The 53,899-nt window shown below is 70.5% G+C and carries 58 protein-coding genes, 1 tRNA gene and 1 pseudogene; 33 read left to right on the forward strand and 27 right to left on the reverse strand.

From position 1 onward, the window contains the following. Window positions 1–101: 101 nt before the first annotated feature. The 4 genes from ACGF2V_RS25545 to ACGF2V_RS25560 all read left to right on the forward strand — a co-directional run bounded on the left by ACGF2V_RS25545 (window position 102) and on the right by ACGF2V_RS25560 (window position 2,958). Complete coding sequence (locus tag ACGF2V_RS25545; RefSeq protein ID WP_362624964.1) at window positions 102–791, forward strand: DUF2993 domain-containing protein; 690 nt, start codon at window positions 102–104, stop codon at window positions 789–791. A 489-nt stretch (window positions 792–1,280) separates the two neighbouring features. Further along, complete coding sequence (locus ACGF2V_RS25550; protein WP_362624965.1) at window positions 1,281–2,126, forward strand: sulfurtransferase; 846 nt, start codon at window positions 1,281–1,283, stop codon at window positions 2,124–2,126. A gap of 51 nt (window positions 2,127–2,177) precedes the next feature. Further along, window positions 2,178–2,465: a DUF1416 domain-containing protein gene (locus ACGF2V_RS25555; protein WP_073785773.1), complete on the forward strand. Its 288-nt coding sequence runs from the start codon at window positions 2,178–2,180 to the stop codon at window positions 2,463–2,465. Between the two features lie 235 nt (window positions 2,466–2,700). Then, window positions 2,701–2,958, forward strand: coding sequence for a DUF3099 domain-containing protein (locus tag ACGF2V_RS25560; protein ID WP_362624967.1), 258 nt, complete (start codon window positions 2,701–2,703; stop codon window positions 2,956–2,958). A 68-nt stretch (window positions 2,959–3,026) separates the two neighbouring features. Here the strand turns inward: ACGF2V_RS25560 and ACGF2V_RS25565 are convergent, their stop codons facing one another. Beyond that, window positions 3,027–3,389, reverse strand: coding sequence for a DsrE family protein (locus ACGF2V_RS25565; protein WP_362624969.1), 363 nt, complete (start codon window positions 3,387–3,389; stop codon window positions 3,027–3,029). A 516-nt stretch (window positions 3,390–3,905) separates the two neighbouring features. On the opposite strand from ACGF2V_RS25565, the gene ACGF2V_RS25570 reads away from it, so the two are divergent. From ACGF2V_RS25570 to ACGF2V_RS25580, 3 genes are all read left to right on the forward strand, one after another. Beyond that, complete coding sequence (locus ACGF2V_RS25570; protein WP_362624971.1) at window positions 3,906–4,478, forward strand: FABP family protein; 573 nt, start codon at window positions 3,906–3,908, stop codon at window positions 4,476–4,478. Window positions 4,479–4,681: 203 nt separating this feature from the next. Then, complete coding sequence (locus tag ACGF2V_RS25575; protein WP_362624972.1) at window positions 4,682–5,182, forward strand: Fur family transcriptional regulator; 501 nt, start codon at window positions 4,682–4,684, stop codon at window positions 5,180–5,182. A 46-nt stretch (window positions 5,183–5,228) separates the two neighbouring features. After that, complete coding sequence (locus ACGF2V_RS25580; RefSeq protein ID WP_362624974.1) at window positions 5,229–6,194, forward strand: folate-binding protein; 966 nt, start codon at window positions 5,229–5,231, stop codon at window positions 6,192–6,194. Window positions 6,195–6,425: 231 nt separating this feature from the next. On the opposite strand, the gene dtd is transcribed toward ACGF2V_RS25580, so the two are convergent. Further along, window positions 6,426–6,875: a D-aminoacyl-tRNA deacylase gene (gene dtd / locus ACGF2V_RS25585; protein ID WP_362624976.1), complete on the reverse strand. Its 450-nt coding sequence runs from the start codon at window positions 6,873–6,875 to the stop codon at window positions 6,426–6,428. A gap of 133 nt (window positions 6,876–7,008) precedes the next feature. Here dtd and ACGF2V_RS25590 point away from each other — a divergent pair, with 133 nt between their 5' ends. The 3 genes from ACGF2V_RS25590 (at window position 7,009) to ACGF2V_RS25600 (ending at window position 10,257) form a co-directional block, all read left to right on the forward strand. Next, window positions 7,009–7,626, forward strand: a complete 618-nt coding sequence (locus tag ACGF2V_RS25590) for an ABC transporter substrate-binding protein (RefSeq protein ID WP_362624978.1) — start codon at window positions 7,009–7,011, stop codon at window positions 7,624–7,626. A 47-nt stretch (window positions 7,627–7,673) separates the two neighbouring features. Next, entirely contained in the window at window positions 7,674–8,681 is a 1,008-nt protein-coding gene (locus ACGF2V_RS25595; RefSeq protein ID WP_362709434.1) for an asparaginase, read from the forward strand. A gap of 325 nt (window positions 8,682–9,006) precedes the next feature. Further along, window positions 9,007–10,257 (forward strand): GNAT family N-acetyltransferase, encoded by a 1,251-nt coding sequence (locus ACGF2V_RS25600; RefSeq protein WP_362624981.1) that lies wholly within the window; start codon window positions 9,007–9,009, stop codon window positions 10,255–10,257. Between the two features lie 424 nt (window positions 10,258–10,681). Here ACGF2V_RS25600 and ACGF2V_RS25605 read toward each other — a convergent pair whose 3' ends face one another. The 3 genes from ACGF2V_RS25605 to ACGF2V_RS25615 all read right to left on the reverse strand — a co-directional run bounded on the left by ACGF2V_RS25605 (window position 10,682) and on the right by ACGF2V_RS25615 (window position 13,413). Beyond that, window positions 10,682–11,203, reverse strand: a complete 522-nt coding sequence (locus tag ACGF2V_RS25605; RefSeq protein WP_362709437.1) for a DUF2199 domain-containing protein — start codon at window positions 11,201–11,203, stop codon at window positions 10,682–10,684. A gap of 91 nt (window positions 11,204–11,294) precedes the next feature. Continuing rightward, window positions 11,295–12,380, reverse strand: a complete 1,086-nt coding sequence (locus ACGF2V_RS25610) for a MerR family transcriptional regulator (RefSeq protein ID WP_362709440.1) — start codon at window positions 12,378–12,380, stop codon at window positions 11,295–11,297. A 649-nt stretch (window positions 12,381–13,029) separates the two neighbouring features. After that, window positions 13,030–13,413 carry a helix-turn-helix domain-containing protein gene (locus ACGF2V_RS25615; RefSeq protein ID WP_362624987.1) on the reverse strand — a complete coding sequence of 128 codons (384 nt, stop codon included), beginning with the start codon at window positions 13,411–13,413 and terminating at the stop codon, window positions 13,030–13,032. A gap of 146 nt (window positions 13,414–13,559) precedes the next feature. On the opposite strand from ACGF2V_RS25615, the gene ACGF2V_RS25620 reads away from it, so the two are divergent. Continuing rightward, window positions 13,560–13,967, forward strand: coding sequence for a RidA family protein (locus tag ACGF2V_RS25620; protein ID WP_362624989.1), 408 nt, complete (start codon window positions 13,560–13,562; stop codon window positions 13,965–13,967). Window positions 13,968–14,217: 250 nt separating this feature from the next. Here ACGF2V_RS25620 and ACGF2V_RS25625 read toward each other — a convergent pair whose 3' ends face one another. Then, window positions 14,218–14,643, reverse strand: coding sequence for a hypothetical protein (locus ACGF2V_RS25625; RefSeq protein ID WP_362709442.1), 426 nt, complete (start codon window positions 14,641–14,643; stop codon window positions 14,218–14,220). Between the two features lie 70 nt (window positions 14,644–14,713). Between ACGF2V_RS25625 and ACGF2V_RS25630 the strand changes: the two genes are divergently transcribed. Continuing rightward, window positions 14,714–15,337, forward strand: coding sequence for a TetR/AcrR family transcriptional regulator (locus ACGF2V_RS25630; protein WP_362709445.1), 624 nt, complete (start codon window positions 14,714–14,716; stop codon window positions 15,335–15,337). An 884-nt stretch (window positions 15,338–16,221) separates the two neighbouring features. On the opposite strand, the gene ACGF2V_RS25635 is transcribed toward ACGF2V_RS25630, so the two are convergent. Further along, on the reverse strand, window positions 16,222–16,488 hold the full coding sequence (locus ACGF2V_RS25635) for a hypothetical protein (protein ID WP_362709448.1): 267 nt from the start codon (window positions 16,486–16,488) through the stop codon (window positions 16,222–16,224). Between the two features lie 57 nt (window positions 16,489–16,545). Here ACGF2V_RS25635 and ACGF2V_RS25640 point away from each other — a divergent pair, with 57 nt between their 5' ends. Next, window positions 16,546–17,139 carry a DUF4240 domain-containing protein gene (locus ACGF2V_RS25640; protein WP_362709451.1) on the forward strand — a complete coding sequence of 198 codons (594 nt, stop codon included), beginning with the start codon at window positions 16,546–16,548 and terminating at the stop codon, window positions 17,137–17,139. 18 nt (window positions 17,140–17,157) lie between these two features. Here ACGF2V_RS25640 and ACGF2V_RS25645 read toward each other — a convergent pair whose 3' ends face one another. Together ACGF2V_RS25645 and ACGF2V_RS25650 are read right to left on the reverse strand one after the other, a co-directional pair. Beyond that, complete coding sequence (locus tag ACGF2V_RS25645) at window positions 17,158–17,571, reverse strand: DUF5958 family protein (RefSeq protein WP_362709453.1); 414 nt, start codon at window positions 17,569–17,571, stop codon at window positions 17,158–17,160. Between the two features lie 64 nt (window positions 17,572–17,635). Further along, window positions 17,636–18,397, reverse strand: coding sequence for an SMI1/KNR4 family protein (locus tag ACGF2V_RS25650; RefSeq protein WP_362709455.1), 762 nt, complete (start codon window positions 18,395–18,397; stop codon window positions 17,636–17,638). Window positions 18,398–18,589: 192 nt separating this feature from the next. On the opposite strand from ACGF2V_RS25650, the gene ACGF2V_RS25655 reads away from it, so the two are divergent. The 3 genes from ACGF2V_RS25655 to ACGF2V_RS25665 all read left to right on the forward strand — a co-directional run bounded on the left by ACGF2V_RS25655 (window position 18,590) and on the right by ACGF2V_RS25665 (window position 20,320). After that, a complete protein-coding gene (locus ACGF2V_RS25655) occupies window positions 18,590–19,042 on the forward strand; it encodes a helix-turn-helix transcriptional regulator (protein WP_362624995.1) in 453 nt (150 codons plus the stop codon). 27 nt (window positions 19,043–19,069) lie between these two features. Continuing rightward, complete coding sequence (locus ACGF2V_RS25660) at window positions 19,070–19,819, forward strand: hypothetical protein (RefSeq protein WP_362709457.1); 750 nt, start codon at window positions 19,070–19,072, stop codon at window positions 19,817–19,819. A gap of 168 nt (window positions 19,820–19,987) precedes the next feature. Beyond that, on the forward strand, window positions 19,988–20,320 hold the full coding sequence (locus ACGF2V_RS25665; RefSeq protein ID WP_362624999.1) for a DUF2516 family protein: 333 nt from the start codon (window positions 19,988–19,990) through the stop codon (window positions 20,318–20,320). Window positions 20,321–20,616: 296 nt separating this feature from the next. Here the strand turns inward: ACGF2V_RS25665 and ACGF2V_RS25670 are convergent. The 3 genes and pseudogenes from ACGF2V_RS25670 to ACGF2V_RS25680 all read right to left on the reverse strand — a co-directional run. Next, a pseudogene (locus ACGF2V_RS25670) lies at window positions 20,617–21,963 on the reverse strand (PP2C family protein-serine/threonine phosphatase); the annotation flags it as partial. 540 nt (window positions 21,964–22,503) lie between these two features. Beyond that, a complete protein-coding gene (locus tag ACGF2V_RS25675) occupies window positions 22,504–23,637 on the reverse strand; it encodes an NlpC/P60 family protein (RefSeq protein WP_362709459.1) in 1,134 nt (377 codons plus the stop codon). A 322-nt stretch (window positions 23,638–23,959) separates the two neighbouring features. After that, a complete protein-coding gene (locus ACGF2V_RS25680; protein ID WP_362709461.1) occupies window positions 23,960–24,739 on the reverse strand; it encodes a class I SAM-dependent methyltransferase in 780 nt (259 codons plus the stop codon). Window positions 24,740–25,062: 323 nt separating this feature from the next. Between ACGF2V_RS25680 and mshA the strand changes: the two genes are divergently transcribed. Together mshA and ACGF2V_RS25690 are read left to right on the forward strand one after the other, a co-directional pair. Further along, complete coding sequence (gene mshA / locus ACGF2V_RS25685) at window positions 25,063–26,415, forward strand: D-inositol-3-phosphate glycosyltransferase (RefSeq protein WP_362625007.1); 1,353 nt, start codon at window positions 25,063–25,065, stop codon at window positions 26,413–26,415. A 272-nt stretch (window positions 26,416–26,687) separates the two neighbouring features. Then, window positions 26,688–27,161: a YbjN domain-containing protein gene (locus tag ACGF2V_RS25690; RefSeq protein WP_362709509.1), complete on the forward strand. Its 474-nt coding sequence runs from the start codon at window positions 26,688–26,690 to the stop codon at window positions 27,159–27,161. A gap of 74 nt (window positions 27,162–27,235) precedes the next feature. On the opposite strand, the gene ACGF2V_RS25695 is transcribed toward ACGF2V_RS25690, so the two are convergent. After that, the gene (locus ACGF2V_RS25695; RefSeq protein ID WP_362709463.1) at window positions 27,236–27,589 is read right to left on the reverse strand and encodes a hypothetical protein; all 354 of its coding nucleotides are present in this window, start codon (window positions 27,587–27,589) and stop codon (window positions 27,236–27,238) included. A 208-nt stretch (window positions 27,590–27,797) separates the two neighbouring features. Between ACGF2V_RS25695 and ACGF2V_RS25700 the strand changes: the two genes are divergently transcribed. After that, window positions 27,798–28,580, forward strand: coding sequence for a hypothetical protein (locus ACGF2V_RS25700; RefSeq protein WP_362709466.1), 783 nt, complete (start codon window positions 27,798–27,800; stop codon window positions 28,578–28,580). Window positions 28,581–28,680: 100 nt separating this feature from the next. Here ACGF2V_RS25700 and ACGF2V_RS25705 read toward each other — a convergent pair whose 3' ends face one another. Together ACGF2V_RS25705 and ACGF2V_RS25710 are read right to left on the reverse strand one after the other, a co-directional pair. Further along, a complete protein-coding gene (locus ACGF2V_RS25705; RefSeq protein WP_362625011.1) occupies window positions 28,681–28,923 on the reverse strand; it encodes a hypothetical protein in 243 nt (80 codons plus the stop codon). Continuing rightward, window positions 28,920–29,168, reverse strand: a complete 249-nt coding sequence (locus tag ACGF2V_RS25710) for a hypothetical protein (RefSeq protein WP_073789286.1) — start codon at window positions 29,166–29,168, stop codon at window positions 28,920–28,922. Before ACGF2V_RS25710 ends, ACGF2V_RS25705 begins: the two co-directional genes overlap by 4 nt. 177 nt (window positions 29,169–29,345) lie before the next feature. Here ACGF2V_RS25710 and ACGF2V_RS25715 point away from each other — a divergent pair, with 177 nt between their 5' ends. Next, window positions 29,346–29,942 carry an AAA family ATPase gene (locus ACGF2V_RS25715; protein WP_362709469.1) on the forward strand — a complete coding sequence of 199 codons (597 nt, stop codon included), beginning with the start codon at window positions 29,346–29,348 and terminating at the stop codon, window positions 29,940–29,942. A 211-nt stretch (window positions 29,943–30,153) separates the two neighbouring features. Further along, window positions 30,154–30,537 carry a hypothetical protein gene (locus ACGF2V_RS25720; RefSeq protein ID WP_362625015.1) on the forward strand — a complete coding sequence of 128 codons (384 nt, stop codon included), beginning with the start codon at window positions 30,154–30,156 and terminating at the stop codon, window positions 30,535–30,537. 128 nt (window positions 30,538–30,665) lie between these two features. Here ACGF2V_RS25720 and ACGF2V_RS25725 read toward each other — a convergent pair whose 3' ends face one another. After that, window positions 30,666–31,427, reverse strand: a complete 762-nt coding sequence (locus ACGF2V_RS25725; RefSeq protein WP_073789283.1) for a phosphoglyceromutase — start codon at window positions 31,425–31,427, stop codon at window positions 30,666–30,668. Window positions 31,428–31,724: 297 nt separating this feature from the next. On the opposite strand from ACGF2V_RS25725, the gene ACGF2V_RS25730 reads away from it, so the two are divergent. After that, window positions 31,725–33,146: an MFS transporter gene (locus tag ACGF2V_RS25730; RefSeq protein WP_362709473.1), complete on the forward strand. Its 1,422-nt coding sequence runs from the start codon at window positions 31,725–31,727 to the stop codon at window positions 33,144–33,146. 346 nt (window positions 33,147–33,492) lie between these two features. Here ACGF2V_RS25730 and ACGF2V_RS25735 read toward each other — a convergent pair whose 3' ends face one another. Both ACGF2V_RS25735 and phoU read right to left on the reverse strand, forming a co-directional pair. Further along, a complete protein-coding gene (locus ACGF2V_RS25735; RefSeq protein ID WP_187438691.1) occupies window positions 33,493–33,642 on the reverse strand; it encodes a hypothetical protein in 150 nt (49 codons plus the stop codon). 444 nt (window positions 33,643–34,086) lie between these two features. Next, on the reverse strand, window positions 34,087–34,764 hold the full coding sequence (gene phoU / locus ACGF2V_RS25740; protein ID WP_362628234.1) for a phosphate signaling complex protein PhoU: 678 nt from the start codon (window positions 34,762–34,764) through the stop codon (window positions 34,087–34,089). A gap of 199 nt (window positions 34,765–34,963) precedes the next feature. Here phoU and ACGF2V_RS25745 point away from each other — a divergent pair, with 199 nt between their 5' ends. Together ACGF2V_RS25745 and ACGF2V_RS25750 are read left to right on the forward strand one after the other, a co-directional pair. Next, the gene (locus ACGF2V_RS25745) at window positions 34,964–36,253 is read left to right on the forward strand and encodes an ATP-binding protein (RefSeq protein WP_362628232.1); all 1,290 of its coding nucleotides are present in this window, start codon (window positions 34,964–34,966) and stop codon (window positions 36,251–36,253) included. Beyond that, window positions 36,250–36,930, forward strand: a complete 681-nt coding sequence (locus ACGF2V_RS25750) for a response regulator transcription factor (RefSeq protein ID WP_073789279.1) — start codon at window positions 36,250–36,252, stop codon at window positions 36,928–36,930. Before ACGF2V_RS25745 ends, ACGF2V_RS25750 begins: the two co-directional genes overlap by 4 nt. Before the next feature lie 279 nt (window positions 36,931–37,209). Here the strand turns inward: ACGF2V_RS25750 and ACGF2V_RS25755 are convergent, their stop codons facing one another. Beyond that, a complete protein-coding gene (locus ACGF2V_RS25755) occupies window positions 37,210–37,857 on the reverse strand; it encodes a DUF461 domain-containing protein (RefSeq protein WP_362709476.1) in 648 nt (215 codons plus the stop codon). A gap of 997 nt (window positions 37,858–38,854) precedes the next feature. Between ACGF2V_RS25755 and ACGF2V_RS25760 the strand changes: the two genes are divergently transcribed. The 6 genes from ACGF2V_RS25760 to ACGF2V_RS25785 all read left to right on the forward strand — a co-directional run bounded on the left by ACGF2V_RS25760 (window position 38,855) and on the right by ACGF2V_RS25785 (window position 45,984). Next, a complete protein-coding gene (locus ACGF2V_RS25760; protein WP_006380568.1) occupies window positions 38,855–39,337 on the forward strand; it encodes a CarD family transcriptional regulator in 483 nt (160 codons plus the stop codon). Between the two features lie 521 nt (window positions 39,338–39,858). Further along, complete coding sequence (gene ispD / locus ACGF2V_RS25765) at window positions 39,859–40,605, forward strand: 2-C-methyl-D-erythritol 4-phosphate cytidylyltransferase (RefSeq protein ID WP_362628226.1); 747 nt, start codon at window positions 39,859–39,861, stop codon at window positions 40,603–40,605. A 193-nt stretch (window positions 40,606–40,798) separates the two neighbouring features. Next, window positions 40,799–41,275, forward strand: coding sequence for a 2-C-methyl-D-erythritol 2,4-cyclodiphosphate synthase (gene ispF / locus ACGF2V_RS25770; RefSeq protein WP_362628272.1), 477 nt, complete (start codon window positions 40,799–40,801; stop codon window positions 41,273–41,275). 363 nt (window positions 41,276–41,638) lie between these two features. Then, window positions 41,639–43,042 carry a cysteine--tRNA ligase gene (gene cysS, locus ACGF2V_RS25775; RefSeq protein WP_362628224.1) on the forward strand — a complete coding sequence of 468 codons (1,404 nt, stop codon included), beginning with the start codon at window positions 41,639–41,641 and terminating at the stop codon, window positions 43,040–43,042. A 107-nt stretch (window positions 43,043–43,149) separates the two neighbouring features. Beyond that, window positions 43,150–44,106, forward strand: coding sequence for a 23S rRNA (guanosine(2251)-2'-O)-methyltransferase RlmB (gene rlmB / locus ACGF2V_RS25780; RefSeq protein WP_362709479.1), 957 nt, complete (start codon window positions 43,150–43,152; stop codon window positions 44,104–44,106). A gap of 261 nt (window positions 44,107–44,367) precedes the next feature. Then, window positions 44,368–45,984, forward strand: a complete 1,617-nt coding sequence (locus ACGF2V_RS25785) for a DoxX family membrane protein (protein ID WP_362709482.1) — start codon at window positions 44,368–44,370, stop codon at window positions 45,982–45,984. A 218-nt stretch (window positions 45,985–46,202) separates the two neighbouring features. Here the strand turns inward: ACGF2V_RS25785 and ACGF2V_RS25790 are convergent, their stop codons facing one another. The 3 genes from ACGF2V_RS25790 to ACGF2V_RS25800 all read right to left on the reverse strand — a co-directional run bounded on the left by ACGF2V_RS25790 (window position 46,203) and on the right by ACGF2V_RS25800 (window position 49,022). Then, window positions 46,203–46,913: a nucleotidyltransferase family protein gene (locus ACGF2V_RS25790; RefSeq protein WP_362709484.1), complete on the reverse strand. Its 711-nt coding sequence runs from the start codon at window positions 46,911–46,913 to the stop codon at window positions 46,203–46,205. A 145-nt stretch (window positions 46,914–47,058) separates the two neighbouring features. Further along, entirely contained in the window at window positions 47,059–47,472 is a 414-nt protein-coding gene (locus ACGF2V_RS25795) for a hypothetical protein (protein ID WP_362709487.1), read from the reverse strand. 413 nt (window positions 47,473–47,885) lie between these two features. Beyond that, window positions 47,886–49,022, reverse strand: coding sequence for a sn-glycerol-3-phosphate ABC transporter ATP-binding protein UgpC (locus tag ACGF2V_RS25800; protein ID WP_362628209.1), 1,137 nt, complete (start codon window positions 49,020–49,022; stop codon window positions 47,886–47,888). Window positions 49,023–49,200: 178 nt separating this feature from the next. On the opposite strand from ACGF2V_RS25800, the gene ACGF2V_RS25805 reads away from it, so the two are divergent. After that, window positions 49,201–49,277 (forward strand) — tRNA-Thr (locus ACGF2V_RS25805). A gap of 434 nt (window positions 49,278–49,711) precedes the next feature. Here ACGF2V_RS25805 and ACGF2V_RS25810 read toward each other — a convergent pair. From ACGF2V_RS25810 to crcB (ACGF2V_RS25825), 4 genes are read right to left on the reverse strand one after another with little or no spacing between them, the layout of a single operon-like run. Continuing rightward, the gene (locus ACGF2V_RS25810; RefSeq protein ID WP_362709490.1) at window positions 49,712–50,365 is read right to left on the reverse strand and encodes a MarR family transcriptional regulator; all 654 of its coding nucleotides are present in this window, start codon (window positions 50,363–50,365) and stop codon (window positions 49,712–49,714) included. 60 nt (window positions 50,366–50,425) lie between these two features. Further along, window positions 50,426–50,800, reverse strand: coding sequence for a fluoride efflux transporter CrcB (gene crcB, locus ACGF2V_RS25815; RefSeq protein ID WP_362628203.1), 375 nt, complete (start codon window positions 50,798–50,800; stop codon window positions 50,426–50,428). Further along, window positions 50,797–51,174, reverse strand: a complete 378-nt coding sequence (locus tag ACGF2V_RS25820) for a DUF190 domain-containing protein (protein ID WP_362628200.1) — start codon at window positions 51,172–51,174, stop codon at window positions 50,797–50,799. Before ACGF2V_RS25820 ends, crcB (ACGF2V_RS25815) begins: the two co-directional genes overlap by 4 nt. After that, window positions 51,171–51,641: a fluoride efflux transporter CrcB gene (crcB, locus tag ACGF2V_RS25825; RefSeq protein ID WP_362709511.1), complete on the reverse strand. Its 471-nt coding sequence runs from the start codon at window positions 51,639–51,641 to the stop codon at window positions 51,171–51,173. The genes ACGF2V_RS25820 and crcB (ACGF2V_RS25825) overlap by 4 nt, the downstream gene beginning before the upstream one ends. A gap of 284 nt (window positions 51,642–51,925) precedes the next feature. Between crcB (ACGF2V_RS25825) and ACGF2V_RS25830 the strand changes: the two genes are divergently transcribed. Continuing rightward, entirely contained in the window at window positions 51,926–52,267 is a 342-nt protein-coding gene (locus tag ACGF2V_RS25830; protein ID WP_362709492.1) for a hypothetical protein, read from the forward strand. 102 nt (window positions 52,268–52,369) lie between these two features. Next, window positions 52,370–53,023, forward strand: a complete 654-nt coding sequence (locus tag ACGF2V_RS25835) for a histidine phosphatase family protein (protein ID WP_362709494.1) — start codon at window positions 52,370–52,372, stop codon at window positions 53,021–53,023. A gap of 2 nt (window positions 53,024–53,025) precedes the next feature. On the opposite strand, the gene ACGF2V_RS25840 is transcribed toward ACGF2V_RS25835, so the two are convergent. Beyond that, complete coding sequence (locus ACGF2V_RS25840; protein ID WP_362709497.1) at window positions 53,026–53,526, reverse strand: inorganic diphosphatase; 501 nt, start codon at window positions 53,524–53,526, stop codon at window positions 53,026–53,028. Window positions 53,527–53,899 lie beyond the last annotated feature (373 nt).

Consider the following 53,899-nt stretch of genomic DNA (forward strand, 5'->3'; position numbering starts at 1 on the left):
CCGGGGAACCGATGGGGGCGTCCGCTCGTCGATCATTCGGGACGGCCGGTGCGCGCGGGGGTGCGGGGCCGTCGAACCGGACGCAGGGGGGAAGAGCGGTCATGCGGGCGCTGCGGGCATTGCTGGTCACGGTGCTGGTCCTGGGTGGGATCTTCGTCGCCGTCGACCGGGCGCTGGTGTACTTCGCCGAGTCGGAGGCCGAGAAGCGGGTCCGGATCCCCGGGGCGACGGTCGACTCCACGGATGTGTCCATCAAGGGGTTCCCGTTCCTGACCCAGGCCGCCGACTCGCGGTTCGACGAGGTCGACGTCGAGATGACCGGCATCCAGACCGACAGCAACGGCCGCAGGATACGGGTCAGCAGCATGAACGCCACGCTGCACGACGTGACTCTGACCGACGGCTTCTCCGGAGTCACCGCTGCCGACGCCGGCGGCAAGGCCGTCATCTCCTACGACGACCTGACCAGCACCGCCGGTGACGGGGTCTCCATCGAGTACGGCGGCGACGACAAGGTGAAGGTCACCGGCACCGTCGACCTCCTCGGCCGCCCGTTCTCGCACAGCGTGCTCTCCACCGTCACCCTCGTCGACGGCCAGACCCTCAAGGTGCGCGCGGACAAGGTGCCGGGCAAGGGGGTTCCCGGGCTGGAGGATCTGGTGCGTCGGAAGACCGACTTCGAACGGCAGATCGGCGGCCTGCCCAGCGGTCTGGAGCTCCGGAAGATCCAGGTGACCCCCCGAGGCGTGGAGGTCACGGTGGCGGGCACGAACGTGAAGCTCGCCGGGTGAGCCCGGCGGGGCCGGGCCGGGGGCTCCGGTTGCCGCCTCGCAGGTCACATGCTGAGACGGGCCCGTCCGCTTCGTAGATGGATGACGGGAACGGGCTGCCGGAACGCGGCGCGGACGGCAACGGAGCCCTCCTGCGTCCCGCATGGCGGATGATCAAGTCTCATCATGCGACACAACGGTGACACGGTCGTCCGTACGTCCCTACGATCGGTCCCATGCAGTGCGCTATTGGCGGTCTCCCTCAGTGGGGACGGGCGGATCTCACGAAGCGGCGGGCAGTGGACCTGTGCCGCATCGCCGCCATGCTCTGTCGCGCTGTCTGAGCGGGACCCTTCGGCACCCCGCGTCTTCCCCGGCCCTTCGACCGGTTTCAGGGCCCCGGCCCCATCCCGTTGTCTTCGCACGTGTGCCGCGCACCGCGCCGCCGTACACCCGCATCACGCACCGTCTCGCATCATCTCGCCGCAGACTGCCCCGGAGGAGAAAAGAATGAGCCGCAGCGACGTCCTGGTAGACGCCGACTGGGTCGAGGCCCACCTCGACGACCCGCAGGTCGCTCTCGTCGAGGTCGACGAGGACACCTCGGCGTACGAGAAGAACCACATCAAGAACGCGATCCGGATCGACTGGACGAAGGACCTCCAGGACCCGGTGCGCCGTGACGTCATCGACCAGGCCGGCTTCGAGAAGCTGCTGTCCGAGAAGGGCATCGCCAACGACACCACCGTCGTCCTGTACGGCGGCAACAACAACTGGTTCGCGTCCTACGCGTTCTGGTACTTCAAGCTCTACGGTCACGAGGACGTCCGCCTTCTCGACGGTGGCCGCAAGAAGTGGGAGCTGGACTCCCGCGACCTGGTCGACGGCGACCAGGTCCCGTCCCGCCCGTCCACCGAGTACAAGGCCAAGCCGCAGGACCAGTCGATCCGCGCCTACCGCGACGACGTCGTGAAGGCGATCGGCGGCCTGAACCTGGTCGACGTGCGTTCGCCCGACGAGTTCAGCGGCAAGCTGCTCGCCCCGGCACACCTGCCGCAGGAGCAGTCGCAGCGCCCCGGCCACGTGCCGACGGCACGCAACATCCCGTGGTCGAAGAACGCCAACGACGACGGCACCTTCAAGTCGGACGAGGAGCTGAGGGCCCTCTACGAGGCCGAGCAGGTCGACCTGTCGAAGGACACCATCGCGTACTGCCGCATCGGTGAGCGTTCCGCGCTCACCTGGTTCGTGCTGCACGAGCTCCTCGGCCAGGAAAACGTCAAGAACTACGACGGTTCGTGGACCGAGTACGGCTCCCTGGTGGGTGTGCCGATCGAGCTCGGCGCCGCCAAGTAACCCGGCACCCATCCGGACCAGCACGACACCGACCCAGAAAGACAGGACACCATGTGTGGAGCACAGGCCGGCGGCCCCGACGCCTCGACCATCAAGCCCGGTGAGACGACCATCCAGGGCAGCGTGACGCGCGACGGCGAGCCCGTCGCGGGCTACGTGCGCCTGCTGGACTCGACCGGCGAGTTCACCGCGGAGGTTCCGACCTCGGCGACCGGGCAGTTCCGTTTCTACGCGGCCGAGGGCACGTGGACGGTGCGCGCCCTGGTGCCGGGCGGCAGCGCCGACCGCACGGTCGTGGCGCGGACGGGTGGCCTTTCCGAGGTCGCCATCGCCGTCTGATCACGGTCCAGGACCGCACCGTACGTGGCAGGGCTGTAAGCGGCCGCGCCGCACCGGCCGAAGGGCCGTACCCCAGGGGTTGGACGCTTCTGGCACGGGTACGGCCCTTCGCGCCGTCCGCACGACCCTGTCGGCACGTCGGCGCCACGACACGTCGAAAGTCGGCACGATCGTGCGTGCGCAGGGGCGGACAACCGCATGCTCGCACGGGCGGAAACGGTCCTACGCTTGAAGCATGTACGCCCGACGCCGTCGCGGCTATTTCCTGATGATGGGCGGCTGCATCGTCCTCTTCGTCTCGGCCTGGGCCTTCGTGAGGCTGTGGTCGATGCCCGCCGCGATAGTGATGTGCTTCGTGGCGATGGTCATTCCGCCGCTCGCGGCCATGTTCGCCAATCGGCGGGGGCCGGAGGACCGCTGGTGGGACGATCCGTCCGGCGATCCGCAGTCCGACGAGTGGTGGGACGAGCTCGACGGCAAGAAACGCCACTGACCGCCGCCGACCATCGACGACGTCTGCGCGCGTGCGGGGGTACTCAGCAGGGGAGGGGCGGGGGCGTTTCAGTAGACGAGGGCCTGGACACCGTCGGCCATGATCTCGCTGACGAAGACCTGGGCGCCCGCGATCCGCACATCTTCCAGGACGTCCTGTTCGGTGATGTCGCGACGGGCGGCGCACTGTGTGCAGAGGGTGATCCGTCCGCCCGCCTGGATCGACTCGATCAGGTCCGGGAGCGGCGCCGCGTGCGGCAGTTCGAACTCGGCGGCGCGCCCCGGCAGGGCGAACCATGAGGATTCGCCGGTCAGCCAGAGCGAGACCTCCACCCCGCTGGCGACGGCGACCGCGGCCACCGTGAACGCCTGCGAGCAGCGCTCGGCCGCGTCGGCACCGGCAGTCACCTTGATCACGAGCTTCTTCGACATGGCCCGAACTGTAATCGTCGGCCGGTCCCCGTGCGCGGGCCCGCACCTCGTCCCTCGTCCCTGGTTCTCGTCCCTGCGCCCCTCGCGCCCCACGCACCCGTCGTGCCCGCGCCTCGCACCAGCGGTGCTCCCGATGAGCCGTGCCTCCGCGCGCGGGTCCGCACCACGCGCTTCCCGCAAGCCCCGAACCGACGCGCAGGGGCCCAACCCATTAGGCTTGGGCCCGGCGCCGTACCGCCGCCACACCGTCCGTCCCAAGGAGTTCCCGTGCTCGAGGCATTCTTCACCGCCCTGCTGGTCCTGGTCTGCATCGGCACCCTCGCCTTCGCGGGCGTGACCGTGAAGAAGCTCTACCAGGGCCAGCGCTGACCGCCGCGGCTCACCGCCTCCTCCTCCCTCCCTCTGTCCTCCCCGGCGCGGGTGCCCCCGCTGGACGGACGTGACACCCGCAACCCTCGTGTGTCACGTTTGGAATCCACCGCCCCTCGCCTTCCTCACAGATCGTCTGAGCCACTCATGATCGAGATCCCGTCCGACCTCCACCCGGACCTCGTCCCGCTGGCGTTCCTCCTCGGCAACTGGGCGGGCGCGGGTGTCTCCGACTTCCCCGGTGCCGAGAAGTGCAACTTCGGCCAGGAGGTCTCCTTCCGTCACGACGGCCGGGACTTCCTGGAGTACGTCTCGCACACCTGGGTGCTCGACTCCGAGGGCAACAAGGCCAAGCCGCTGGAGTCCGAGACCGGCTACTGGCGCATCGACAAGGACCGCAAGGTCGAGGTGGTCATGGTGCGCGACCAGGGCGTCGTCGAGATCTGGTACGGCGAGCTGGCCGACCAGAAGCCGCAGATCGACCTGGCCACCGACGCGGTGGCGCGGACCGCGGCCTCCGGCCCGTACAGCGGTGGCAAGCGTCTTTACGGCTATGTGAAGAGCGACCTGATGTGGGTCGGTGAGAAGGCCACCCCCGAGGTCCAGCTGCGTCCGTACATGTCGGCCCACCTGAAGAAGGTCGTCACCCCCGAAGAGGTCGAGGCGATGGCGAAGAGCCTCGGCGACCTGCCGGACGACGGCATCGCCTTCTTCAAGTAGGCCACTTCACGTAGGCGGCTTCAACCAGGCTGCTTCACGTAGACGGCTCCGAGCAGCCGCAAGCAGCCTCGGCGGTCACCAGGCAGCCCGGCCCGCGTCGAGCAGCCGCGCAACCCACGTCGGTCGGCCGGTTCTCCGGCTCCGTCGCACGGCCCTTCGTCTTCGGCCGCGGGCGGCGGCCCGCCCCGACCTACACTGAGCGTGTGGTGAGCACCGACTGGAAGACCGATCTCCGGAAGCGCGGCTACCGGCTGACGCCGCAGCGGCAGCTCGTCCTGGAAGCGGTTGACACACTCGAACACGCGACGCCCGACGACATCCTCTGCGAGGTGCGCAGGACCGCGTCCGGGGTGAACATCTCCACCGTCTACCGGACGCTCGAACTCCTGGAGGAACTGGGCCTGGTCAGCCATGCCCACCTGGGACATGGGGCGCCGACGTACCACCTGGCCGACCGCCACCACCACATTCATCTGGTCTGCCGCGACTGCACCAACGTCATCGAGGCCGATGTCGAGGTGGTCTCCGAGTTCACCGCGAAGCTCCAGGCCGACTTCGGTTTCGAGACCGACATGAAGCACTTCGCGATCTTCGGCCGGTGCGCCGAGTGCACGGAGCGGGCGACGCCGAAAGACGCGACGTCCGAAGACACGGCGACGAAGACGGCGGTGAAGACGATGTCGACGGGTGACGCCGGAGGGTGAGGCCGCCCACCGCCGGGCCCTGTGGACCGCGTCGTACGCTGGTCGCATGAAGAGCCCCCTGCTGTCACTGCCCGGCGCCGTACCTGCCGAAGGCCGCGACGAAGGCGTCGCCGCGCACTACGGCGACCTGTTCCGTGAGCAGCGCGCCCTTGCCGACGGTTTTGGCCTCGTCGACCTGTCGCACCGTGCCGTCGTCACCGTCAGCGGCAGCGACCGGCTGGCATGGCTGCATCTGCTGCTCACCCAGCACGTCAGCGAGCTCGCCCCGGGGCAGGCCACCGACGCGCTGATCCTCACCGCGAACGGGCACGTCGAGCACGCCCTCTACCTCGTCGACGACGGCGAGACGGTATGGATGCACGCCGAGCCGGGCACGCAGGACGGACTCGTCGCCTACCTGGAGTCCATGAAGTTCTTCTACCGGGTCGAAGTCGCCGACCGCACCGGGGACTTCGCCGTGGTGCACCTGCCCGCCGGTTCCATCGCCGAGGTCCCGGACGGTGTGACGGTACGGGAGACGGCGTACGGCCGGGACCTGTTCCTGCCCCGGGCCGACCTGGAGGAGTACGCGGTCGCCCACGGCCCGCTCGCCGGCATCCTGGCGTACGAGGCGCTGCGCGTCGAGGCGCACCGCCCGCGTCTCGGCTTCGAGACCGACCACCGGACCATTCCGCACGAGGTGGGCTGGATCGGCACCGCCGTCCACCTTCAGAAGGGCTGCTACCGGGGGCAGGAGACCGTGGCCCGGGTGCAGAACCTGGGCAGGCCGCCGCGGCGGCTGGTTTTCCTGCACCTCGACGGCAGTGAGGTCGTCCTGCCCGGACATGGCGCTCCCGTACGGCTCGCCGCGGACGGCCCCGAGAGCCGGCAGCTGGGCTTCATCACCACGTCCGCCCGCCACCACGAGCTGGGGCCGATCGCGCTCGCCCTGGTCAAGCGGAACGTCGCGGTGGACGCGGAACTGCTCGCGGGGGACACGGCCGCCGCGCAGGAAGTCGTCGTGGAGCCGTAGGGCCGGCCGTGGTCCGTGGGACCAGAGCCAGGCGGTAGGACCGGAGCCAGGCCCGTGGGACCAGAGCCGGGGCTCGTGGGACCAGCCGGGCGCTTCACCCGGATGGGCCCTACCCGGATGGCCCTACCCCGACGCGCCCGCAGGCCGGTCCACACCTCAGGACGAGCCGGCCCGTCCCCTGGTCAGCCCGCTCGGGCCCGGTCGGACCGGTCGCTCTCGGACGGGCCAGGTTCAGACCTCGACGATCACCGTGAACGGGCCGTGGTTCGTCAGCGAGACCCGCATCTGCGCCCCGAACCGGCCCGTCTCCACCCGTGCTCCCAGCGCCCGCAACTGCGCCACCACCTCGTCGACCAGTGGTTCGGCGACCTCGCCGGGCGCGGCGGCGTTCCAGGTGGGCCTGCGGCCCTTCCTGGCGTCCCCGTAGAGGGTGAACTGCGAAATCACCAGAAGCGGTGCATTCACATCCGAGCAGGACTTCTCGCCCTCCAGAATCCGGACCGACCAGAGCTTGCGGGCGAGCTGGGCCGCTTTCTCCGGGGTGTCGCCGTGGGTGACCCCCACCAGCACACACAGTCCTTCGCCGACGATCTCGCCGACCACCTCGGGCCCGTCCGACGCGCCCGAACCGTCGGCCACCGTCACCTTCGCGCCGTCCACCCGCTGTATCACTGCACGCATACGGACCAACCTAACTTGGCCAAACCCCGCCTTGGGCTGAACGGGTACAGAGCGCCCACACGGGGCCACTGGAGTGGCACCATGCTCGCAAGGTGGTGTGCCGACGCACCCGGTCGAGGGGATGGACACAAGCATGAGCACCTATGGAACCGGGCGGTCCTCCGGCGCGGTGCCGTTCACGTGCGACGGCAGTGGCGACGGCGGCACCAGCACCATGCGCCCACCCGTACAGCGGACCGGTCACGGTGGCGCGGACGCCCCGCCCGCCGGGCCGCGACCAGAGCTGGGCGGCCTGCGGCTGGCGGAACTGCGCACGCTGCGCCGCGATTCGCAGCGCGACGAGGCCGACCTCAGCTATGTGCGGCGACTGGTCCAGGGGCGGATCGACATCCTGCGGGCCGAGCTGGCCCGGCGGCTGGATCCGGAGACGCCGGTGGTGGACCGGCTCTCGGAGATCCTCGCCGACACCCCGTCCCGGCACCGCTCCTCCGCCCGGCACGTGACGCTCACCACGCCCCGCAGCGACGAGTACCGCCAACTGGCGGCCGAGACGCTCGCCGAGGTGGAGCTCTCCGACCTCGACGCCCGCACGGACGAGGAACTGCACGCCGCGATGGGGCGCCTGATCCGCTACGAGCAGCAGGTCTCCCGCCGCCGTCACCAGTTGCAACGCACCGCCGACGATTGCGGTGCGGAGATTGCCCGCAGGTACCGTGACGGGGAAGCACAAGTAGACGACCTGCTCGCCTGAAGCGATCCTTCCGGGGGCCGGCCCGTACCTTTCTCCGGAAGGCCACCATGACCCCCAGCGCCGCCGCCCTCGACGCCCTCGACGCCCCGTCTGGCATATCCCCCGCCCGCCCGGACGCCCATCCGGTCCTGGCCGAGGTCGTACGGTCCGGCTTCGTGGAGGGCGGCCATCGCGGCTCGCTGGTCGTACTGGCCGCGGACGGCAGCGTGGAGCTGGCCCTGGGCGATCCGACGGCGCCCGTCTTCCCGCGATCCGCCAACAAGCCGATGCAGGCCGCGGCCGTGCTCCGGGCCGGACTCGACCTGTCCGGGGAACGGCTGGCGCTGGCCGCCGCGAGCCACTCGGGGGAGGGCTTCCACCTCGATCTCGTCCGTACGATGCTCGCCGAGCACGGGCTGACCCCCGGCGACCTGCGGACCCCGCCCGACCTGCCGCTGGATCCGGCCGAGGCGGAGACGTACCTCGCCGCCGGGAACGTCCGGGAGCGGATCACCATGAATTGTTCGGGCAAGCACACGGCGATGCTCGCGGCGTGCGCGCTGAACGGCTGGGACCTGACCTCCTACCTCGACCCCGCGCACCCGCTCCAGCGACTGGTCCACCAGGTGGTGGAGGACACGACGGGCGAGCCGGTCGCGGCGGTCGGCACGGACGGGTGCGGGGCGCCGCTGATGGCGATCAGCCTGGTCGGGCTGGCTCGGGCCTACCGTTCGTTCGTGCGGGCGGAGCCGGGGACGGCGGAGCGCCGGGTCGGGGACGCGATGCGCGCCCACCCCGAGTACGTGGCCGGGACGCGCCGGCCCGACACCTGGCTGATGCGGGAGCTGCCGGGCACGCTCTCCAAGATGGGCGCGGAGGCGGTGCAGGCGGTGGCGCTGGCGGACGGCCGGGCGCTCGCCTTCAAGATCGACGACGGTGCCGGGCGGGCACTGGGACCGGTGCTGGCCCGGTCGCTGCGGCTGCTCGGCGTCGACGCCCCGGTGGTCGACCGGATCGGGCACGCCCCGCTGCTGGGCGGCGGCGACGAGGTCGGCGAGATCCGCGCGGCGTTCTGAACGGACGCGTTCCAGCGTCCTGGGTGAGCACGTACCGGCGTTCTGAACGGACGCGCTCCGCGTTCTGAACGGACGCGCTCCGCGTTCTAAACGGACGCGCTCCGGCGTTCTGAACGGACGCGCTCCGGCGTTCTGAACGGACGCGCTCCGGCGTTCTGGGCGGGCGTGTTCCGGCGTTCTGGGGGACCTTCTGGAGCTCCGAACAGACACGTCCGGACGGACATCCGGGGCGGTGCCGGGGCGGGACCCCGAGGGGTCTGGCCCGATCCCGTCGTTGGCGGAAAACCCGGCGACAGCCCGTGAGCGAAATGCCTAGCGTGGGCGCATGTCCCTTGACGTCCGTACGCTCACCGAGTCCGACTACCCCGACTGGTTGCGGGCCCTGAACACCGGTTTCCTGCGCCCGCCGACCGTGACGGAGCAGGAGATCAACAGCCGCCTCCCGCACACGGACCTCATGCGCACACGAGGCGTGTTCGACGACGGGCGGTGCGTGGCCACGTTCCGCTCGTTCGCACAGGAACTGACCGCCGTCGGCGGCGCCCCGGTGCGGGCCGACGCGATCTCCAACGTCACGGTCTCGCCCACGCACCGCCGCCGCGGACTGCTCGGCCGGATGATGGCCGACGACCTGGCCGCGGCGAAGGAACGCGGCGAGGTGGTCGCCACGCTGATCGCCGCCGAGTACCCGATCTACGGGCGGTACGGCTTCGGCCCGGCGGCGTGGACCATCGAGTGGGAGATCGACGTACCTCGGTCGGGCCTCGATCCCCGCCGACCCGTCCCGGACGCGGCGGACGGCGGCCGGATCGACCTGGTGACCGGCGCGGAGCTACGAAAGCTGGGCCCGGCGATCCACGACCGGCTGCGCGCCCGGCAGCACGGGGCCACCGACCGCGACGCCCGCTGGTGGGATTTGACCACCGGTGAGAACCGGCCCCGCCCCGACCCCTGGGCGGAACCCTTCTACGCGGTCCACCGGGACGCGGACGGCGAGCCCGACGGTCTGGTCGTCTACCGGGCCGACGCCCGCTGGAGCGATGCCAAGCAGCCGCTGAACCGGGCCACGGTCGTCGACCACATCGCCGTCACCCCGGCCGCGGAGCGCGCGCTGTGGCATTTCGTCTGCTCGATCGACTGGGTCACCACGGTCCGTACCGGTTACCGCGCCCCCGACGACCTGCTGCCCCTCCTCCTTCCGGACCCACGAGCGGCCCGCGTCGTGACCCACGCGGACTGGTTGTGGGTGCGTGTCCTCGACGTCGTACGCGCCCTGGAGGCCCGTACCTACGCCGTACCCGGCACGCTGGTCCTGGACGTCCACGACACCACCGGCCTGGCCGGCGGCCGTTACCGCCTGGATGCCTCCCCGTCCGGCGCGACCTGTGCCCCCACCACGCGGAAGGCCGACATCGCCCTGGACGTACGGGAGTTGGGGGCCCTCTACCTGGGCGACGAGTCCCCGGCGCGGCTGGCGGCCCTCGGCAGTATCGAGGAACTGACGCCGGGGTCGGTGGCGGCGGCGGAAGGGATGTTCCGGGCGGCGCGGCGGGCGTGGTGCCCGGAGGCGTTCTGACACCCGGACGGGGCCGGAGGAGCGGGCGGTTCGCGTGCGTGGACGGTTCGTGCGCGTGCGGCTTCGCCGGGTTCGTGCGGGCGAGCGGTTCGTGTGTCCGGGCGGTGTACGGCGTGCGCACGTCGGCCGGGCTCGGGCATCAAGTCCGCTTGAGGCCGAGGCGTACGCTTCATGGTCAAGAGCGGAGAGAATCCCGCCCCCGGGTCGGTGGCGCACACGGCGCACGGAGGCCGTCGGGGCCGCCCGGAGCACACGGCCCACGCATCCCGGACACCCCAGGTGCCTCATGTGCCTCATGTGCCCGACGTGCCTCACCCTTTGCACGAGCCCTCGGCCGCGCAGGCGCTCCCAGCCGCGCAGGCGGTCTCAGCGACCGGCACTCAGTCGCTCGGCTGCGGCTCGGCGCTCGGCCGCTGCTCGGTTCTCAGCCGCTCGGGGTCGTGCCGTGCAGCACCGCTTCGGCGATCGCCTGCACCCGGTCGCGCGTGATGCCGGTGCGCTGTTCCACGGCGAGAGGGTGGTCGGTGGGCTCCAGCTCGACGGCGGGGCGTCGGCCGATGGGGCGGGTGTGCACGTTCGTCTTGAGGTTGGTCGTACGCGGCGAATACAGCCCCAACTCGGTGCTCAGCCAACCGAAGTACGGCTGTTCGGCCTCGCGGCCGGGGGTCTCCCACACATCGAGGGCGCGCGCGAAGTTCGTCCGGCTGAGCGAGACCCACACGCCCCAGGAGAAGGGTTCCTCGCTGCCGAGGACGGGTATCTCGATCAGACCCTTGATGAAGAAGTGCTCGTTCCTGACGACGCACTGTTCCGAGGAGAGCATGCTGTCGGGATCGCTCTCCAGGCTCGCGTCCCAGACGTCGGGCGCCATGGTCGAGTACCCCATCGGGAGTTCCGCGTGGTGTTCACCGCAGCAGGAGCAGGTGTAGCCGGGGTCGATAGCCATGGGCGGGATCCTAGGCCCTGCGGCCGACACGGCCCCGTGGCGGTGGGACGGTGGACCGCCTCGGCAGGCGGTCCACCATCGGCTCAACGCCCTACCGGTGCCCCTCCACGACGTGTGCGACGACACAACTGACGTTGTCGGGGCCGCCGGAGCGATTGGCCAGGGAGACGAGTTCCCGTACGGCCTGTTCCGGTTCGTCGGCCGTGGCGACGACCCGGCGCATCTCCTCGGCGCGGACCACCGACGACAGGCCGTCGGAGCAGAGCAGATAGCGGTCCCCGACCCGGGCTTCGTGCAGGCGCATGTCGGGGGTGCCGTCCGCGCCCGGGCCCAGTGCCCGTATCAGCAGCGCCCGCTGCGGGTGGGAGACGGCCTCCTCCGGGCTGATGCGCCCCTCGTCGACCATCGATTGCACCACGGTGTGGTCGTGGGTGATCCGGAACAGTTCGCCGTCGCGCAGGAGATGGGCGCGGGAGTCGCCGATGTGGACGAGGGCCAGTCGCGACCCCGTCCAGAGCATCGCGGTGAGCGTGGTGCCGGCCTCCTCCGGCGCGGGTCCGGTCGCGGTGACGCCGCGGACCGCCCGCTCGGCGCGTTCGACGGCGTCCTCCAGGACGTTGAGGAGATCGCCCGCCGGGACACCGCCGGTTTCGAGGTGGCGGAACGCGTCGATGGCGGCGGCGCTCGCGGAGGCGCCCGTGCCGCCGAATCCGTCGGCGACGGCGAGCAGCCGGGCTCCCGCGTAGGCGGTGTCCTGGTTGCTCCCCCGGACGCGTCCGGTGTCGGAGAGCGCGGCGTAACGGATTTCCGGGGGGTGGGTGGTCGTGGTCGGGGACATGGCGGAGTCCTTTCCGGTCAGCTGGTCGATGAGGAAGGCGGCCAGGTCCCGCCGCGCGGCGGTGTCGGCCTCGATCCGGGCCCGGAACGCGCGGATCTCCTGGGCCGCTCCGGCTGCGTCCAGGGCGCAGACGTGCCGGATGCGGGCGAGCGGCATCCCCAGGCGCCGCAGCCAGGCGACCAGTCGGGCCCGTTCCAGCTGCTGCGGCGCGTAAAGCCGGTAGCCGGTCACCGGATCGACGCGCGCGGGCCGCAACAGGCCGAGTTCGGCGTACAGGCGCAGGGCCTTCGGCGACAGCCGGGACGCCTTCGCGAACGCCCCGATGGTCAGCAGCTCCATGCCCGCTCCTCCTCATACCGGACACCTCGCCCGGCCCCACCGATGCTGCGGCTTTCCCCAAGGTGAAGGTCAAGGCCGAGGCCGGCCAGGGGACGGAGTGCGGCGGGCAGCCGGGCAGCCGGGCAGTTGGGCGACTGGGCCGAGGCGTCGGCTGATCAGGCCGACCGGAAACCGTTCAGACCGCCGCCCCTTCCGGAGGGACGCGCTCGTCCCTCCGGAACGGATTGACTGGTGTCGTCCCGTGCTGGGCAAGAGCGGGCAGCGTGAGGCACTGTCCTGCGCCGCCCGTGACCGACGATGACGCGCCGGCGGCCGCGGTCCCGTTCGGCCGCCTTCCCGCCGCCCGGCCGCGGGCAGTCGCCCGCTGAGGCGGCGTGGACGTACGGGCCGGACGACCTCACAGTGGCATCCGGCAGTAGAGCTGATCACAGGCGTCGTCATGAGCCCGCCTGGCAAGCAGGACGAGCGATTCGACCAGTGGCGGCATGCCTTCGGCGCGGGCACCGGTGCCGGGAGCGTGGCCCGTACCGGTGTCCGTACCGGTGCCCGTGCCGGGGCCGGAAAGGCCCCGTGTCGGCAGACCGCCTCGATCCGGGGCCGGACCGCGGGATCCAGGTGATGGCGTGCGGCCGACGTGGCAGGGACGCCGTCAGGTGTCGAAGGTGCGGCGGGCGGTCTCGATGTGACCGAGGTACTGGTGGGTCCAGTCGCATATCGCGGCAACCGTCGCTCGCAAGGCTCGACCCGGCTCCGTGAGGGTGTACTCGACCCGCGGCGGCACGGTGGGGTGCACACACCGTTCGACCAGGCCGTTGCGTTCCAGCATGCGCAAGTTCTGGGTGAGCATCTTGTGGCTGATGCCCTCGACCTCGTTGCGCAACTCGGTGAAGCGCAGGGTGCGTTCACCCAGTGCCTCGATGATCAGGAGCGCCCACTTGTTGGCGACGTCCGAGAAGATCTCCCGCGCCAACGAGTCCGCGCGCGTCAGATCGGCTTCGTCCTTGGGCGAGCCCTTGAGCTGTTTGGTCACCACGAGGTTCCCCAGTCACTGAAAAGTGCGTTCTTCCATGTCAGCGGCCACTCTCCTACGGTTTCTGAGTAACCACAAGGGACTACGAGAGACCGCAAGGGGCCCAAGAAGGGGCCGCAAGCGCCTCTCATGACAAGGAGGTCGCAGTCATGGCCATCACTCTGCTGAACCCCAGCGGATTGCCCGAGGTCGACGTCTACCGGCAGGTGTCGGTCGCATCCGGATCGAAACTGGTCTTCATCGCCGGGCAGGTCGCCTGGGACGCCAAGGGGGCCACGGTCGGCGAAGGCGACCTCGCCGCGCAGGTCGAACAGTGCTACCTCAACATCGGTACCGCCCTGGCCGCAGCCGGTGGTTCCTTCGACGACGTGGCAAAGCTGACCGTTCACGTCGTCGACTGGACGCCCGACAAGATGCCCCTGCTGCTGGAGGGGATCTCCCGGGCGGCCGCGAAGCTGGGGGCCGCCCCGGTCCCGCCGGCCACGCTGCTGGGTGTGGCGGCGCTCGACATCCCCGACCATCTGGTCGAGATCGAGGCCACCGCGGTCCTGGACTGAACGAATGCCGTTCTGCCGAATCTGCCGAACGCCGTTCTGAACGGATTGACAACGATTGCGCGCGGTTGTCCGGTCTCGCTGAAGGTGAGGCACGGTGAGTCCCTGACCTGGCGTGCCTCAGTTCGAGCGAGACGGGGGCAGGCCGGCTGTCTCGCTCAATCCAAGGTGCGGCGCTTCTGGAGGCACCGCCGAGCTGGGGAAGCCGAAGGACCTTTCCCTCAGTCGGGGTCGGTGGCGATGGGGCCCACCGTCAGCGGGCGGGGACTTCCGCGTGAATGTCCGAGGTCGTCTGCGCCGGGGTGGCGGCTGCCAGCAGTGCGGTGAACGCGACGGGGGCGGCTGTCTGGTACCCGATCCAGACCTCGCCCCCGGCGCTGCTGCCCTGCCACGCCATCAGGAGGCCGGCAAGGGCCGCCAGCACCCAGCCGCCGTCGTAGGCAACCATGAGTTGCGTGTACGTGCGCATCGATCGACTGCGCGTGTATCCGATCGCGATGCCACCGCCGATCAGCAGGGCCACGCCGGAGGAAACCATCAGCCAAACGGGTGCGCCGAGTAACCGGCCGAGCGGGCCTGCGCCGGCGATGTAGACAGTGGCGAGCAACATCTTGAAGGCGCCATCGGCGATGGCGCCCACCGTCCGGCGGGTCACCCACCGTGCCACGACCTGGGCCATGAGTGTTCCTCCCTGAAGCTCGTCCGGACTGGTTCCGTAACGAGATTACGGTAATAATTTAACTATGAGAATGACGAGGGCGGAGGCCAAGGAACGCAACCGCCGAGCCTTGCTGGACGCCGCATTCCAGGTGGTTTCCCGAGACGGGTACCAGGCCAAGCTTGATGAGATCGCTGCACGTGCTGGCCTGACCACTGGCGCCATCTACTCATTGTTCGGGAGCAAGAACGGCCTGGTGGTCGCCCTGGTCACCGACGGGTTGCGGCCGTACTACGAAGAGATCGAGCAGGCGGTTCCCACTGGACTTGATCTGCTGGAGGCGGTCGACGCCTTTGCCCGGTACTACCGGCGTAGTTGCGACGCCCCGGACGCGCTATCCCACCTGTCGCTCCAGATCACCCTGCTGGACATGGCCCTGCGTGACTCGGACTTGGGATCCCAGCTCGCTGCGTCCATCCGGTCGCAGGAGAGCCATCTGATTGCGCTGTTCACCGGAAGATCGCACAACGGAAGCGTCGTGACGTCACGTCAGGCAGAACGCCTGACCACCGCGCTCAGGGCGCTGTTCGTCGGCCTCAGTCAGGGCGTCCCTCTCGGTCTTGCCCCTGGTGCCGACGAGCAATACTTCGCCGACACTGCCCGGGCTCTGGCATCTCAGACGTCCCTCATCGATCACGACGCGGATGCTTCGTGAGGGTCGGTCGGGCAGTTGACGGCAGCGCGGCCGGGTGAGGGCGCCCCGGGTCGGACGGGCTGACCACCGTGAAACCATCAGGGGGCGAGCAGGTGCCCCAACAGGACCGCGCTCGGGCCTGACCGTCCTCGACCAGCCGCACCGGGGTGTCGTGCAGGGCGGCGACGGTGTGCTCACGCCCGTGCGGCGGACCCGGTCGCCCGCCGGCAGCGGCAGCGGACGCGCCGCCATAGCCGTCCACCTACCTGGCGGAGACGGGCGCCGGCCGCACCAGCACGGCCACCGAGAGGAGCTGTCTTCAGGGCGGCAGCGAGTTTCTGACACCAGATCACATGGAAGAGCACGGGCAGCGCGGCAAGGGGATCGCCGAACGCACGGGCCCGGCCGACAACCCACACGGCTCGGTGAACACCGCCGTGAGCGCGGCCACGGCCGGCTCCCGCCTCATCTGCGGGTCCTGTAGCCCGACAGTCGGCGCAGATTCGCCGCCGGCACCGGCCCAGTGCGCCGACACGCTCCTACCTCCAGTCGCCTGAGCGCATGCCACGGCCGTGACCGCGAAAGACCTTAACTGCCTCGGCTTCCCAACCACATGCCCGCCTGTTGTGGCCGACCAGTACAGGCCCGGGAAGTTCCGCTGGCCGCGGTATGAAGGGAAGCCACGTACTGGCAGTCCCGTCTCGAACTCGACCTCCTCCGCCTCACTCAGCGGTCGGCGGTGTTCACCTTTGGCATCCCGCCAACCGACCTCGAATCCGCCCACGTCCAGCGGTGCCGTATCACTCGTCCCACCCAACCCCATGGACTTCACTGTCCAGAATCAATGGGAATCCACCAGAAGTTTTGGGCTGAAACCCCTCACGTGAGTGATGCTGCGAGCCAGCTCAGGCAGAGTCTTCGTGATCACTGGCGAGATCGTCTGAGGCGGGTCGAAGCCTGCGACGCGCCGCGTCCAGGCGTTCGCCATAGTCCGCTGCGAAGATCCCAGGCAGGGACTTGTCGAGCGTTCCGGCCAGCCTATGAATGGGCGCCCAGACCGCCTCGTCGTCGACGAGACGGCTGAGGTCCGTCATCTGCACTCGCTCCAGCCAGTCCGACAGGGCCAGCGCTTCATCAGAGGTGAGCTTGATGATGATCTCCGTGTTCTCCACTGCTCGAACATAGTTCGCTGACCTTGCGGTGTCAGAGGTGCCTGGCACAGTGCCGCCGTGGACATCGATTCCTTCTGGAAGCTCATCGAAGAGTGCCGACGGCAGACGCGGGGCCGGGACGAACGGCTGACGTGGTTGCGTGACGAGTTGTCGCGGAGGCCGCTGACAGAGATCGTGCAGTTCCAGGTTCGCCTGGACGAAGTGACGCACGAAGCCTTCACCTGGGATCTCTGGGCTGCTGCGGAGCGGATATTCGGCGGCTGGTGTTCGGACGACGGATTCTGCTACTTCGGCCTGTGGATGGTGGGGATCGGTCGGGAAGCCTTCGTGCGGGCAGTGATCGATCCCGACTCTCGGGCCGACACCCCAGAGGTTCAGTGCCTGGTGGGTCGCCCTCGGGAGCTCTGGAACTACGACTGGCCGGAGTGGGAGTCTCTCGACTACGTCGCCATGGAGGCGTATGGACTACTCACCCGCGCGGATGACGACTGCGGCGACGCATTTTATGAAGCCGTCGAAGCCGAGCAGGGCGCTGTAGGCGGCAATCCAGGGCCGCGTGGCGAGCAGTGGGACGTGCGATGCGAAGACGAGGCGATGCGCAAACTGCCGAGGCTGAGCGCGATGTTTCCCCTCCGGCCACTGGCCCGGTAGGCGCGAAAGCGCGACGGATCAGGCTGAGGCTTCGGGGGTGTCGACAGACAGGCGATGCCACGCGTGGCCGCAACCGTCGGAGCAGAAGCGCTCTCGTCGGCGTTCGTCGGCGACGGCCAGCACCGCGATCAGTAGCCGGAATGACTTGAGTCGCTCGTCGTGCGGGGGGAGACTGGCGATCTTCCCGAGTTGCTGGTCGATCCGCCCTCGTGTGATCAGAACTGCCGGTGTATGCGTGGCGCGGAGCCCGGCGCGTCGGATACTTTCCGGGCCGTCCTCGGCGGTGGCGCGGGCCTGAATGCAGAAATGTGACAGGAGGCGCAGGGTGTTGGACTGCACCTCAGTCGAGAGGCCCTCGAACCACTCGATTCCCTGTGGCATCGGCCGAAGCTCTTGGGCGAGTTCGTTGAGAATGATGTACGGATCAGCCATCCGCACGCCCCCGTTGCGCTCGATTCACAGACTTTCCCGGTCATCCAAGCAGACCCTCGGATGCCTAGAAAGGCAGTTCGTCGGCTTCCAACGGCTCTGAGTACTTACGTACCCAGTGGCCGGGGAGGGCGGCGCAGAGCGACTCCAGGTCGGCGAACGTACTTCCCCGAACGTGCAGCCAGCTGTGGTCACTCAGTCCGTCGAGCCGCAAGAGCTTCCCTGGCGCGGAAAACCAGCACACGGGTGACTCTTCCTTCCCCGTCCACATCGGGTACTCGGGAAACTCCACCGGCGCGAACCGACTCGGCAGCTCTCGAATCAGGCTGGCGGGAAGTTCGCAGGCGTTGTAGAGCCGTCCTTCGCTGCCAAGCAGCGTCTCGCTGAGTACGAGCTCGACACAGGCCAGGGAGACCCGCTCCAGGTAGCGGACCCAACCATCCCGTGACTGGACGAACACCGGCGGATCGTCCTGACCGAAGTCCCGCAGCCGCACTCCCCAGAAAGCGCATCCCTGGTTCTCGCTGCGGAAGACGAGCACTCCACCGAACTCGTCGTGCACGAACAGCTCGGCAGGGCGCAGCAGCGGGTCCTGGTTGCCGGTGAGGTCGTGACGCGTACCGAGAAGCGAGTACGCCTCGCGCAACGCGGTCGGCAGCGCGAGCCCCAGCATCTCCTCGGCTCGCTCCAGCTCCTCCGCTCGCGTACCCGCGCCGTCGACGAGCGGCTCCGCCCACGCTGCGGCAAAGTCCCGAACGAAGGCCCAGGCTCGCGCCCTGTCGGGTATCCCACCGCGCAGAGCTTGAGCCACATCGAACGCGTCAACCATGCGGTGGACCGTACAGGCCGGCCAGCTTCGCCGGGACTCCGCCAGGTCGTTTGCCAGAACCACTGGGACTCGCCACATCTACTGAGAACGGACACCCGTACTCGCGGTAGCGGCGCAATGCACTTTTACAGGCGGATGCACTTTTGCAAGCGAGCGCTTGCAAAAGTTAGCGAAGCGGTGCACCATCGGGGTATGGCATCGCTCAACGTCGGCAATCTCGGTGAGTACCTGCGCGAGCAGCGGCGCAACGCGCAGTTGTCGTTGCGGCAGCTCGCCGATGCCGCCGGGGTGTCCAACCCCTACCTCAGCCAGATCGAGCGCGGGCTGCGCAAGCCGAGCGCCGAGGTCCTGCAGCAGGTCGCCAAGGCGCTGCGGATCTCCGCCGAGACCCTGTACGTACGGGCCGGGATTCTGGAGGAGCGGGAGCGGGAGGAGTCGGAGACGCGGGCGGCGATTCTGTCCGATCCGTCCATCAACGAGCGGCAGAAGAGCGTGTTGCTGCAGATCTACGACGCCTTTCGCAAGGAGAACGGGTTCGAGCCCGGACCTGGATCCGGTGACGGCGCCGACGGCCCCCATACGGCCGACGACGGGGAGGACGCCGGCCCGGCTTCGACGTCAAAGCCTTCAAAACCCTCACACTGAGTCTGATGATCCGGGAGGACCACAGTCATGGCCATCACCGATGACCTGCGCAAGACCCTCACCGACCCGACCCCCCTCTACTTCGCCGCCGGTACGGCCGATCTCGCCGTGGAGCAGGCGCGCAAGGTCCCGGCACTGATCGAGCAGCTGCGTGCCGAGGCGCCGGAGCGCATCGAGGCGATGCGCAACACCGATCCCAAGGCCGTGCAGGAGAAGGTGGCCGCTCAGGCCAAGGAAGCACAGGCCACCGTGCAGGCCAAGGTCGGCGAGGTGATCGGGGCGTTCGACAGCGATCTGCGGAAGCTGGGCGAGAGCGCCCAGGACCTCGCGCTGCGCAGCCTGGGCGTGGCGGCGGAGTACGCGGTGCGGGCGCGGGAGACGTACGAGAAGGTCGCCGAGCGTGGCGAGCGGACCGTGCGGAACTGGCGGGGCGAGACGGCTGACGAGATCGTCGAGATCGCCGCCGTCGTCGAGCCGCGCAAGGAGTCCGGGCCGGCCGGGACCAAGGCGTCCAGGAACAAGGCGACCGGGACCGGGTCTACGGGCGCCAGGCCGGCCGGTACCGCTTCGGCGGGGACGAGGCCCGCAGGGACCAGGTCCGCCGGGCCCGCGGGCGCTTCGCGGACGACGCCGGTCGGCGGGCCGGGACAGGCCAAGGCGGCGCCCGCCCCGAAGGCCGCCGGGGCGGAGGGCAAGGCTCCGGCCACGCCCGCCGCCAAGAAGGCGCCCGCGCGCAAGCCCGCCGCGAAGCGGACGAACCCGCCGACCGCCAAGTAGGGCCTCCGGCGCGAAGCAGAACCCCCGGTGCCACGGGGCCGCAGGCCGCGGCACCGTGGCACCGCCGCGTGTACCGGCGGCCGGGGCGGGCATTTTTCGGGGTACCCGGCTCGTTGCCCCGGTACCTTGGCCGCGAGGGGCTCATCCATCGACTAGGCGGTGCACTCCATGTTGCTCACAGGATTCAGCACACTCATCTGGCTGCTCTACATGGCCATGCTCGTCCTGGCCGTGGTCGCGCTGGTCATGGCTGCGATGGCCCGCGAGGACGCCTACCGGGCCGCGGACAAGCAGCAGAAGTCCTTCTGGCTCATCATCCTCGGTGTCACCGTCGCCGTGAACCTCTTCGTGCCGATGCTCTTCCTCCAGCTCGCCGGCCTGGTCGCCTCCATCGTGTTCCTGGTGGACGTGCGGCCCGCGCTCAGGGCGGTCTCGGGCGGTGGCCGGCGCGGCGGTTCCAGCAGCGACGGACCGTACGGGCCCTACAACGGCGGGCGCTGACCCGACGCGGCGCCCGCCGCGTTCGTGGGTGAAGCCGATCCGGGGCGGGGATGCGGGATGCTCAGGCCCGGGCCCCCGCCCTCGTGCGGGCCCCTGCCCCCGTTCGTGCACAGGCCACTGTTCGGATTCCGGCCGCCGTTCGGGCTCGGGCCACTGTTCGGATTCCGGCCGCCGTCCGGATCCCAGCCGTTTTCGGTACTCCGGCCGTTTTCGGTACTCCGGTCGGTGTCGGTACTCCGGTCGGTGTCGGTACTTCGGTCGGTGTCGGTACTTCGGTCGGCGTACGGGGCGGGGCCCCGAACGGTGTGCGTGCCCTTGCCGGAGCCCGCGTACCGGCGGATCCGTTCCTGGTCGCGGTCGAGCAGCAGGACGGCAACGTCGTCGGTGAGTTCGCCGCCGTTCAGCTGCCGTACGCGGGTGACCGCGGCCTCCAGCAGATCCTCGCCGGCGAGTCCCTCCGCCAGCTGCTGGTTGATCATCGCGACCATGCCGTCCTGGCCGAGCCGTCGGGTGCCGTCGCCGACACGCCCTTCGATCAGCCCGTCCGTGTACATCATCAGGCTCCAGGAGCCGCCGAGGTCCACCTGCCGCCGCGGCCACCGGGCACGCGGCAGCAGACCCAGCGCCGGTCCGCCGTCCTCGTAGGGGAGCAGCCGCGCTGCTCGTCCGTGCCGGGCGAGCAGCGGGGCGGGGTGGCCCGCGAGGCAGAGACCGGCGCTTCGGCCGTCGGGGGCGATGTCGACGGTGCACAGCGTCGCGAAGACCTCCTCGCTCTGCCGTTCGTGCTGCAGGACCTGCTGGAGCGTGGCGAGCAGTTCGTCGCCGCAGAGCCCGGCGAGGATCAACGCCCGCCACGCTATGCGCAGTTCGACGCCGAGCGCCGCTTCGTCCGGGCCGTGGCCGCAGACGTCACCGATCATCGCGTGCACGGTTCCGTCGGGGGTACGGACCGTGTCGTAGAAATCGCCGCCGAGCAGCGCGCGGCTGCGGCCGGGGCGGTAACGGGCCGCGAAGCGCAGGTCGGATCCCCCGAGCAGCGGAGTGGGGAGGAGACCGCGTTCGAGGCGGGCGTTCTCCTGGGCGTGCAGCCGGGACTCGGTGAGCTGGCGCTGTGCGAGGTCCGCTCGCTTGCGTTCGACGGCGTACCGGATAGCGCGGCTGAGCAGCCGTCCGTCGAGTTCGCCGCGGAAGAGGTAGTCCTGGGCGCCGACACGTACCGCCTCGGCAGCCAGCTCGGTGTCGTCCCGCGCGGTAAGGGCGAGGACTGCGTGGCGCGGGGCGAGCCGCAGGACGTGCCGCAGCGTGGCGAGCGCGGCCGCGGCCTCCGCTGGTCGCGTCGCTCCTTGGGCGGACCCGGCTGTCTCCCGGACGCTGCCGGTGCGGGCGGTGCGTGACTCGGCACCGGTCGGCAGGGCCAGGTCCAGCAGGATGCAGTCCACGTCGTCCGTGAGGAGCCGGTCCGCCTCGGTCAGGTTGCGGGCTGTACGGACACGTATCCGGGTGCCCGCCGAGGCCGGGAGTTCGGGAACGGTGAAGGTGCCCGCGGGGTCGTCCTCGATCACCAGCAGGGTGAGGGTGAGGTCGGTGCCGGGGGAGGTCTCCGCAGGGAGAGGGGTGTGCTCCTGCGGTACGGGTACGGGCATCGGCTCGGGTTTCCTTCCCTCCCCCCCGAGGGTGCGGCGGGACGACGAACGACGAACCGCCAGACGGGGACGATAGCGGGCGGCGGCGGGGAAACGGAATGGCGTACCGCGACCGCCCGCCGTCATGCGCCGGCCATGGGCCCGGTGATGCACCGGGCCGCCAGCCGTGTCCGCCCGGGTATATGCCGCCGTCCGGCCGCGGATCCGGCGGGAAGCGCCGGGTCAGGGGCCGAGGGACGGGCGACCGGGCATGAGAAAGCTCACGCGGGCGCGGCCGTGGCGCGTGTCACTGCCAGGGGCGTGGGCCCCGACGAGTGCGTCACCGGGGTGAGGTGGGTCACGACGGTGAGGCGAGCCGCTCAGGAACGGCGGGGCGCTCGGCCGGTGGACCGCTTCGGCGTGACGGGGCCCTCCGGTGTGACGGGGGCCCCACGCAGGACAGGGCGCTCGGGCGGGGCAGGGCCCCCACACGGGGCAGGGCGATCGTGCGGGGCCGGAACACTTGATGCCGAGCCCGGCGCGTGGAAAGAGGTGGCGTTCCTACTTGTCCGGGCGGACCACGCCGAGTATCCGCATCGAACCCGCCCCCGCCAGTGTGACGTCGCGGCCGGGGCGCGGGGCGTGGACGATGGCGCCGTCGCCGATGTACATCCCCACGTGGCTGGCGTCGTCGTGGTAGATGATCAGGTCACCGGGGCGCATGTCCTTGATGGCGATGCGCGGCAGCAGCCGCCACTGTTCCTGTGAGGTGCGCGGGATCGGCCGACCGGCCGCGGCCCACGCCTGCGACGTCAGCCCCGAGCAGTCGTAGGAGTCGGGGCCCTCGGCGCCCCACACGTACGGCTTGCCGATCTGCGAGGTCGCGAAGGCCACCGCCCTCTTTCCGCTCTCGCTCGCCTCGCGGTTGATGTCCTTCAGAGCGCCCGAGCCGAGCCAGGCCGTCTGCATCTTGTACGCGGCCTCCCGCTCCAGCTTGAGCAGCCGCGCGCGCTCGTCCTTCTCAAGCCGGGATTCGAGCTTCTTCGCCGCCGCTATCTGTTCCTTGATCTTCTTCTTGGCCTCGGCCTGCTTGAGGCGGCTGGCTTCGAGCTTCTCCCAGTTGGCGCTCGCGTCCTTGCTGTACGTCTCCAGGTTCTGCTGGGTCCTGTTCAGTTCACCGAGGACGCCGCGGGCGGCCTGCTGGCCCTCCCGGATCCGGCTCACTCCGTCCAGGAACAGCTGTGGATCGTCGCTCAGCATGAACTGCGCCCCGGGCGGCAGCCCGCCGCTGCGGTACTGCTCACGGGCTTGGGCACCCGCCTGGCTCTTGAGTTCGGTGATCTTCGCCCGGCCCGCGACGATGGCCCGGGCCAGTCTGACGATCTCGTCGGACTGCTTCTTGGCCTTCTCGGCGGCGAGGTTGTACGCGTCGGTGGCCGCGCCCGCCTTGTGGTAGAGGGCCTCGATCTCCTTGCGTACCTCTTCGAGGCTCTTCTTCTTCGGCTTCGGCGCCTTCGGCGGCTTCTTCGCCTTCGCCCCGGTTTTGGTGCCGGTGAGGCTTTCGGAGTCCGATGCGTGCCGCGATGCGGTGGGGGACGGCGGCGAGGGCGCGGCGAACGCCTCGACCGGCGCGGTCAGCACGGTCAGTGCACAGACCAGAGTGATCGCGGCTGTGGCGCAGTGACGTCGTTTCACGTGGTCCCCCTCCGAAAACACATGATTAACCGTCAGTAACTATTGGTCGCTGGCGTGATCGTGCCATGTCGTACCGAAAAGCAACAGAGGACCACGCGCGCTGTTGCGGGATCGCGCGGGTTGGCCGACGCCTCGGTGCGCGCCGGAGCCACCGGCGCGCAGGCCGGTGCGCGCCGACCCTGGCTCACGACGTGTCAGGGCTCCGGGGCGGTGCCTGTCAGGGGCCCTGGCTCAGTACCTGTCCGAGAGCCCGGCTCAGTACTTGTCGGGGTACTTGTCGGGCGTCTCGGCACCTGTCGGGGCCGACGGCTCAGTACGCGGCTCAGTACGCGTCGGGCCGGAGCGCGGCCCACCGCACCGTGACCTCGCCCTGGCGCCAGCGTCGTACCCCGTCCGCCAGCGGCCAGTCGGCAGACAGCGCCCGTACCGCCGTGATCCAGCGCTGCCGGGCGCCGAGCGCGGCGTACGGGGCGGCCGCGGCCCACGCCCGGTCGAAGTCGCGCAGGAAGGCATGGACCGGTTCGCCCGGCACGTTGCGGTGGATCAGGGCCTTGGGCAGGCGTTCCGCCAGGTCGGAGGGGCGGTCCAGGGACCCGAGCCGGGTCGCGAACGTCACCGTGCGCGGCCCCTCGGGTCCGAGCGCCACCCACACGTGCCGGCGGCCGATCTCGTCGCAGGTCCCTTCCACCAGCAGCCCGCCCGGCGCGAGGCGAGCGCACAGCCGGCGCCAGACCTCCGCCACCTCGCCCTCGTCGTACTGGCGCAGCACGTTCGCCGCCCGGATGAGGTCGGGGCGGCGGGGGACCGGGATCTCGAAGCCGCCGTGCAGAAAGGTGAGGCCCTCACGCTCGTACGGCTTCGCCGCCGCGACCCGTTCCGGATCGATCTCGATGCCGGCCACCTCGGTGCGCGGTTCGGCGGTGCGCAGGCGCTGGAGCAACTCGACGGCGGTCCAGGGAGCGGCCCCGTACCCGAGATCGATGGCGAGGGGGGCGCCGGAGCGGTGCAGGGCCGGGCCGTGGGTGGCGGCGATCCAGCGGTCCATGCGGCGGAGCCGGTTCGGGTTGGTGGTCCCGCGGGTCGCGGTGCCGATGGGGCGCATGGCAACGAGCGTAACGACCGCGGGGTGGTGGACAGCGGGGCGGTGGGAACGGCCGGGAGGCTGACGGCGGGGCAGCCGGCAGCTGACGGCCGGGTGGGTGGACGGGGGAGTGGGAGGCGGCGCACGCGTCGAGCCCGCGTGGCCCGTGGCCCGTGGCCTGTGGCCCGTGCCCCGTGGCCTGTGGCCTGTGGCGCGGATTCCGCGCGGCGATGTTCGTAATGATTTGGTAAAGCGGAAATGAAAGGAGAGGTTCCGCTGTTTTCGCCCGCGGGAGGGGCTCGGGTCCCTCCGTGACGCGCCCTGAGTGAGGAGGACCGGACGGCGTGAGTCAGTACGTCTCCCGGCTCGGCAGCAGTCGTGTGGCGCCGCGTCTCAGGTTCCCCGCGGCCTTCCCCGGCGGTCACCGCAAGCCGCGCCGTATCGCGATGCTCTCCGTGCACACCTCGCCCCTGCACCAGCCCGGCACGGGCGACGCGGGCGGCATGAACGTCTACATCGTGGAGCTGGCCAGGCGCCTGGCCGCGATCAACATCGAGGTCGAGATCTTCACCCGGTCCACCACCGGCGGACTGCCCCCGGCGGTCGATCTGGCGCCCGGCGTCCTCGTCCGGCACGTCGACGCGGGGCCGTACGAAGGACTTGCCAAGGAGGAGCTGCCCGCCCAGCTCTGCGCCTTCACGCATGGTGTCATGCAGGCGTGGGCCGGTCAGCGTCCCGGCTACTACGACCTGGTCCACTCCCACTACTGGCTCTCCGGTCATGTCGGCTGGCTCGCCGCCCAGCGCTGGGGCGTTCCGCTCGTCCACGCCATGCACACCATGGCCAAGGTCAAAAACGCGGCGCTCGCGGAGGGCGACACCCCGGAGCCCGCCGCGCGCGTCATCGGCGAGACCCAGATCGTCGACGCGGCCGACCGGCTGATCGCCAACACCTCCGAGGAGGCGGACGAACTGGTCCGCTTCTACGCGGCCGACCCCGGTTCCGTCGCCGTCGTCCACCCCGGAGTCAACCTGGACTGCTTCAGCCCTGCCGACGGGCGCGCGGCGGCCCGGGCCCGGCTCGGACTGCCGCAGGACGCCCTGATCCCGCTTTTCGCGGGCCGGATCCAGCCGCTGAAGGCCCCGGACGTGCTGCTGCGGGCCGTGGCGGTGCTGCTGGACCGGGACCCCTCGCTGCGCACCCGAATGGTCGTACCGATCGTCGGCGGTCCGAGCGGCAGCGGGCTCGCCAAGCCGGAGGGGTTGCAGAAGCTGGCGGCACGGCTGGGCATCGCGGATGTCGTACGGTTCCAGCCGCCGGTGCGGCAGCACGAGCTCGCCGACTGGTTCCGGGCCGCGTCCGTACTGGTCATGCCCTCGCACAGCGAGTCCTTCGGGCTCGTCGCGGTCGAGGCGCAGGCGGCGGGCACCCCGGTCGTCGCGGCGGCCGTGGGCGGGCTCCCGGTGGCGGTGCGGGACGGGGTCAGCGGCTTCCTGATACCGGGGCACGAACCGCGGGCGTACGCGGAGGCACTGGCCCGGTTCGCGGACGCGCCGGACCTGGTCGCCCGGATGGGCGCGGCGGCGGCGGCCCACGCGCAGGGGTTCGGCTGGGACACCGCCGCGTCGGCGACCGCCGACGTGTACACGGCCGCGATGCACGCGCGCCGCCGTCGTGTTCGCTCGCACCATGGCTGACGTACGCTCGCACCATGGCTGACGTACCCGAGGAAGCAGCGACGGCTGATGCGGCGACGGCCGACGTGACGTCGCGGGCCGGGCAGCCCGAGCAGGCAGAAGAACAGGACCGGGCCGAAGTGCAGGATCGGGAAGGGCGGGACCGGGCCGGACAGCAGGACCGGCCAGGCCGCGCCGACGGAGCCGCGCAGGCCGAGCCGACGGAGACGGGGGAGAGGACGGAGACGGCGGAGACGACGGAGACGACGGAGCAGCCCACGCAGGTCGCGCGGATCATCGAGGCGACCCTGAAGGAAGCCGAGCTCGAATGGGAGAGCCCGGAACCCGGGAGTTACGTCGTCAAGCTGCCGGGCACGCGTAAGTTGTCCACCACCTGCTCGCTGCGCGTCGGCAGGCACTCCCTCTCCCTCAACGCCTTCGTCATCCGTCACCCGGACGAGAACGACGCGGCGGTCCACCGCTGGCTGCTGGAACGCAACCTCCGTCTCTTCGGCGTGAGTTACGCGATCGACGGACTCGGTGACATCTACCTCGCCGGCAAACTGCCACTATCCGTGATCACGCCGCAGGAGCTGGACCGACTGCTCGGCACGGTCCTGGAGGCCGCCGACGGCTCGTTCAACACCTTGCTGGAACTGGGTTTCGCGAGCGCGATCCGCAAGGAGTACGCGTGGCGGGTCTCGCGCGGCGAGTCCACGCGGAACCTGGAAGCGTTCACGCACCTGCTCCAACGTCCGGAACGCTGACACCCGTCCGACCACCCCACCACCCGACAGGCCGACCGGCTGGCAGCCGGCCCGATCGGTGGAACCCGCTGAGCTCAGGCCCTCGGCCGCAGCGCCGATTCCACGTCGCCCAGGGCCCAGCACTCAGGGGCGTCCGGAAGGGCCGACGCGATCACGTACGGTCCGGTCGGTGAGGCCGGGTCGAGTTCGCTGTGCAGGACACGGGGCACCGGTGCCGTACCGGCCGCGCAGGCGTAGAACTCGACCTCGTTGACCAACAGATCGCGTTCATGGCTCATCAAGGTCCCGCCGATCGCGGGCGGCGGGACCTTCGCCACCCACTCGTCGCCGTTGGTGAGGGTGACCCGGGTGACGGCGTTGAAGGTGCCTCCGGTGAGAGGCGTGCGGGTGGCGATCCGGTCCTCTGCCACACCAACCGACCGCAGCACGACAGAGGTTGTATCGTCGTTCATCATGGGTGGGTTTGCCCTTCCGTGTTGCGATTTCTGTACATCGCGGTAGCGGACAGTTCATTCACAGCGTGATCACAGCACCGTCACGATCGCGCGGCTTGCCCAATCTGATTGATCATCAAACAATTTCGCTCCTAGGGTGAGTCGAATCCGCAAGCCCCGCTCAGAGATACGGATCCGGATCATGCGACCCACCGTCATACGCCGTACCGCCCTTGCCGCCACCGCGGCGTGCGTGGCCCTCCTCGTCACCGCATGCGGCGGCCCGGACTCCGGGTCGGGATCCGGTGACAAGGGCGCGGACACCAAGGCGAAGGGGTCCGCCGCCGAGAAACCGGCCACCAAGGCGCTGACCGCAGCCGAACTGGAGAAGGCAGCACTGGTCCAGGGCGACGTCGAGGGCCACAAGATCGCCAAGGCCGCGCCCAAGGACACGATCTCCAAGGGCGACATCAAGTCCGCGAACGCGGCCTGCGCCCCGCTCGCGCATGCGCTGATGGGCGCGGAGGCCGGCGAGCCCGCGGCGTTCACCGTGCGGACGGTCGTCAGCGAGCCCAAGAAAAAGGAAGTCCTGAAGCCCGAGGAGTTGCTCAAGGCGGCGATGGACGTCACGACGACGCAGCTCGCCCTCGGCTCGTACGACGGCACGGGCGCGGCCGACTCGCTCGCCGCGCTGCGCAAGGCGGCCACCGAGTGCGCGGGCGGGTTCGAGTTCACGGCGGCCGGCGAAAAGAACAAGATCACCAAGGTGGCCGAGGCGCAGGTCACGGGCGGCGAGGAAGCGGCTGCCTGGACCGTGGAGATGGCTGCCCCCGACGGGGAGAAGATGCAGCTCAAGCTGGTGGGCATGCGTCAGGGCGCCTCGTTCGCCTCGTTCTCCTCGATGAACCTGGCCGCGATGGGCAGCGGTGGCGACTTCGAGCTGCCGACCGCGGTGGTCGAGGCGCAGGCCAAGAAGCTGGCGTAGTCGCTCGGTCCGCGGTCGCTCGGCACGTGGTCGTTCGGATCCGGGCGCGGGTCACGGACGGGCGAGGGGCGGGACGAAAGAGCCGGTCCGGTCCGGTCGTTCACGGCAGTGGGACGAGCCTCACCACCGTGACGATCAGGACCGACCCGGACACGTAATAGAGCACGATCGCCCCGGCGACCGTCGCCTCGCGGCGATCGCGCTCGCTCTTGACGGCGGTGGACCCGTGCCCGTACGGGTCCCGGCCCAGGGTGCGGGCCATCTCGTTCCGGAAGACCTCGCTGTCGCGCATCTTGGCCAGGGTGTCGTCGGCGGGCGGGGCGTAGGAGATGCGGAAACTCAAGCGACGGTCCGCCTCTCGGCCTCGTCCTGCGCAAGCCGGTCCAGGATCTTCTCGGCCTCCGGATCGGGCACGGCCTCCAGCATCCAGTGCCGCATGACCGCCTGGATCTCGCCCACCCCGGCGTCGTTGATGGCGCGGTCGAACTCCTCCCGTCTCTCCTCGGGCAACGCGGCGCGGATGGCCGGAATGCTATTGGGCACGTCGACTTCGGCGCCGCCGACGAAGGTCTTCAGGGGCTCGCCCATGGTTGCTCTCCCCGCTCTCCTTGCTCTCCGCGCACGGCCCGGCCGGGGGCCCGTACCGCACCCGCGCGGCTACGACCCCGCACGGGTGGACTCCCGCCCGCACACGGGCCGTTGCTCGGCCTCACGGTAACGCCAGGCGCCGCGGCGGAGGCGGAACCCGCGCGATATGTTCGCCCTGTGACTGGAACATCATGGGACATATTGCTGATTGGTGGGGCGTCCGGCATCGGCAAGAGCCGGCTGGCGGCCCGGCTGGCCGTTGAACATGCGGCGTTCGTGGTCGAGTTCGACGACGTGGTCAGCGCGGTCGAGGCGATGACGACGGCCGAACAACACCCCGCCGTCCACCACTTCGACGACATTCCCGACACTTCCCGGCTACCTGCCGACGAGGTGCTCGACCTTCAGATCGCCACCGCCCGCGCCCTGGAACCCGCGGTACTGGGCGTGGTCGACAACCGCCTGACCGTCGACGCCCCCGCCGTGATCGAGGGCGACTACCTCACCCCGGCCGCCGCCGCGACGGCCGTCCACCGAAGTGCGGGCTCGGGCCGCCGCGTACGGGCGGTGTTCCTGCACGAGGACGACCCGGACCGGATCACCGCCAACTACGCCTCCCGGGAGCCGGGCAGCGGCGAGCAGCGGCACCGGGCACAGGTCAGCGCGGACTACTCGCGATGGCTCGCCGACCAGGCGGGCCGGCACGGGCTGCCGGTGGTCGAGTGCCGCCCCTGGGACAGTCTTGTGGCGCGTGTGGGGCGGGCGTTGGAGTAGGGACGGAATCGCCGGGCGGCCGAAGGCATGACCGCGTGACTACCGGTCGGACCGACGTTCTCCCCGCCACCGCCACCGCCACCGCCACCGCCACGATCACGGAGCCGTGGCCCGTCTTCGTCCGCCCCGCTCGTCCGCTCGTCCGCTGGTCCGCCCGGCTCCGTCCCTTCGGTCGACCGGTGTTGTCACACCCCCGTCGTACGCTCGGACCATGAGCGTTTCCGTCTACTACAGCGCCCGTCGGGCAGAGCCATTGGCCGGTCCCGAGACCGCCGCGGTCGAGCGCGTCGTCGCTGCCCGCACGGCGTCGTTCCCGTACGACGACGAGGAGAATCTCTACCTCTACGACGTGGGTGACGACCAGGACGACGAGATCCTCAGCGGGTCCACCAAACTGCCGAGCGATCCCAGCAGATGGCTGCCGGTGGTCGCCCATGTGCTCGACTCCGTGACCGAGCTGCGCCGTGCCGTGGACGGGGCGGAGTGGCACGTGCACATGGACGACGTCGATGTCCCGTGGGATGAGCAAGAGGGGTACGTCCTGCCGGGCATGCGCGACGCGGAGCTCATAGCCGGGCTCGGCGACCTCCGCTGACTCCCGGGCGGGACGGGCCCAGGACGCGAGAGGCAAGGACCGGGACCGTTCTCGCCGGGGCCAGCCGCGTGCAACGACGAGTCCCCGTCCGCGGCGAACCGCGGACGGGGACTGTCGGAGCCCAGCGGTTACTTCTTCTTGCCCTGGTTCTTCACAGCCTCGATGGCGGCCTTCGCGGCCTCCGGGTCGAGGTAGGTGCCGCCCGGCTTCACGGGGCGGAAGTCGGCGTCCAGCTCGTAGAAGAGCGGGATGCCGGTCGGGATGTTCAGGCCCGCGATGTCGGCGTCGGAGATGCCGTCGAGGTGCTTGACGAGGGCGCGGAGGCTGTTGCCGTGGGCGGCGACCAGGACCGTGCGGCCGGCCAGGAGGTCCGGGACGATGCCGTCGTACCAGTACGGCAGCATGCGGACGACGACGTCCTTCAGGCACTCCGTGCGCGGGCGCAGCTCCGGCGGGATCGTCGCGTAGCGGGCGTCGTCGCTCTGGGAGAACTCGGTGCCGTCCTCGAGGGCGGGCGGCGGGGTGTCGTACGAGCGGCGCCAGAGCATGAACTGCTCCTCGCCGAACTCGGCGAGCGTCTGCGCCTTGTCCTTGCCCTGGAGGGCGCCGTAGTGGCGCTCGTTCAGACGCCAGGAGCGGTGGACCGGGATCCAGTGGCGGTCCGCGGACTCCAGCGCGAGCTGCGCGGTGCGGATGGCGCGCTTCTGGAGGGAGGTGTGCAGTACGTCGGGGAGCAGGCCGGCGTCCTTCAGCAGCTCACCGCCGCGGACCGCCTCCTTCTCGCCCTTCTCGGTGAGGTTGACGTCCACCCAACCGGTGAACAGGTTCTTCGCGTTCCACTCGCTCTCGCCGTGGCGGAGGAGGATCAGCTTGTACGGTGCGTCGGCCATGGCCCCGAGCGTAATCGACGCCGTACGGGCGCAGCGCGGATGGTCGCAGGGCGGACGGGCGGGGCCGGCCCAGGGGTCGGCCGGGGCGGGATCGGGCCCCTGACCAGGATCAGGAGCCGGGGGGCGGCAGGACAAGGACAGGGGGCGGTGCGGCTCGGGGCGGGACGGGAGTGCGTCGATTGACGGGGCGCGTCAATCGACTGGCGATCCGGAAGCCGGTACCCGTAATGTTCGGATCGCCGTCGAGGCTATTACCGATGGCGCTCACCGCGTCGCACTTCCCTGGGGGGATTCCGTATGTCTGTCGCCGGTCTCAGACGGGCCCTGCGGGAGTCCGTGTCCGGGCTCCCCCGGGAGTTCTGGTGGCTGTGGACCAGCACGCTGGTCAACCGTCTGGGAGCGTTCGTCGCCACGTTCATGGCGCTCTACCTCACCCTGGAGCGGGGCTACTCCGCCTCGTACGCCGGTCTGGTGGCCGCTCTGCACGGGCTCGGTGGGGTCGTGTCCGCGCTCGGGGCGGGGGTGATGACGGACCGGCTGGGGCGCCGGCCCACCATGCTGATCGCGCAGACGTCGACCGCCGTTTCCGTGGCCGTGCTCGGGTTCATGGTCGATCCGGTGGCGATCGCCGCCGTCGCCTTCGTCGTCGGCATGGCCAGCAACGCCTCGCGGCCCGCGGTCCAGGCCATGATGGCCGACATCGTCCGGCCCGAGGACCGTGTGAGGGCCTTCTCGCTCAATTACTGGGCGATCAACCTCGGCTTCGCCGTCTCGTCGGCCGGGGCCGGGTTCGTCGCCGAGTACAGCTATCTCGCCGGATTCCTGGGCGAGGCCGCGATGACGTTGGTCTGCGCCGTCGTCGTCTTCGTCAAGGTGCCCGAGTCGCGGCCCGGGCCCGAGACCCGGTCCGGGAAGGCCGCGGCGTCCGGCCGGCCCGTTGCCGACGGGGCGGATGCCGGGCGTGTGGGCGAGGTGCGGCTCTCCACCGTGCTGCGCGACGGCCGGTTCATGAGTGTCGTCGGGCTGTCCTTCGTCATCTCCCTGATCTTTCAGCAGGGGTACGTGGGGCTGCCGGTGGCCATGGGGGCGGACGGGTTCTCCAGCTCCGACTTCGGCACCGCCATCGCCGTCAACGGAGTGCTGATCGTGGTGCTCCAGATCCCGGTCACCCGCTTCATCGAGCACCGGGACCCCCGTCGGTTGCTCGTCGTGTCCGCCTTGCTGGCGGGATACGGATTCGGACTGACCGCGTTCGCCGGGTCCGTCGCCGTGTACGCGCTGACCATCTGCGTCTGGACGGTCGCCGAGATCGTCAACTCGCCGATCCAGACCGGCTTGGTCGTCCGGCTCTCTCCCGTCCAGGGCCGCGGCCGGTACCAGGGCATGTACACGATGTCCTGGTCCGCCGCGGCGCTGGTCGCGCCCCTGATGTCCGGTCAGGTCATCGACCGCTTCGGGGCGCAGTGGCTGTGGGGGGCGTGCGCGGTGCTGGGGACCGGGGCCGCGCTCGGTTACTGGCTGCTCATGCGGCACCTCCACGAGGAGCCCGTGCCGACGTCCGACGGCGGAGCCGCGGCGGCGGGTGGTCGGGCGGGGAGCAGCAGGGCCGAGAACGCCGAGAACGCCGAGCGTGCGAAGTGCGCCGAGAGCGAGGTGGGCGCGCGGAACGGGTCGTCCGCCCCGTCGGCGTCCGGGCACATGCCTGTGGAGACCGGCTGAGTACGGGCCCGCGGGACCGGCTGACGGTGTCCCGCAGCCGTACGGGCGACGAGCCGTCCTGCATGCGCAGGCGACCCATGGCGCGGCATGCGACGTGCGTACGTGACGCTTGCGGGACGACAGGCGATGGGCGATGCGTGAGGCGGACACAGGACGCGACCACAGGACATGGCACGCGCCTGCACGCGGGGCGCGAGGCGCGACGCGTGTGGGGCGCATGTGGGGCGCATGACACACGACTTATGGGGGCCGCACCCACGGCTATGACGCGTACGGGAAGGCGCCCCGCGCGGAGACATGTCGCTCCGCACGGGGCGCCCGCCCGTTGTCGCTTCGCGACGGCGGGTCAGCCGCAGCAGCCGCCGCACTGGCACGGGGCGCCGGACTGGCACCCGCAGCCGCAGCCCGAGCCGCAGCCGCAGGCGCCGAGCAGGGGCAGGTGCACTGCGTCGGCGGGGGCCTCCTGCCGGGGGTCGGTCGTGGGGGAATCGGCCATGGTTCCTCCTCAAGGCGTACGACAGGGCCGTGCGCCGACAGCTGCGTACGCCCGGCCGGGGCGTACGGACAAGATGCGCCGCGCCCCGTGCCATTGGATCCCCACAGGGGCGGGCGCATCAACGGCGCACACGCGCAGAACGCGTGTGCGATCGAAATGCGACCGCGTACGCCGCCCCGCGCCGGTCCCGTACGCCGCCCCGCGCCGGCCCCGTACGCCGCCCCGCGCCCCCGTCGGATTGCCGCTCGCCGTGCCGTCCCCCGTGTCCGCCGGGCCGCTCCCTCGCCAGGCCAATGCCGGGCCAACGTCAGGTCACCGTCGGCCGACCCCGGGCCGCCGCCCCGCGGGACTTGCACCGGGTACACCGGATACCTCGTGCACCTCGTGCACCTCGTGCACCTCGTGCACCTCGTGCACCTCGTGCACCTCGTGCACTCAGTCCGGTTACGCGCCCTCCACCGGAGCCTGCTGCTGGATCTCGTCGGCGTGCTCGCCCGTCACCAGGTAGACCACGCGCTTGGCGACCGACACCGCGTGGTCCGCGAAGCGCTCGTAGTAGCGGCCCAGGAGGGTCACGTCGACGGCCGTCTCGATGCCGTGCTTCCAGCGGTCGTCCATCAGGTGCTGGAACAGGGTGCGGTGCAGCAGGTCCATCTCGTCGTCGTCCTGCTCCAGCTGGAGGGCCAGATCGACGTCCTTCGTGATGATCACCTCGGCCGCCTTGGCCATCAGGCGCTGGGCCAGCTGCCCCATCTCCAGAATGGTCGCGTGCAGGTCGCGCGGCACCGCCGACTCCGGGAACCGCAGCCGGGCGAGCTTCGCGACGTGCTGGGCGAGGTCGCCCGAGCGCTCCAGGTCGGCGCTCATCCGCAGCGAGGTGACCACGATGCGAAGGTCGGTCGCCACCGGCTGCTGGCGCGCGAGCAGGGCTATGGCCCGGGCCTCCAGGTCGTGCTGGAGGTCGTCGACCTTCTGGTCCGCGGCGATCACGCTCTCCGCGAGCTTGAGATCGGCATCGAGCATGGCCGTTGTCGCCCGGCCGATCGCCGACCCGACGAGCCGGGCCATCTCGACCAGCCCCTCGCCGATCGAGTCGAGTTCCTCGTGGTAGGCGTCACGCATGGAAGTCCCTCTCCACTCTTCTGTGCAATACCGGGGCAAGGCTGTGAGCCCCACGTTGCCACCTTGGGCGGCGTACGCGTCGGCTTCCGACCGGCCAAGTGAACCGTCCCTTGCTCCTCGGTGAACTCTGGGCGACGAGTGTTCGGACAGCCACCCGGATGGCTGGGAGAGTCCTCCCGGACCCGCATAACCTTGACGTATGGACGTGAACGCGGCAGTCGCCGCAGCTGCGGCGATCGGCGGTGCGTGTACCGGCGTGATCGCCATGCTCGCGTTCCGCTGGAGCGAGCGCGACCAGAAGAAGCCGACGCGGACCTCCCTGCGGCCCGACGGAAACGCGGCTCTTCCCCCCGGTGTGGACACGGTCCTGTCCGTGCTCAGCTCCTCCGCAGTCGTGCTCGACGAGAGCGACAACGTGGTCAAGGCCAGTTCCGCCGCCTACGCGCTGGGGCTGGTCAGAGGAGGACGGCTCGCCGTCGACGCGATGCTGAACATGGCCAGGGACACCCGCAGGGACGGCGAGATAAGGCAGGTCGAACTGGATCTGCCGCGCCGCGGCACCGGCCGCGGAGAGGCCCTCGCGGTCTCCGCCCGGGTGGCCCCGCTGGGCTCCCGGCTGCTCCTGCTCCTGGTCGAGGACCTCACCGAGGCCCGACGCATAGAGGCGGTACGGCGCGACTTCGTCGCCAACGTCAGCCATGAGCTCAAGACTCCCGTCGGCGCGCTCTCGCTGCTCTCCGAGGCCGTGCTGGACGCCTCCGACGACCCGGAGGCGGTGGAGCGGTTCGCCGGACGGATGCAGATCGAGGCGACCCGGCTGACCAACCTCGTGCAGGAGATCATCGACCTCTCCCGGGTGCAGAACGACGACCCGCTGGAGGACGCCGAGCCGGTACGCGTGGACGAGCTGGTGGCCGAGGCCATCGACCGCTGCCGCCAGCAGGCAGGCTCGAAGCAGATCACCATGGCGGCGGGCGGCACCGCGCAGCTCCGCATATGGGGCAACCGCGGTCAGCTCGCCGCGGCGCTCGGCAACCTCGTCGAGAATGCCGTCAACTACAGCCCCGCCCGTACCCGAGTGGGCATCGCCGCCCGGCGTGTGTCCGTACCGGGCGGGGACCAGATCGAGATCGCGGTGACCGACCAGGGCATCGGCATCTCGGAGACGGACCGCGAGCGGGTCTTCGAACGGTTCTACCGCGTCGACCCGGCCCGCTCACGGGCCACCGGTGGCACCGGCCTCGGCCTCGCCATCGTCAAGCACGTGGCCGCCTCGCACGGCGGGGAGGTCACGGTCTGGAGCTCGGAGGGCCAGGGCTCCACCTTCACCCTGCGGCTGCCCGAAGCGAGCCCCGCACGGGAACGGGACCGCAGCTCGGGCGGATCGCTCGTCGCCGACGGCGACGAGAGTCCTCACGGACCTGCTCACCCCGACACCTTTGAACCAATCCCTGCTGAACCAATCCCTGCCCCGGAGGTCCTTCCGTGACCCGAGTGCTTGTCGTCGAGGACGAGGAATCCTTCAGCGACGCCCTGTCCTACATGCTCCGCAAGGAGGGTTTCGAAGTCGCCGTCGCGGCCACGGGACCGGACGGCCTTGACGAGTTCGAGCGCAACGGCGCCGACCTCGTGCTGCTCGACCTGATGCTGCCGGGCCTGCCCGGCACGGAGGTCTGCCGTCAGCTGCGCAGCAGGTCCAACGTGCCCGTGATCATGGTCACCGCAAAGGACAGCGAGATCGACAAGGTCGTCGGCCTGGAAATAGGAGCCGACGACTACGTCACCAAGCCCTTCTCCTCGCGGGAACTGGTCGCCCGCATCCGCGCCGTGCTGCGACGCCGGGGCGAGCCGGAGGAGGTCACCCCGGCAGCCCTGGAGGCGGGCCCCGTCCGGATGGACGTGGACCGCCACGTCGTCACGGTCGCCGGCGGCAAGGTCGACCTGCCGCTCAAGGAGTTCGACCTGCTGGAGATGCTGCTGCGCAACGCGGGCCGCGTGCTGACCCGCATGCAGCTCATCGACCGGGTCTGGGGCGCCGACTACGTGGGCGACACGAAGACCCTCGACGTCCACGTCAAGCGTCTGCGGGCCAAGATCGAGCCCGACCCGGGCGCGCCGCGCTTCCTGGTGACGGTCCGCGGCCTGGGGTACAAGTTCGAGCCGTAGACCCGCCTCCGTCCCCGTCCCCGGGCCCGAACCCTGGGCCCCGCATCCCCCGCGCCCGAACCCCGGGCTCCGGACTCCGGTCCGTCGGGCCGGTAGCCGGTAGCCGGTGCGCGACGGTCCGTGGTTCCGTTCGGCCCGCGGGCGACGGCAGCATGCGACGGCGTTACGCGCGTTGGTGGTACACGACGGCGGGGGGCGCCCCCGAAAGGGAGGGCGCCCCCCGCCGTTCACGTTTCCGTGCGTGTTACCAGGAACTCGCGTTCCTGTCCGTCCGCCCAGTCAGTCGCCCGACGGGGCGCCGGACCCGGCGTCGTCCTGGGCGGCCGTGTCGCTCTCGGAGCCGGCCTCGCCCGGGGCGCCCGGGGTCGCGGACCCGGACGGCGTGGCGGACGACTTCGCGGGAGGCGTCGGCAGGGTGCTCGGGCCGAAGTCCTTGAAGTAGCTGGTCGCCGGGACGACGAACACGCCGAGCGGCACCTCGCCGGTCGAGCTGAACTTGAAGACGACGTTCTGGACGTTGCCGTTCTGAGCGGCCTCGCGGCCGTTCTCAATCACGGCGGACGCGTTGCCCTTGCCGCCGATGATCACCTTGCCGTCGGCGGGAACGACGACGGGACCGGTGCCCCCGGCGGCGTGCAGCTTCACCGTGGCGCTCGTGCCCGGCAGGGTGATGGAGTCGAGAGTCTGCTGCTCGGTGCCGTTGTTGAAGAGCGTCGCGGAGACCACGGCCGGCCCCTCCGCGTTGCGTTCGGGCTGGGTGATGAGGTTCGCGTTCTGGATGCTGATGTCACCGGACGTGGTGGCGGCGCTGTCCGGCTTGATCTGGAGCGTCGCTGCGTCATTGCCCGCACCGCACGCGGCGAGCGAGGCGATCGAGAACACGATGGCTGTGGCGGCGAGGGCGCCGTGTCGAAGGCTGCGGCTCACGGCGGCGGCAACTCCTTGAACGATCGGACTGCGGACGTGGGGTCGAGCGACGCGGAGTCGCCCTGCGAGCGGCGTAAAGCCACCCTAAGTGTGTGTCAGCGGCCTTAGGCTACCGAGCCGCCCCACCCGCCCCGCACCCGACCCGCCTCTTATCCGCTCCGCACGCCCCGCCCCGGCACGCCCACAGGCCCGCTCCCGGGCCCGGGGTGCCTCTCTGGGAGAGGAAGACTTCCTGTCCGGAGGGGGCTTGCCCAGGTCGATCGGGGGTACTGCCCTGGGCGACCACGTGTCCCCGGACCGACGGCGGACTCGGGCCGACGACGTATCTCCGGCCCGGAGGCGGCACCCACGGGCCGGCGACGCCGTGTCGGCACTTCGGCCGGCACGTCCGGCTGTCGCGACGGACAACCGCAGCCGGGCAACGGGCAGCGTGAGCAGGCCACAACAGGCGGGCAGCCGCATCCGGGCAAGAGGCGGGGCAGCCGCGATCGGGCAACCGGGCGGGCAGCCGCATCCGGCCAACGGAACGGGCAGCTCTATCCGGTCGTCGCATCCGATCGCCGCATGCTGTCGATATGTGCCGACACGCGGCGTTCACATATTGCCGGTGATCAATTCATGGGCGTGGCGCATTCCATGCGCATAAGTGATCACGGAGGAGTGTCGATCAATTCCATTGAACGACACCGCTTACCTCCGCAGATACGTCTGCACGAGTGAGCGTTCTTCGAACAGGTTATGGAAAGTTCGGCGTCGAGAACCCGGCAAAACGGGACATTCAGCCACTTCGGAGGGGGGTTCCGGGGTGTGCGAGGTGCGCGTTTCGTCCCGCCTGTGTAGCCGCTCCGACCTGCGAATATCGGCTTCCGTGAACCTTCCGCAGCACGTACGTGTCGCTGTTGTCAAGCCCCGAGATATGCCCTGACCTGCGAAAACGTCATTCAGGGGAAGCTGTTCTCGTGTTACCCTTGATAGCCACGGAAGGGGTACCTGTCACATGACGTTCAAGGTTGGCGACACCGTGGTCTATCCCCATCACGGGGCCGCGCTGATCGAGGCTATCGAAACTCGCCAGATCAAAGGCGTGGACAAGACCTACTTGGTGCTCAAGGTCGCCCAGGGCGACTTGACGGTTCGTGTGCCGGCGGACAATGCGGAGTTCGTGGGTGTGCGCGACGTGGTCGGGCAGGAGGGGCTGGACCGGGTCTTCGAGGTGCTGCGCGCACCCTATGCCGAAGAGCCGACGAACTGGTCCCGGCGCTACAAGGCAAATCTGGAGAAACTCGCCTCCGGTGATGTCATCAAGGTCGCCGAAGTGGTTCGCGACCTGTGGCGTCGCGAGCGTGAGCGCGGACTCTCCGCGGGTGAGAAGCGAATGCTGGCCAAGGCCCGCCAGATCCTGGTGAGCGAGCTCGCGCTCGCGGAGAACACGAACGAGGACAAGGCCGAGGCTCTGCTCGACGAGGTACTCGCGTCCTGAACCGGCTCGTGCCGGTCGTGAAGAATGTGCTGCGGTGCCCGCTGACAACCGTATTCATGGTGCGTCGGTCGGGCGCCGTGGCATGTCCGCATACGCGACGTGGCCGCGTCCGGGTCACGCCGGAACGCTGACAGGCCGAACACGCGCTTGCGGACGATGTCTGGTGTCTTCGGGGGCATCGACCCGGCTACCGATATCCCGCACTCGGCTCCCGGTATCCGGGTGCGGCGCGGTCGCCTGGCGCGGAAGAGCCGGTACGAGCCATCCACATTCAGCCAGTACGTGGCTGAAGAGCGACGATTATGCTTCGTCGCACCCTTGCGTTGGCTTCAGCGGCGATCCCTCGATACTTTGCTCGCGATCTTGCGCAGACGATCCCGAGCGGCCGACGCGGCTCGTCCGGCTTCGACCGGGTGTCACGGAAAGGGCCCGGTCGAGTCGCGGCTCGGCGCCCGGCTCGCTTGTGGCCATACCCACGTCGGCCGTGGAAACAAACATGCCGAAGCTCCGGAGTGCAACCGATGTCTGATCAACCGCATCCCTCCCGCACCGCCGCCGTGATTCCCGCGGCCGGCCGCGGCGTCCGGCTCGGCCCGGGTGCCCCCAAGGCGCTCCGCGCGCTGGGCGGGACGCCGATGCTCATCCACGCGGTACGGGCGATGGCGGCGTCCCGTTCCGTCTCGTTGGTCGTCGTCGTGGCACCGCCGGACGGAGCTCCCGAGGTCAAGAACCTGCTGAACGAGCACGCCCTGCCCGAACGCACCGACTACCTCGTCGTGCCCGGTGGCGACACCCGCCAGGAATCGGTGCGCCTCGGCCTCGACGTTCTGCCCGAGGACATCTCCGTCGTGCTGGTCCACGACGCGGCACGCCCGCTGGTGCCCGTCGACACGGTGGACGCGGTGATCGAGGCGGTGCGCGACGGCGCGCCTGCCGTCGTCCCCGCGCTGCCGCTCGCCGACACCGTCAAGGAGGTGGAGCCCAAAGCGCCGGGCGAACCGGAGCCAGTGCTCGGCACGCCCGAGCGGGCCCGGCTGCGCGCCGTGCAGACTCCGCAGGGCTTCGCTCGCGACACCCTCGTGCGCGCGCACCGGACCGTCGTCGTCGGCGGCGAGGGCGCCACGGATGACGCGGGCATGGTGGAACGGCTCGGGGAGCCCGTCGTGGTCGTCCTCGGACACGAGGAGGCGTTCAAGGTGACCCGGCCGCTGGACCTGGTGCTGGCCGAGGCGGTACTCGCGCGCAGGAGGGCGAACGATGGCTTCTGAGGCATTCGAGAAGTCGGCCGAGAAAGAGAGGACGGCTTCCGAGGAAATGACGACCGAGGGAACGACGACCGAGGGCACGACGACGGACGGAACGACGGCCGAGGGAACGGTGTCCCGGGAAACGAGCCCCCGAGAAGCGGTTCCGGGGGCGGGGGCCGCCGCGGGCGCGGCGGCCGGTCACCGGCCCGCGCCGGTGATCCCGCTCGTCGGTATCGGTACCGACATCCACGCCTTCGAGGAGGGCCGCGAGCTGTGGTGCGCGGGCCTGCTGTGGGAGGGCGAGGGCCCGGGCCTGGCCGGGCACTCGGACGCCGACGTCGTCGCGCACGCCGCGTGCAACGCGCTCTTCTCGGCCGCCGGGCTCGGCGATCTCGGGCAGCACTTCGGCACCGGGCGGCCGGAGTGGTCGGGTGCCTCCGGAGTCACGCTGCTCACTGAGGCGGCACGGATCGTGCGGGCAGCGGGCTTCGAGATCGGGAACGTCGCCGTCCAGGTCGTCGGCGTACGGCCGAAGATCGGCAAGCGGCGCGAAGAAGCGCAGCGGGTGCTGTCGGCCGCCGTGGGAGCGCCCGTCTCGCTCTCCGCCGCCACTTCCGACGGGCTCGGTTTCACCGGCCGGGGCGAGGGCCTCGCCGGAATCGCGACCGCGCTGGTCCACCGCACCGGCTGAACTGCACCCCCCGCCCCACCGCACCACCGCACCGCCGGTATGGGAGCACGAGCGGTGCGGGAGACCCCGGACAACGCGGGAGATCTCGTGAGAGCGCGAGATCACGGAAGCACTCACCGGCGAAGGAGCGCAGAAGCTCGTCGACGAGCTGTCCGTCGAGTACACCGGCTGGACCGGCAAGACGTACGCGGCGTTCGCGTCGTCGGCCCCCGTCGGTGCCGAGCGCGTGATCACCGGATCGCCCCGCGCAAGGTCCTCGCACGGGTCTGAAGGAGCCGCTGGCGCGCACCGCTTCCCACGACGCGGTCCCCGCGACCCCCGAGGGGGCGCGGGGCACTGGTGCACGCCCACTACCCTTGAGGCGTGACTATTCGCCTGTACGACACCAGCGCCCGGCAGATCCGTGACTTCGTCCCGCTCATGGCGGGTTGTGTCTCGATCTACCTGTGTGGTGCCACCGTTCAGGCGGCCCCGCACATCGGGCACATCCGGTCCGGCCTGAACTTCGACATCATGCGCCGCTGGTTCGAGTACCGCGGCTACGACGTCACGTTCATCCGGAACGTCACCGACATCGACGACAAGATCATCACGAAGTCCGCCGAGCAAGGGCGGCCGTGGTGGGCCATCGGCTATGAGAACGAGCGGGCGTTCAACGCCGGGTACGAGGCGCTGGGCTGCCTGCCGGTCACGTACGAACCGCGCGCGACCGGGCATATCACCGAGATGGTCGAGATGATGCGGGGCCTGATCGAACGTGGTCACGCCTATGCGGCGGACGGCAACGTCTACTTCGACGTGCGTTCCTTCCCGGGCTATCTGTCGCTGTCCAACCAGGACCTGGACGATCTGCGCCAGCCGTCCGGCGAGGGCGAGACCGGCAAGCGCGACCCGCGCGACTTCGCGATGTGGAAGGCGTCCAAGCCGGGCGAGCCCAGCTGGGAGACCCCGTGGGGCCGCGGTCGGCCCGGCTGGCACCTGGAGTGCTCGGCCATGGCGCACAAGTACCTCGGCCGGGCCTTCGACATCCACGGCGGCGGGATCGACCTGATCTTCCCGCACCACGAGAACGAGATCGCCCAGGCCCAGGCGTTCGGCGACGGGTTCGCGCGGTACTGGGTGCACAACGGCTGGGTCACCATGTCCGGCGAGAAGATGTCGAAGTCGCTGGGCAACTCGGTGCTGGTCAGCGAGATGGTCAAGTTCTGGCGTCCGATCGTGCTGCGCTACTACCTCGGCACCCCGCACTACCGGTCGATGATCGAGTACAGCGAGGAGGCCCTGCGCGAGGCCGAGTCGGCGTTCGCGCGGATCGAGGGCTTCGTGCAGCGGGTCGTCGAGAAGGCGGGCGGTGAGGTCGCCCCGGCCCGCGAGGTGCCGCCCGCGTTCGCGGAGGCGATGGACGACGACCTGGGCGTCCCGCAGGCGCTCGCGATCATCCACACCACGGTCCGGCAGGGCAATTCCGCGCTGGCCGCCGACGACAAGGAGGCGGCCGTCGCCCGGCTTGCGGAGGTGCGGGCCATGCTCGGCGTCCTCGGGCTCGACCCGCTGGACGAGCACTGGGCGGGCGAGTCCGACCGCGGCGACGATCTGCACGGGGTGGTGGACACGCTCGTACGCCTGGTCCTGGACCAGCGCGAGGCGGCCCGCGCCCGCAAGGACTGGCCCGCCGCCGATGCCATCCGCGACCAGCTGAGCCAGTCCGGGCTCGTCATCGAGGACAGCCCGACCGGACCGCGCTGGACCCTCGGCCCGCGCCCGTAGGCCGCCCGTGTGTGCCGTCCGGGGTCCCGGACGGCACACTCGTGGGGGCACACTTCATATACGTACGCAACGCACGCTCGTCCGAGCAGCAACGAAACAGGTAGGTCATGGCCGGGAACAGCCAGCGCAGGAACCGCCGCACGTCCAACAAGAAGGGCGCGCAGGTCGGCAGCGGTGGCCAGCGACGCCGTGGCCTGGAGGGCAAGGGCCCGACGCCGCCCGCCTCCGTCCGCAAGGGGCACGTGAAGAACCGGGTCGCCAACGCCAAGGCCAAGCAGGCCGCGCACCGCCGCCCCGCCCCGCGCCGCGGCGGCGCCAAGGGCACGTCCGAGATGGTCGTCGGCCGCAACCCGGTCTACGAGGCACTGCGCGACGGTGTGCCCGCCACGACCCTGTACGTCCAGCAGTACATCGACAACGGCGAGCGGGTCCGCGAGGCGCTCCAGCTCGCGGGCGAGCGCGGCAACGTCAACCTGATGGAGGCGCCGCGCGCCGAGCTGGACCGGATGACGAACGGCCTGAACCACCAGGGCCTCGTCCTGCAGGTCCCGCCGTACGAGTACGCGCACCCGGAGGATCTGACCGCCGCCGCGTACGACAACGGCGAGGAGCCGCTGATCGTCGCCCTCGACGGTGTCACCGACCCGCGCAACCTGGGTGCGATCGTCCGCTCCGTCTCCGCGTTCGGCGGGCACGGCGTGGTCGTGCCGGAGCGTCGCGCGGCCGGGATGACGGCCGGTGCCTGGAAGTCGTCTGCGGGCACCGCCGCCCGTACGCCGGTCGCCCGGGTGACGAACCTCACCCGGGCCCTGGAGGGCTACCAGAAGGCGGGCCTCACCGTCGTCGGTCTCGCCGCGGACGGCGAGCACACCGTCGAGGACCTGGAGGCGCTCGACGGCCCGGTCGTCGTCGTCATCGGCAGCGAGGGCAAGGGGCTCGGCCGTCTCGTCGGCGAGACCTGCGACTACCGGGTCCGCATCACGATGCCGGGCGGCGCCGAGTCGCTGAACGCCGGTGTCGCGGCCGGGATCGTCCTCTACGAGGCAGCGCGGCGCCGGGCCTGAGACGCCCGCGGGCGGGGTGGCCGGCCGACCCGACTTCGTCCCGCCCGGCCTGGTCGCGTCCCGTCCGGCTTCATCGCGTCCGCGCCGCGCGCCCAGATCCGGTCACGTCCGGTCGGAGACCCGCCCTTGACGGGTCTCCGACATGATTGACGGGTCTCGGACACATCGGACGCGTCAAGGCAGTGTCCTAAACACTCATCACTCGGTTAGATGAGTGTGGACACCAGAACGCCTCGGTTCGACGAACTACCCGCCCTGAGCATGACCAAGGTGGACTGCGACCCTGCGCAGGTCATCGTCAACCACGCCAGCTTCCGGGTGCAGCTCGCGCCCGGCCAGCGCGTACGGCTGCGCGGGCTGGCCCCCGCGGGCGTGCCCAGGATCCCCGCCATGAGCGGGTCCCCCGGAACGGCGCGGGGCAGGCGCGCGCCCGTCGTGTGGAGCGGCAGATCCGCCCCCGGAGACCCCGGCGCCACCGGACTCCTCCAGGCCGTACGGAACTCGACCGCGGGCCCTTCGACCGTCGCGTACGACGCCTGTGACCCCCGTGCCGACCGGGGCGACCCCGGGCGCCCCGGCGAGTTCGACGGCGGGCTCGGTGCGGGCAGCACCCAGCTCATCGACTGTCTGGAGGAGACCCGCCCCAATCCCGTCATCACCGCTCCCCAGCAGCCGGGACCGGACGGCAACGGCCCGCTGCTGCCTCCGATGCGCCAGGCGGTCGGCGCCTACGACCCCGTCGACCAGGGGCCGTACGACCGCGACACCGGACACCACGGTTACGCGGACGCGGCCGGTGACGACGACGGTGCGGAGGCCCGGGGCCGGCGCCAGGGCAGCGACGCCGTACGGCACGCGTACTATCCCGGACGCCGGATGAACCTAGGGGTGGTGCTGCTGCCCCTGCGGGTCTTCCTCGGCTTCATCTCCGTCTACGCCGGCATGGGCAAGCTCTGCGACCCCGTCTACTTCGACGGCGGCGAACGCGGCTCCATGGTCACGTGGCTGAACTCGCTGCACCCCTGGGCGCTGGCGGAGCCGCTGCGCGACTTCGCGCTCTCGCACCCCGTGGGCGCCGGGCTCACCGTCGCCTTCCTCCAGGTCGTCGTCGGTGTCCTCACCGTGCTCGGCCTCTGGCAGCGCGTCGCCGCGTCCGTCGGGGCCCTGCTCTCCGCCGCCCTGCTGGTCACCGTCAGCTGGCGCAGCGTCGCCGTGTACGACGCGCCCGACATCATCTACCTCGCCGCCTGGAGCCCGCTGATCATCGCGGGCGCGCCGGTCTACTCCGTCGACGGGCGGCTCGCCGGCGAGGCGTGGCGCACGCTCGGCCCGCGTTCGGCGATCTGGGACCTGCGCCGCCGGGTGCTGCGCCGGGGCGCCGCCATCGCGACCGTCGTCGTCGGTCTCACGTTCCTCGTGGGCTCCATGCTCGGCGGGGCCGTCCGCTCCTCCGGGGTCGTGACCGTGCCGGGTCCGAACGGCAACCCGACCAACCAACTGCCCGGCTCCCCGCTCCCGGAGGAGTCCCGTACCGGCGGGGCCTCCCGCACGCCCGAGGAGCGGCGCCCGTCACCGACCCGCAGCGGAGCCGCCACCACCCCGTCCACGCGGGCGTCCACGCCTCCCGCGGAGTCCGTGCGTGAGCCGGGCCGTGCGGCGGCCGGTGCCGGGCAGCCCAGTCAGACCCAGGGCACCGTCCAGCAGGTCCCGCGGCAGACGACTCCGCAGCAGCCCCCGGCGGGCAGCTCCGGTCCGAGTTCCTCGGGCTCCACGGGCACCGGCGGCGGCCCCACGGGCGGCAGCAGCCCGGACGACGGCGGTTCCGCCGGCGGGACGTCGGGCGCCGGGCAGAACCCGATCGGGGGCCTGCTCGGCTGAGTGTCACGCGCCTGCCCGGCCTGCCGTCCGCCTCGCGGTGGGGGCGGACGAGGTGGGCGGAGGACGACGGAGGGGCGGTCATCGGTCGGATCCGGTGACCGCCCCTCCGCGTACGCCGCGTACGCGTGCGTGTAGGCGTGTGTGGTGCACCCCGCGTACCTGGGCCAGGGGTGTTCCTGGAGCTGCCGGAACTCCTGGAACTGCTGGAACTCTTGGAGTTACTGGCCGTCGAGTTCCTTGGCGGCCTCGGTCAAGTCCTTCGCCGTATCGATGGCGCGCCAGTACGCCCCGTGGGGCAGCGGGTACCCGGCCAGCCTGCGTTCGCGGGCGAGCTTCGGAAACGTCATCCGCTCGTGGTCGCCGCGGTTCGGCAGCAGGGTGGTGAAGGTCGGTGAGAAGACGTACACACCGGCGTTGATCAGATACGGCGACGGCGGCGCCTCGATGAAGTCGGTGATGTGCCCGAACGCGTCCGTTTCCACGGCGCCCCACGGGATCCGGGGACGGGCCAGTGCCAGAGTGGCGGTCGCGTCGCGCTCCGCGTGGAAGGCGGCCATCTCGCGCAGCGAGAAACGCGTCCAGATGTCGCCGTTGGTGGCGTACCAGGGCTGGTCCGGGTCGGGCAGCTTGGCGGCGGCGTACTTCAGTCCGCCGCCCCGGCCCAGGGGCTCGGACTCCACGACGGTCGTCACGCGCAGCGGAAGCACCGCCGAGTCCAGCCACTCCTGCAGCACCTCTGCCAGATGGCCGCACGACACCACGACGTCGGTCACACCCTCGGCGGCCAGCCAGGAAAGCTGATGGCCGATGATCGGGGTCCCGGTGCCCGGGATCTCGACCATCGGCTTGGGGCGGTCGTCGGTGTACGGGCGCAGCCGCGACCCCTGGCCACCCGCCAGGATCACGGCCTGCGTCGGATACGTATGCATACCAGGCACGATATGTGGTGCCTGGTGTCGTGTTGTGCGGGGCCGGTGGCTCGGCCGGGCAGGCGACGGGCCGTCAGGTAACGGGCCGTCCGGTGTCGGGCCGTCAGGCGACAGGCCGACCGAGCCCGGGCCGGCCTGCTGCGGATCAGCTGAACTGTGCGACGCCGGAGGCGAACGACGTGTCGCAGACGGGGCGGGAAAAGCGGTGGGCGCGCGTCGGGCCGTACTGCTCGACCGCCGCGCGGCCCAGCGCCTTCGCGATCGACATGCAGTGGCGGGCGAGCGAGGGCCGGCCCTCGACGGAGCGCTGGAGGTCCGTCAGCGCGACGCCCGGGTCCTTCTCGCGGAGCTCCACGAGCAGACGGTCGCGGAGGATGTCCTGCGGGGCACGTGTCTGGGCACGCTTCGACACGTCCTGGGCCGACGCGGCCAGGACCTGCGAATCGGAGTTGTGCGCTGCCCACGGCACGCTGGTGACGGCGAGGGTCCCGGAGAGGACCATCACGACAGGCAGGACGAGGGCGAGGGAACGGCCGATGCGGCGAGCGGTGTGGGTCACGCAGCGAGCGTAGCGGTAGGTAATGATGTGACGACATCTTGTCACCCTTGCGAGGGGTGGTTCGAGGGCGTCTTTCGAATTCCGTGTTGACGGGAAGCGCCGAGATGCCCGGAGCGCTGCGGAGATGCGGTGCCGCTCGGTTTCAAACCCGTCCCCGCCTCGCGGGCCGCGAACTGCCCCGCATGGATGCCCCACGTACGAACGGCCCCGTGCGAACGACTCCGCACGCGAATGGTGCCCCGCACTCGGTCGGGGGCACGGGGAACGCGTGGCCGGTCAAACGACTCCGCACGCGAATGGCCCCGCACGGGAAACGTGCGGGGCCATCGTGGTGCGCGGGCGCGCGGGCCATACGCGGCACGCGGGCGTGAGCGGCGTGCGAGGTATGGGGCCGTGCGCGGGCCTGCGAGGCGTCAGTCGGTGAGGCGGGCGCCCGTCGAGGTCGAGAAGACGTGCAGCTCGTCCGGACGCGGCACGACGTGCAGCTTGGTGCCCTTCTCCGGGACGGAGCGGCCGTTGACGCGGACGACCAGGTCCTTGTCCTCGCCGCCGACCCGGGCGGAGCCGTAGACGTAGCCGTCGGCGCCGAGCTCCTCGACGACGTTGACCGAGACGGCCAGGCCGGCGGGGGAGTCGGAGCTGTCCTTCGAGAGGGACTTCGCGGCGGCGCCGCCGTGCTCGACGATGTCGAAGTGCTCGGGGCGGATGCCGACCGTGACGGTCGTGTCGCCCTTGTCCGTGGCGGCGGTGAGCGCCTCGCGCGAGACCGGGACGACGCTGTTGCCGAACTTCACGCCGCCGTCGGTGATCGGGACCTCGACCAGGTTCATGGCGGGGGAGCCGATGAAGCCGGCCACGAAGAGGTTCGCCGGCTTGTCGTACATGTTGCGCGGCGAGTCGACCTGCTGGAGCAGACCGTCCTTGAGGACGGCGACCCGGTCGCCCATGGTGAGGGCCTCGACCTGGTCGTGCGTCACGTACACGGTCGTGATGCCCAGGCGGCGCTGGAGCGAGGCGATCTGCGTACGGGTGGAGACGCGGAGCTTGGCGTCGAGGTTCGACAGCGGCTCGTCCATGAGGAAGACCTGCGGCTCGCGCACGATGGCACGGCCCATCGCGACACGCTGGCGCTGACCACCGGAGAGCGCCTTCGGCTTGCGGTCCAGGTACTGGGTGAGGTCGAGCATCTTGGCGGCCTCTTCGACCTTCGCCCGGATGTCGGTCTTGTTGACGCCGGCGATCTTGAGCGCGAAGCCCATGTTGTCCGCGACGGTCATGTGCGGGTAGAGCGCGTAGTTCTGGAACACCATGGCGATGTCCCGGTCCTTCGGCGGCAGGTGCGTGACGTCGCGGTCACCGATGCGGATGGCGCCGGCGTTGACGTCCTCGAGACCCGCGAGCATGCGGAGGGAGGTCGACTTGCCGCAACCGGAAGGACCGACGAGCACGAGGAACTCGCCGTCCGCGATGTCGATCTCCAACTGGTCCACGGCCGGCTTCGTCGAGCCGGGGTAGATGCGGGACGCCTTGTCGAACGTGACACTGGCCATGCTGAATCTTCTCCTCCACCGGCAGGAACGTGCCGGACGATCCGAGTAGGGAGTGGTCTGATCCACTTGAGCGAATCCTCAGGGACGCTACCTGGACATGCGGAATCTGTCAGTAGTTCGGCGGGCGTGAAATCTTGGGACCGTGCGCGGGGCGAGGTTGGTTACACTGCTCCGGCATGCCTCCTTAGCTCAGCTGGCCAGAGCAACGCACTTGTAATGCGTAGGTCGTCGGTTCGAATCCGACAGGGGGCTCCACGCGAACCCCAGCTCGGATGGCCTCTGAGCTGGGGTTCCCTGTTTAAACGTAGGCGTCGGCGGCGCTGGGAGCGGGCCGCCCGGGTGCCTGCGGTCTCGGTTGTGGTCCCAGTAGAGGCTTCGGGCGGGGCTTCGGAAGCGGGCACGAAGAGCTCCCCATGCGTCGCTTCGCATCCTGCGACAGGTGTGACCTGCCCTTCACGTACTGTCGGCTCTGGCTGATCTGGGTATGGCGCAGGATCTCCATGATCGTGGGCATGTCCACCCCGAGTTCGTCACTCGCCCTCCTGATCGGGCTTCTGCCGCTCGCCCGACGCACACGCGCGACACACGTGGTGACAGCGACAGTCACGTCGGCTCAGGCGGATCGATCACGTACTCGGCGTGGTCGCCGCCGTGCGGCGCGTCGCTTCGGGCGGGCCGTGCGGCGGGCCTCAGGGCCCGGTCCGCCGGACGGAAGGCTCGCCCTCGCCGGGTGGTGGCGGGGCGGAGCCGTCCGGGAGTGGCGGCGGGGCGGCGTGTGCGGGTGGGAGGTCCGCCCAGCCGAGCGGGTGCGGGGCGTCGTCCTCCGGGCCCGGGACGGGGGATTCGTCGGCCGCCTCGGTGAAGGCCGTCAGCGCGTCGACGAGGGCCGCGCGCCGGGCGGGGGCGAGACGCGCGACGATGGCGGTGAGTTCGCGGCGGCGCCGGGCGGTGACCTGCGCGACGGTGCGTCGGCCCTCGTCGGTGAGCCGGAGCAGGGTCTCGCGACGGTTGCGCGGGTTGACCTGCCGGTCCGCGAGGCCGGAGGCGATCAGCCGGTCGACCATGCGCATCGCGGTCGGGGGCGAGACGTGCAGCAGCTCCGCGAGCCTGACCAGTTTGGCCGTACCGCGAGTCGAGAGCGCCACCATCATCCGGAACTGCGCCGGAGTCACCCGGTCCTCGACCTCGGCGAGCGAGTCCGCCGCCACCGCTGCCAGTACCCGCGACGCCGTGACGACCGCTCGTGTCACCGCGTCGATGTCGTCGGTTTCGTCCACATCGGTGGTGCCAGCGGTGTCGTCCACATCGTCCAGGTCCGTAGTTCCGGGCTCTCCCTGGGGCATGCCCCCTTTTCTATCGTTTCTGGCCTTTCGCTTGCTGCTCCTCGGCTGCTCCCGGCGTGGTCAGCCCCAGAGGGCGTGGGCGAGTGTCGCGCCGGCGAACGCGGCTCCGAGGCCGACGGCCATGCTCCCGAGGACGTTGACCGCCGCGTAGAAGCGGGCCCCGTTCTCGACCAGGCGCAGCGTCTCGTAGGAGAAGGTCGAGTACGTCGTCAGCGCCCCGCACAGGCCGGTGCCGAGCAGGAGCTGTGTCTCGGAGGAGGCGGCCCCGGCGGCGGCCGCGCCGGTGACGACTCCGAGGACCAGGCATCCGGCAATGTTGACGGTGAAGGTCCCCCACGGGAAGACGCTGTCGTGCCGGGACTGGACCGCGCGGTCGGTGAGATAGCGCAGCGGGGCCCCGATCATGGCGCCCGCGACCACGAGCAGCCAGTTCACCGCTCCTCCTTGCCGTGGTGGGGCTTGTCGTGGCCCGCGTGGTCGCGGCCGGTGTAGCGGATGACCTCGCAGTCGTCGAGGACGACCAGGCCCTGGGCGACGAGTTCGTCGAGCTGCGGCAGGAAGGCCCGGATCCGTTCCTCGGTGTCGACGATCACGACGGCGACGGGCAGGTCCTCGCTCAGGGACAGCAGCCGCACCGTGTGGATCAGGGAGGAGGCCCCGAACCCCTCGATGCCCCGGAAGACGGAGGCGCCAGCCAGCCCGGCCTCGCGGGCCCGGTGGACGATCTCGCTGTAGACGGGCTTGTGGTGCCACATGTCCGTCTCGCCGACGAAGACGGTGACGCGCAGTGCGGATCCGGTGAGCCTCATGGCTGCCTCCACGTGATGACGCGGCGCGTCAGCGCCGCGGCGAGCCATACGGCGGTCAGGGCGACGACCGGGGTGAGGGCCAGATAGGCCAGGCCGGTGCGTGTCTCCCGCCCGTCCATCAGGCGCTGGATGTCGACGGCGTAGGTGGAGAAGGTGGTGAAGCCGCCGAGGACGCCGGTGCCGAAAAAGGGGCGCACCAGCCGGTGGGCCGACCAGACGTCGGTGATGACCACCATGAAGATGCCGATCACCGCGCAGCCGACGACGTTGACGGTCAGGGTCGTCCACGGGAAGGCGCCGGTTGCCGTGGGCCACAGCAGCGCGGCCCCGTACCGTGCCGTCGCCCCCACGGAGCCGCCGACCGCCACGGCGGCCACCACCGGGCCCTGCTGCGACAATCGCAGGTCCTTGCGCCGCCGGTCGGGTACGCGGAGGCCGACGTCGGGGTCGACGGGTTCGTTCAGCATCGGGGTCCGGGATTCTTCCACGCGTGTCTCCTACTCGCCGGGCACGGGAACGTACGGTGCGCGTCGCAAGTAGGGACCGTTGGCGGCGTCGTCGCCGCGGTTTCGGGTACGGCGGGCCCCACCGCCGTGCGGTGAGGAAGGGGACCGTGACTAACCGATCACCGCTGCGAACACCGCTCGGATCAGCCTACCGGGCACCGCCGCGGTTCTCCTGCCGGCCGGGCACCGCCCGTAGGGCCTGGAGCGGTGAGCGGTGAGAAGTCAGCGGTGGTTGTTCCGTCCGCATGGGCGCGGGACACTGGAACTCGCCCGGCGACGAGGCACGCCGCGACCGCGCCGGCGCGGCGCGGATGGGCTGCCGCACGAACCGGTCGACCGGCGTCGCGGGAGGTGGGCATCAGCGTCACGCATCACCGTCGAGGTCGAGTCGACCCTTTGTCGATCTGGTCGACGCCACGGACTTGCGCCGCTGGCACGCGCAATCCAGCGCGTGGGCGACGGCGCTCGGCCGCTTCTCGCCCGGAACCGCGTACCGGGTGACGGGCTGCGGCAGCCGCAGAGAGGCCGACCAGTTGGTGTCGGACGCGCGCCCCGCCTATCTCCGGCTCACCGGATGCCTTGAGTGATCGGAGTGATCGGAGTGACTGCGGTGACAGGGAAGACCGAAGCAGCTGAGGACTGGCGTGACCAGGGTGACTGGAGGGTCCAGAACAGCTGGGGCGACTGGAATGGCTGAGGTGACAGGCGTGGGCAATGCGGCGTCGGCGTCAGGCATCGGCGCCATAGACGAGGGCGCCGGCGGTCGACTGATCGTCCTGCGGCATGCCAAGTCGGCCTGGCCGGACGGTGTCGCCGACCATGAACGCCCGCTCGCGGGCCGGGGCCGTCGCGACGCCCCGGCGGCTGGACGCCGACTGTTTGACACGGGATGCGTGCCCGACCTGGTCGTCTGCTCGACCGCCAGGCGCGCCCGGGAGACCTGGCATCTGGTCGCGACGGAGATGGCCCCGGCGGAACCGGACGTGGTGTTCGAGCCGAGGGTGTACGCCGCGAGTGCGTCCGGCCTCCTGCGCGTACTACGTGACCTCGCTGTACTGCGGCGTGACGCCGTTTCGCGTGAGGTCGTCGTGGGCGGTGGCCCGGAGCGGTGCCGGACGGTGCTGCTGGTCGGGCATCAGCCCGCGGTGCAGGAACTCGTCCTGACTCTGACAGGCGGTGGCGACGAGCAGGCGCTCGAGCGGGTCCGTATCAAGTTCCCGACCTCCGCGTTCGCGGTACTGACCGTGCCGGGGACGCGGGCCGGGGGCGGCCTCGCGCCGGGTACGGCGGTGCTCACCGACTTCGCCGTTCCGCGCGGCCCCGTTCCTGACGCGCGGGGCTGATGTCACGTACGCTCCGCGCCCCCTGCACGTCGGGCACGTTCGCGTGACGCCTCGATCTCCGCGTACGCCGAGTCCCGTCCCTCCCAGTGGGACCCCTCGACGGACTTGCCGGGTTCGAGGTCCTTGTAGACGTCGAAGAAATGAGTGATCTCCAGGGTGTCGAAGCGGGGGATGTCGTCGATGTCCTGCACGGCGGCGTAGCGCGGATCATGGGCCGGTACGCACAGGACCTTCTCGTCAGGGCCTTTTTCGTCCCTCATGATGTACATGCCAACGGCCCGGCACTCGATGGCGCAGCCGGGGAACGTGGGGTCGCCGACCAGGACCAGGGCGTCGAGCGGATCGCCGTCACGGCCCAGCGTTCCTTCGATGTAGCCGTAGTCCGCCGGGTACTTCGTGGATGTGAACAGCATCCGGTCCAGGCGGATGCGGTGCAGTGTGTGGTCCATCTCGTACTTGTTGCGGGATCCGCGAGGGATCTCCACCGTCACGTCGAACTCCATGAACCCGCCTCCTGGGCCGTGTCCGCCGCACCCGTGTCCCGTAAGAGGCACGGGTGCGGCTGACATGCGCACGGTTCCTACGGCCGGGGCCTGGGCCTGGGCCTGGGCTGCGGACGCGACGAGCGCCGCCACCGGCACGCGCGTGGCGCACGACTCCCGTGCGCGCGTCTCGTACATGGTCTTCCGTGCGCGCGTCTCGTACATCGTCGGCCGCCGCCCGGTTCTCGGCAGCGTGGCGGGGCCCCGGTACGCCCGATCGGGTCAACATGGCGGGGCGGCCGGGCGCGGGCGCCCCGCCATGTTGACGGGATGAGGGATGACCGGGATGAGGAGATGACCGCATACGGCCGTCGTCGTCACCGGGCAGTCGTCG

It is taken from the genome of Streptomyces sp. NPDC047982, from assembly GCF_043204165.1.
GTDB lineage: Bacteria > Actinomycetota > Actinomycetes > Streptomycetales > Streptomycetaceae > Streptomyces.

Excerpts from the sequence above, each read along its gene's own strand:
- ACGF2V_RS25545 (WP_362624964.1), top strand. The coding sequence starts at position 102 with ATGCGGGCGCTGCGGGCATTGCTGGTCACGGTGCTGGTCCTGGGTGGG.
- ACGF2V_RS25550 (WP_362624965.1), top strand. The coding sequence starts at position 1,281 with ATGAGCCGCAGCGACGTCCTGGTAGACGCCGACTGGGTCGAGGCCCAC.
- ACGF2V_RS25555 (WP_073785773.1), top strand. The coding sequence starts at position 2,178 with ATGTGTGGAGCACAGGCCGGCGGCCCCGACGCCTCGACCATCAAGCCC.
- ACGF2V_RS25560 (WP_362624967.1), top strand. The coding sequence starts at position 2,701 with ATGTACGCCCGACGCCGTCGCGGCTATTTCCTGATGATGGGCGGCTGC.
- ACGF2V_RS25565 (WP_362624969.1), bottom strand. The coding sequence starts at position 3,389 with ATGTCGAAGAAGCTCGTGATCAAGGTGACTGCCGGTGCCGACGCGGCC.
- ACGF2V_RS25570 (WP_362624971.1), top strand. The coding sequence starts at position 3,906 with ATGATCGAGATCCCGTCCGACCTCCACCCGGACCTCGTCCCGCTGGCG.
- ACGF2V_RS25580 (WP_362624974.1), top strand. The coding sequence starts at position 5,229 with ATGAAGAGCCCCCTGCTGTCACTGCCCGGCGCCGTACCTGCCGAAGGC.
- dtd (WP_362624976.1), bottom strand. The coding sequence starts at position 6,875 with ATGCGTGCAGTGATACAGCGGGTGGACGGCGCGAAGGTGACGGTGGCC.
- ACGF2V_RS25590 (WP_362624978.1), top strand. The coding sequence starts at position 7,009 with ATGAGCACCTATGGAACCGGGCGGTCCTCCGGCGCGGTGCCGTTCACG.
- ACGF2V_RS25595 (WP_362709434.1), top strand. The coding sequence starts at position 7,674 with ATGACCCCCAGCGCCGCCGCCCTCGACGCCCTCGACGCCCCGTCTGGC.
- ACGF2V_RS25600 (WP_362624981.1), top strand. The coding sequence starts at position 9,007 with ATGTCCCTTGACGTCCGTACGCTCACCGAGTCCGACTACCCCGACTGG.
- ACGF2V_RS25605 (WP_362709437.1), bottom strand. The coding sequence starts at position 11,203 with ATGGCTATCGACCCCGGCTACACCTGCTCCTGCTGCGGTGAACACCAC.
- ACGF2V_RS25610 (WP_362709440.1), bottom strand. The coding sequence starts at position 12,380 with ATGGAGCTGCTGACCATCGGGGCGTTCGCGAAGGCGTCCCGGCTGTCG.
- ACGF2V_RS25620 (WP_362624989.1), top strand. The coding sequence starts at position 13,560 with ATGGCCATCACTCTGCTGAACCCCAGCGGATTGCCCGAGGTCGACGTC.
- ACGF2V_RS25625 (WP_362709442.1), bottom strand. The coding sequence starts at position 14,643 with ATGGCCCAGGTCGTGGCACGGTGGGTGACCCGCCGGACGGTGGGCGCC.
- ACGF2V_RS25630 (WP_362709445.1), top strand. The coding sequence starts at position 14,714 with ATGACGAGGGCGGAGGCCAAGGAACGCAACCGCCGAGCCTTGCTGGAC.
- ACGF2V_RS25645 (WP_362709453.1), bottom strand. The coding sequence starts at position 17,571 with ATGGCTGATCCGTACATCATTCTCAACGAACTCGCCCAAGAGCTTCGG.
- ACGF2V_RS25650 (WP_362709455.1), bottom strand. The coding sequence starts at position 18,397 with ATGGTTGACGCGTTCGATGTGGCTCAAGCTCTGCGCGGTGGGATACCC.
- ACGF2V_RS25655 (WP_362624995.1), top strand. The coding sequence starts at position 18,590 with ATGGCATCGCTCAACGTCGGCAATCTCGGTGAGTACCTGCGCGAGCAG.
- ACGF2V_RS25660 (WP_362709457.1), top strand. The coding sequence starts at position 19,070 with ATGGCCATCACCGATGACCTGCGCAAGACCCTCACCGACCCGACCCCC.
- ACGF2V_RS25665 (WP_362624999.1), top strand. The coding sequence starts at position 19,988 with ATGTTGCTCACAGGATTCAGCACACTCATCTGGCTGCTCTACATGGCC.
- ACGF2V_RS25680 (WP_362709461.1), bottom strand. The coding sequence starts at position 24,739 with ATGCGCCCCATCGGCACCGCGACCCGCGGGACCACCAACCCGAACCGG.
- ACGF2V_RS25700 (WP_362709466.1), top strand. The coding sequence starts at position 27,798 with ATGCGACCCACCGTCATACGCCGTACCGCCCTTGCCGCCACCGCGGCG.
- ACGF2V_RS25710 (WP_073789286.1), bottom strand. The coding sequence starts at position 29,168 with ATGGGCGAGCCCCTGAAGACCTTCGTCGGCGGCGCCGAAGTCGACGTG.
- ACGF2V_RS25720 (WP_362625015.1), top strand. The coding sequence starts at position 30,154 with ATGAGCGTTTCCGTCTACTACAGCGCCCGTCGGGCAGAGCCATTGGCC.
- ACGF2V_RS25725 (WP_073789283.1), bottom strand. The coding sequence starts at position 31,427 with ATGGCCGACGCACCGTACAAGCTGATCCTCCTCCGCCACGGCGAGAGC.
- ACGF2V_RS25730 (WP_362709473.1), top strand. The coding sequence starts at position 31,725 with ATGTCTGTCGCCGGTCTCAGACGGGCCCTGCGGGAGTCCGTGTCCGGG.
- ACGF2V_RS25735 (WP_187438691.1), bottom strand. The coding sequence starts at position 33,642 with ATGGCCGATTCCCCCACGACCGACCCCCGGCAGGAGGCCCCCGCCGAC.
- phoU (WP_362628234.1), bottom strand. The coding sequence starts at position 34,764 with ATGCGTGACGCCTACCACGAGGAACTCGACTCGATCGGCGAGGGGCTG.
- ACGF2V_RS25745 (WP_362628232.1), top strand. The coding sequence starts at position 34,964 with ATGGACGTGAACGCGGCAGTCGCCGCAGCTGCGGCGATCGGCGGTGCG.
- ACGF2V_RS25760 (WP_006380568.1), top strand. The coding sequence starts at position 38,855 with ATGACGTTCAAGGTTGGCGACACCGTGGTCTATCCCCATCACGGGGCC.
- ispD (WP_362628226.1), top strand. The coding sequence starts at position 39,859 with ATGTCTGATCAACCGCATCCCTCCCGCACCGCCGCCGTGATTCCCGCG.
- rlmB (WP_362709479.1), top strand. The coding sequence starts at position 43,150 with ATGGCCGGGAACAGCCAGCGCAGGAACCGCCGCACGTCCAACAAGAAG.
- ACGF2V_RS25785 (WP_362709482.1), top strand. The coding sequence starts at position 44,368 with ATGACCAAGGTGGACTGCGACCCTGCGCAGGTCATCGTCAACCACGCC.
- ACGF2V_RS25790 (WP_362709484.1), bottom strand. The coding sequence starts at position 46,913 with ATGCATACGTATCCGACGCAGGCCGTGATCCTGGCGGGTGGCCAGGGG.
- ACGF2V_RS25800 (WP_362628209.1), bottom strand. The coding sequence starts at position 49,022 with ATGGCCAGTGTCACGTTCGACAAGGCGTCCCGCATCTACCCCGGCTCG.
- ACGF2V_RS25810 (WP_362709490.1), bottom strand. The coding sequence starts at position 50,365 with ATGCCCCAGGGAGAGCCCGGAACTACGGACCTGGACGATGTGGACGAC.
- ACGF2V_RS25820 (WP_362628200.1), bottom strand. The coding sequence starts at position 51,174 with ATGAGGCTCACCGGATCCGCACTGCGCGTCACCGTCTTCGTCGGCGAG.
- crcB (WP_362709511.1), bottom strand. The coding sequence starts at position 51,641 with ATGCTGAACGAACCCGTCGACCCCGACGTCGGCCTCCGCGTACCCGAC.
- ACGF2V_RS25830 (WP_362709492.1), top strand. The coding sequence starts at position 51,926 with ATGGGCGCGGGACACTGGAACTCGCCCGGCGACGAGGCACGCCGCGAC.
- ACGF2V_RS25835 (WP_362709494.1), top strand. The coding sequence starts at position 52,370 with ATGGCTGAGGTGACAGGCGTGGGCAATGCGGCGTCGGCGTCAGGCATC.
- ACGF2V_RS25840 (WP_362709497.1), bottom strand. The coding sequence starts at position 53,526 with ATGGAGTTCGACGTGACGGTGGAGATCCCTCGCGGATCCCGCAACAAG.